This window comes from Streptomyces sp. NPDC012474 (assembly GCF_042955185.1).
GTDB classification, from domain to species: domain Bacteria; phylum Actinomycetota; class Actinomycetes; order Streptomycetales; family Streptomycetaceae; genus Streptomyces; species Streptomyces cahuitamycinicus.
On record NZ_JBIBEP010000004.1, the window covers coordinates 282,968 to 339,307 of the forward strand.

Below are 56,340 nucleotides of genomic sequence, written 5' to 3' on the forward strand. Positions count from 1 at the left end.
GTTCCGCCGGGAGATGGTGCGGATCGGGCGGCGGATCGCGGCGGCGGGCGACCGGCCGCCGTGGTTCTTCGGGGTGTGGCAGCCGGACGAGGTGACGGACCCCGCGAGCGGGGAACGACTGCCCTTCGAGGAGGCCCCGGCGGAGCTGCTGCGGACCGAGCCGTCCTGCTGGCACCTGGCCCCCGGAGCGGACTGGCACGGCTTCCCCGGGCTGACCGACGGCTACTGCATGCTCGACCCGATCAAGGTCACCCTGACCTGCCCGGGGCTCGACGCGACGGGGGCGATGTCCGGCCAGGGCATCCCCGCCCGGGTCCTCACCGCGTATCTGACGACACGCGGCATCGTCGTGGAGAAGACCGACAGCTACACCACGCTGGTGCTGTTCTCCATGGGCATCACGAAGGGCAAGTGGGGCACGCTGCTGGACGCCCTCATGGACTTCAAGGAGCTCTACGACGGTGACGCCCCGCTCGACCGTGTGCTGCCCTCGCTGGTCGCGGAGTACCCGCGGCGCTATGCCGGGCTGACGCTGCGCGCCCTGTGCCAGGAGATGCACGACCATCTGCGCGAGGCCCGCCTGGTCGAACTTCTCGACACCGCCTTCCAGCAGCTGCCCGAGCCCGTCGCCCCGCCCCAGCTGTGCTACCAGCGCCTGATCCGCGGCGGCACGGAACGCATCCGTCTGGCGGACGCGCCGGGCCGGGTCGCCGCGGCGATGGTCACGGTGACGCCGCCCGGCATCCCGGTCCTCATGCCGGGCGAGAGCACCGGGGACACCGACGGCCCCCTCCTGCGCTACCTCGGCGCGCTGGAGTCCTTCGACCGCCGCTTCCCCGGCTTCGGCAGCGAGACCCACGGGGTGACCCGTGACCCCGACACGGGCGACTACCTGATCGAGTGCCTGCGCCCGGACGACCAGCAGGGCGCCGCCGCCGCGGTGACACCGGCACAGCGGCGGGGCCTGGAGGGTGCCGGGCCGGTGGGGTAGAGCGCCACCGCCGCGGTGACACCGGCACGGCGGCGGGGCCTGGGGGGTGCCGGGCCGGTGGGGTAGAGCGCCACCGCCGCGGTGACACCGGCACGGCGGCGGTGCCTGGGGGGTGCCGGGCCGGTGTGGATGTCACGCCCGTGCCCGGCGATGTCCCCGCGGGGATGCGCCCCGGCACGGCTCGGCAGGGCCCGCGGCCGTCGGGCGGCAGGGGGCCAGCCCATCCTCGGCGGGTGAGACGCCCGTGTCGGCCGAGCCGGACAGCGGGCGGTCGAGCCGGACGGCGGGCGACCGAGCCGGACGGCGGGCGACCGAGCCGGACAGTGGGCCGTCGAGCCGGACGGCGGGCGACCGAGCCGGACAGCGGGCGGTCGAGCCGGACGGCGGGCGACCGAGCCGGACAGCGGGCCGTCGAGCCGGACGGCGGGCGACCGAGCCGGACAGTGGGCCGTCGAGCCGGACGGCGGGCGACCGAGCCGGACAGTGGGCCGTCGAGCCGGACGGCGGGCGACCGAGCCGGACAGCGGGCGACCGCCCCGGCCGCGCATGGTGCCGTTCCGGGTGCGGCGGATACGGCTGGGCCCGTGGTCGGGAAGAACCCGTGCCCAGCCGTCCGCCCCACCGGCCCGGGCTCCCCCGGTCCCTCCATCCGCTCCGGGGCTTCCCCACCCCCTCCGTCCCCCGGCCGCGCCCCGGGGCTGTCCTCTCCCCCGTTCGCCCTGCATGATGGTCGGTCGACGCCCGATGGGTTCCGGTCGATCCCGGAGGACCTGTCGGTGCGGTCCAGACACGTCCATCCGATACGGAGTCCCGCTCGTGCCCAGCAAGAAGGCCCTCGTCCGCCGCCCCAGCCCGCGTCTCGCCGAGGGGCTGGTGACGCACATCGAGCGGGAGAAGATCGACGCCGATCTCGCCGTCGAGCAGTGGGAGGCGTACGTGGAGGCTCTGCGCACGCACGGCTGGGAGACCATCGAGGTGGACCCTGCCGACGACTGCCCGGACTCGGTGTTCGTAGAGGACACGGTCGTGATGTACCGGAACGTCGCGCTGATCGCGCGCCCGGGTGCCGACTCCCGGCGTGCGGAGACCGCCGGGGTCGAGGAGGCGGTGGCCGGTCTGGGCTGCTCGGTGAACTGGATCTGGGACCCGGGCACGCTGGAGGGCGGCGACGTCCTGAAGATCGGCGACACCGTCTTCGTGGGCCGGGGCGGGCGCACCAACGCCGCCGGCGTCCAGCAGCTGCGTGCCGCGTTCGAGCCGCTCGGCGCTCGGGTCGTGTCCGCGCCGGTGAGCAAGGTGCTGCATCTGAAGTCGGCGGTCACGGCGCTGCCCGACGGTACGGTCGTCGGACACATCCCCAAGATGGACACGCCCTCGCTGTTCTCGCGCTTCCTGCCGGTCCCCGAGGAGGCGGGATCACACGTCGTCCTGCTCGGCGGCGACAAGCTGCTGATGGCGGCGAGCGCGCCGAAGACCGCCGAGCTGTTCGCCGACCTCGGTTACGAACCGGTCGTCGTGGACATCAGCGAGTTCGAGAAGCTCGAGGGATGTGTGACGTGCCTCTCGGTGCGCCTGCGGGAACTGTACGCGTGACCGGACCCGCGTTCCCCGTCCGGGCCCCCGACCTGCGGGGTACGGGCAGTTGACGCGCGGACGAGCGACCCGCTGATCAGCGGCCTTTACAGCCCACTTAACCTACGGCATCGTAACCTACGGATACGTAGCCTACGATGCCGTAGGTTCACCGCACACCGCTCATACGTTTGTCCCCCTGGAGAGTCCATGACGATCACCACTCCCCACCTCGGCAGCCCGGCCGGCGCCTGGACCGACGCTCAGCTGCTGTACGCCCTGGAGGAAGTGGTCGAGAAGGAGCTCAACCGGCATCTGCAGGTCGCCAAGGACTGGATGCCGCACGAGTACGTACCGTGGAGCGACGGGCGCAACTTCCCCGGTCTCTTCGAGGACGGCGAGGCCTGGGGCAAGGAGCAGTCCAAGGTCACCGAGGTCGGCCGCATCGCGCTCGTCGTCAACCTTCTGACCGAGGACAACCTGCCCAGCTACCACCACGAGATCGCCTCGCTGTTCGGCCGCGACGGCGCCTGGGGCACCTGGGTGCACCGCTGGACCGCGGAGGAGGGCCGGCACGGCATCGTGATGCGCGACTACCTGCTCACCTCGCGCGCGGTGGACCCGGACAAGCTGGAAGAGTTCCGGATGTCCCACATGAGCGAGGGCTTCGAGTCGGACAACCGGCACTCGATGCTGCACTCGGTGGCCTACGTCGCCTTCCAGGAGCTCGCGACCCGCGTCTCTCACCGCAACACCGGCCACCAGTCCGGGGACCCGGTCTGCGACCGCATGCTGGCGCGCATCGCCACCGACGAGAACCTGCACATGGTCTTCTACCGGAACCTGCTGAAGGCGGCCTTCGAGCTGGCGCCCGACCTGACGATGATGGCCGTGCGCGACGTCATCGTGAACTTCCGGATGCCCGGCCACGGCATGCCCGGCTTCGAGCGGGCCGCCGCGCAGATGGCGATCGGCGAGATCTACAACATGCGCATCCACCACGACGACGTGCTCCAGCCCGTGCTGCGCTTCCTGAAGGTCATGGAGATCGACGGCCTGGGTCCCGAGGGCCGCAAGGCGCAGGAGGAGCTCGGTCTGTTCATGGGCGGTCTGGACTCCGAGGCGTCGAAGTTCGACGAGAAGCTGGCCGCCCGCAAGGCCCGCATGGCGGCCCGGGCCGGCGCCTGACACCGCCCCGCACACACGGTCACGAGGCCCCGGCCGCCACGAGCGGCCGGGGCCTCGTGCACGCCCACGGCGATGGCCGGAGGACGGCAGGCCTCCGCCCCCGTGGCGGGCTAGGGTCTGTCGTTCGGATCAGGCCGCAGGGAATCGGCGGATCCTCTCAACGCCCGTGAGCGGGGCCTGGCGCGTGGAGCTGCAAGGCGGAGGAGGGCGGCGACGCGATGGGGGTCCCCCCGCGCGAGCGCAGCTGAGCGTGGGGGGAGTCGACAACCGACGACAACGCCGCAGATGCGCGTGCCAGGCCCCGCGTCTGCGGACTGATCCGAACGACAGACCCTAGCGCGACACCCGCCGCAGCTCCAGCCGCTCCTTCTCCGAGAGACCGCCCCAGACACCGAAGCGCTCGTCATTGTCCAGCGCGTAGGCGAGGCAGGCCGCGCGGATCGGGCACATGCCGCAGATCCGCTTCGCCTCCCGCACCGAGCTGCCCGGTTCGGGGAAGAAGAAGTCCGCCCCCGTCTGCGCGCACAACGCCTCTTGCTGCCATTCGAGTTCGGGCGAGGTGATCGTGTCGATGTGCATGACCGGAAGCGTTGCGGGCGGCGAAAAACGTTCGATCAACGCGGGATCAACACCGCGTACCCGGGCCCCGGCCGCTTCGATGGTGGCCCGCCGGACCGGCCGGCGCACGGCGGCGCGCGGAAACACCGCACAACCCGCCACAGCGGTGCTCCGGCGGCGGATGTCACCCGCGGTGCAAGCTCGCCGACCCGTACGGCGCCCGCTTCGCCGTGATCCGCGGCGCCCCGCGGCGGAGCCGAGACCGGCTACGCAGATCCGCGCCGTACCAGCGTCGTCGGCAGCACCACGCTGGACGGTGTCGCACCGACGCCCTCCCGGGGGGCGCCCCGGTCGAGGCCGCGCAGCAGCAGGCGGGCCATCAGTCTGCCCATCTCCTCTATGTCCTGGCGGACCGTCGTGAGCGGCGGGTCGGTCTGCTCGGCGACGGGCCGCATGTCGTCGAACCCGATCACGGCCACGTCGCCCGGGACCCGGCGGCCGGCCTCGCGCAGGACGCGCAGTGCCCCGGAGGCCATGAGGTCGTTGGCGGCGAACACCGCGTCCACGTCCGGGCAACGGCCGAGGAGCTCGCGCATCGCCCGCTCGCCCCCGGCCGGGGTGAAGTCGGCCTCGGCGATCAACCGTGGGTCGGCGTCCACCATGACGTCCCGGTAGCCGTCGAGGCGGTCCGCGGCGGAGGTCTGGTCGAGGGCGCCGGTGATGTGCGCGATGCGGGTGCGGCCGAGGCCGGCCAGGTGGCGGACGGCGTCGCGGGCGCCGCCGCGGTTGTCGCTGTCGACGTAGACCACGTCGCGCCGGTCGCCGCTCCAGCCGGGCCGCCCCCCGAAGACGGTGGGGACGCCGGCCCGCTGGATCAGTTCCGGCAGCGGGTCGTCGAGGTGCAGGGAGAAGACGAGGGCGCCGTCGACATGTCCGCCGGCGAGGTACCGGCCGACCCGGGCGTGGTCGTCCCTGCCCTCCGTGAGCAGCAGCACGAGCTGGTTGTCGTGGGCGGTGAGCTCCTTGCTGATGCCGCGCAGCTGGAGCGCGAAGAACGGGTCGGCGAAGACCCGGGTCTCCGGCTCGGCGACGACGACCGCGATCGCGTCGTGCCGCCGGGTCACCAGGGAGCGGGCGGCCTGGTTGGGTACGTACCCGAGCTCGTCGACGGCCTTGCGTACCCGCTCCACCAGGATGTCCCGCACCCCGTCGCCGCCGTTGACCACGCGGGACACGGTGGCCCGCGAGACACCGGCCCGGGCGGCCACGGCCTCCAGGGTGGGACGCGGGGCTGTGTCGGTCACTTCGGGGCTCCTCACCTGCGGCTGCGGATCAGGATAGCCCTGGGGCCGCCGTGCGGTGAGAGCGCTCTCGCGAGCTGTGCGGAGCAGTCGCCCGTCAGTGCTCGTGGCCGCCGCCCGGCGGCTCCTGACCGTGCTCGTGCGGCTCGTACCCCGGGATGGTCCCGTCCGGCTTCTTCACCAGGAACAGCCCCACCATGCCCATGTCGGAGTGGCTCTGCACGTGGCAGTGGTACATCCAGGCGCCCGCGCCGACGCCCTCACCCGCGATCACCTGGAAGCCGAACGAGTCGGCCGGTCCGGTGATCTTGTTGTCGATGACCTGGCTGGGGTCGTCGGGTCCGGTCAGCATGCCGGTGCGGTTGTCCGCCCAGCGATGACCGTGCATGTGGAACGTGTGGTAGAACTCGCCGTGCGTGATCACGACGAACTCGACGCGATCCCCCACCGTGGCCTCGAAGTCCGGACCGGAGTGCGGCGGCTTGTTGTTGATGCGCATGTCGTTGAAGACGACCGTGTGCGTCCGGTCCGGCAGGACGTCGCCCTTGCGGCGGACGATGACCGGGCCGAACAGGCCCTTCTGGAGTCCCACCGTGCCGTGCTCGGTGCCGACGACGTGGTCGTGGTAGTGCCAGTAGCCCGCGCTGCCCGCCCGCCAGGTGCCGTCCTTGCGTCGGCCGGGGGCGTGGGTGCGCCAGGTGTAGGTGCGGGTGCCGCCCGGTTCGACATGGCTGCGGTTCATCTTCGTGCCGTCGCTGGTGATTTCGTAGTCCAGGCCGTGGACGTGCAGGCTGACCGCCACGTCCATGGTGTTCTCGAAGTCGACGTGCAGCGTGTCGCCTTCGTTGAGTTCGATCAGCGGGCCCGGTACGGACGCCTTGCCCTTCTCCAGGCCGTAGCCCATCTGCCCGTCGGCCAGCTTCTCGGCGTACAGCTTGATGCGCTTCACCTCGCCCCCGGCGGGCGCCGTCTTCGCCGGTCCGGCGGCGCCGACGGCCTCCGGCGCCACGGACAACGATGTCGCGACGGCCGCGCCGCCCAGCAGGACCCGCCGGTTGAAGCTGCGTCTGTCCATGCGGAACTCCCCACCCTGGTAAGGCTTTTACGGAGGCGTACCTGTGATGAACCTGTGCGACGGTACCGGCCGCGCTGCCGTTTATCCACACTCAAGACAAAGTTGACGCCATCCCGGTCATAGGTATTGGCGCAACAGGCAAAGGGGTTTAGCTTCCTTGGCGGTGTTGCTGTGACCGAGGAGGTGCCCATGCACTTACGAGGGTTGAGCACGAGAAGACGCGGCTGGGCGGCGTCCGTCGCCGCCGGGGTCGTGACGGTGGGGCTGCTGTCGGGCCCCGCCGCGACCGCGCGCCCTTATCCCGAACCCATGCCGACAACGATGTCGATCAAGTCGCCGCCCGGCGGCGCGAATGTACGGGTGCTGATCTTCCACGGTTCCGCGGCGGCCGGGGAGGAGTCGCCGGTCGTGAACGCCGGGATCGAGGCCATCGAGGACATCGGCCTGTCGGGCCCGTCGGACCGCCGTTTCAAGGTGCAGGCCACCGGCGACGCCTCGGTGTTCACCGACGGGACGAGACTCGGCCGCTTCCACGCGATCGTGTTCCTGACCGGCGGGGGCGATGTCCTCGACGCGGAGCAGGAGGCGGGCCTGGAGGCCTACATGGAGGCCGGCGGCGGGTTCGTCGGCATCCATGACGCGGCGCGCGCGGAGCCGTACTCGGACTGGTTCACCGGACTGGTGGGCGCCCGTCCGGCCGCGTCGAGCCCCACGGCCGTGCAGCGCGCGACCGTGGAGGTCGGCGACCGCGGGCACCCCGCCACCAGGGATCTGCCCGTGCAGTGGAAACGCCCGGACCGGTGGCTGAACTGGGTGAAGAACCCGTCGGGCGAGGTGCACACGGTGGCGCGGGTCCGCGAGTCGACGTACCAGCCGGGCACGGGCGCCAACGGCTGGGACCATCCGGTCAGCTGGTGCCGGGACTACGACGGCGGCCGGTCCTTCTACACGGGCATGGGCGGCACGGTGTCGTCGTACGACGAGACCGACTTCCGCGATCATCTGCGCGGCGCGCTGATGTGGACGACCCGGCTGGAGCAGGCCGACTGCAAGGCAACCATCAACGCCCACTACGCGGCGGAGCGGTTGACCAAGCCCAACCAGCCGGGGCAGAACGACCAGATCGGCGAGCCGCACGGGCTCGTCACCGCGCCCGACGGCCGGGTGTTCTACATCGGCCGGGGCGGCGCCGACTCCTCGCAGCCCGTGATCACGGACTGGAACAACCCCGACATCGGCAAGGGCAAGGGCGAGATCCACGTCTACGACCCGAAGACCAAGCAGGTCACCCTGGCCGGCGCGCTCACCGTCTTCGGCAACAAGGGCGGCGGCGACGAACTGGTCAAGGTCGAGGAGGGGCTGCTCGGCATCGAGCTGGACCCGGGGTTCGCGCAGAACGGCTGGGTGTACCTGCACTACACGCCGCACGAGCGGATCGACCGCGAGACGCGGATGGCCGAGCGGCGGGTCTCCCGGTTCACACTCGACCGGGCCACGAACAAACTGGACCTCGCCAGTGAGAAGGTCCTCCTCAAGTGGCCGGTGCAGATCCACAGTTGCTGCCACGCGGGCGGCGGGATGGCCTGGGACTCCAAGGGCAACCTCTACATCGCCACCGGTGACAACAACTCCAGCGGATTCAGCGGTGGTTACTCGGGAAACAACCCGGAGCCGAACTACAAGGGCGTCTCCTTCGCCGACGCGCGCCGCACCGCGGGCAACACCAACAACCTCAACGGCAAGATCCTGCGCATCCACCCGGAGCCGGACGGGACGTACACACTCCCCGAGGGCAACCTGTTCACCGGGAAGGAGACCGCCGAGGGCGGCGGCAAGACCCGTGGCGAGATCTACGTGATGGGCGTCCGCAACCCGGCACGCATCTCCGTCGACAAGTCGACCGACGTGCTCTACGCGGGCTGGGTCGGGCCGGACGCGAGCGCGCCCTCGACGACCTGGGGTCCGGCCAAGTACGACACGTTCGCCGCCATCACCAAGGCGGGGAACCGCGGCTGGCCGTACTGCATGGGTAACAAGCAGCCCTACCGGGACCGCAATCTGCCGGATCCCTCCAAGCCGCTGGGCTGGTACGACTGCGACCGCCCGAAGAACGAGTCGCCGAACAACGACGGCCTGGTGAACCTTCCGCCGGTGACCGGAAACAACATCTGGTACTCGCCGTCGGGCGGTGCGCCGGACTACCCGAGGGACGCGAACGGTGTCCCGTCGTACAAGCCGGCGGAGGCCACGTACCGGCTGCCCTGGCTGAAGGGCGGCGGGCAGGCCGCGATGAACGGGCCGGTGTACCGGTACGGCGCGGTCGCGGCGGACAGTGCGGTCAAGTGGCCGGCCTACTGGGACGGCAAGTGGTTCGTCGGTGACTTCTACGACGCCGACCAGCCGCGCAACGCGGTGCTCATGGACCCGAAGACGCAGGGCGACGGCGGTCTGCCGGTGCACTCGGAGTCGCTGAAGAAGATCGTGCCGGTCGGCAACGACGGCATCAAGAACCTCATGGACTGGAGGTTCGGTCCGGACGGCGCGCTGTACGTCCTGGACTACGGGCGCGGCTTCTTCACCTCGGACTCCAAGTCGGCCCTGTGGCGGGTCACCTACAAGGGCGGCGGGCCCACGCCGGCCGCCGGCCTGCTGGCGAGGGGGACCGAGTGATCCGGAGTCGAAGAATCTGGGCCGCCCTGCTGGCCGCCCTGCTGACGCTGCTCGGCATGCAGGCCCTGCCCGCCGCCGGGCAGCCCGGGAAGGAGGCCGCCGACCAGGTGCTCACCTGGACGGCCGGCAACGACATCGACAAGTACCTCTCCGCACCGAAGACGGCAGTCGCCGGCACGGCCACGATCGTCTTCGAGAACAGCACGGCCACCGGCAACACCACGGGCATGCCGCACACGCTGACGTTCGTGACCAGTGATCCCGAGTTCAACAGCGATGTGCAGCTCAACATCCTGGCCAACCCGAACGACGCCCAGGGCGGCAAGCACACGGCCCAGGTCACGCTCACGCCGGGCCGGTACTTCTACCACTGCACGATCCCCGGCCACGGCCAGATGCAGGGCATCCTCACGGTGACCGAGGGCACCGGCGAGGACACCACGGCGCCCGAGGCGTCGGCGCACGTGAGTGGCACGCAGAACGCGCAGGGCGAGTACGTCGGTTCGGCGAGCGTGGCGCTGCACGCCACCGACGAGGGCGGCTCCGGCGTCGACCGTATCGAGTACGCGACCGGCGACGCGGGTGCGTGGCAGCCGTACACCGCGCCGGTCGTCGTCGACCAGGTCGGCAGCCACGAGATCCGCTACCGGGCGTTCGACAAGGCGGGGAACGTCTCCGCCGAGAAGAGCACGGTGTTCACGGTCGTGGCGCCCCAGTCGGACGACACCACCGCGCCGGAGACCTCGGCGACGGTGAGCGGTGAGCGCGACGCCGGCGGGGCGTACATCGACATGGCGACGGTCACCGTCTCGGCCTCCGACACGGGTTCCGGGGTCAACACCATCGAGTACGCGGTCGGTTCGGGCGCCTGGCAGCCGTACACCGGGCCCGTGATGGTGCACCAGGCGGGCGAGCACAGCGTCCGCTACCGCGCCACGGACAAGGCGGGCAACGTGGCGGCGGAGAAGAGCGTGCGGTTCACGGTGGTCGCCGCGCCACCGCAGGACACCACTCCGCCGGTGACGGGTGTGACCGTGGAGGGCACGAGGAACTCCGCCGGGGCGTACGTCAACAGCGCCCGGGTGACCGTCACGGCGACCGACGCGCACGGCTCGGGCGTCGAGAGGATCGAGTACTCGCTGGACGGCGGGCCGTACCTCGCCTACACGGCGCCGGTGGTGGTCGACCGGGCGGGGGCGCACACCGTGGCCTACCGGGCGACGGACAAGGCCGGGAACACCGCCGCGGCCCGCACGGTGACCTTCACGGTCGTCTCCGGGCAGGTCCCGGCGCCCGACTGCCCGGAGTACGACGAGCGGCTGACGGTGATCGTCGGCACGGTCGACTCCGGGGTGCGCAACCGGGTGACCGACAACCGGTGCCGGATCGGCGAGCTGATCGAGGACGAGAAGGAGTGGACGTCCCAGGCGCTGTTCCTCAAGCACGTGAACTCGGTGCTGGACGCGCTGCTGAAGGAAGGGGTCATCGACCAGCGGGAGTCCAAGGCGATCCGCAAGGCCGCCCGGCAGTCGGGCATCGGCAAGCCGGGGCAGACCGAGGGCTACCGCGCGTTGTTCGACGGCACGGCGGAGTCCCTCGCCAAGTGGCAGCAGGTGGGTGGCGGTTCGTTCGGGCTGAACCCCGACGGGACGATCACCTCCGGCACCACGACGCCCGGCATGGGCATGCTGTGGTTCCCGCAGCGCAAGTACGGCGACTTCTCGCTGAAGCTCCAGTGGCGGGACGACGCACCCGGCACCGGCAACGCCAACTCGGGTGTCTTCGTGCGCTTCCCGTGGGTCCACGACCACCCGGAGGAGTCCCGCCCGGAGTGGGTCGCCATCAAGTACGGGCACGAGGTGCAGGTGCTCGACCGGCCCGACGGCGACATGTACAAGACCGGGTCGGTCTACGGCTTCGACCGTGTCGGGCTCGCCGGGGCGGGGGTGACGCAGAAGGGCACCTGGAACGACTACGAGATCCGTGTGGAGGGCCAGCACTACTCGGTGTTCCGCAACGGCGTGCTGATCAACGAGTTCGACAACGCCGGCGGCCAGGAGTTCAGCCCGCCCCGCTCGGACGACCCGGGCACGGACGGGCGGCGGTTCGCCTCCGGCTACATCGGGCTCCAGGTGCACGGCACGACGGATGTGGTCTCGTACCGGGACATCCGGATCAGGGAGCTGTAGGGGGCTCCTTCTCCTTGCGGGCCCTGCTCGGCTGCACCCGCCTGGGTTCCCCCGGCATCTTCGGATACTCCGGCGGGTACGGCAGGTCGCCCAGACCGTGGTCGTGCTCGTCGCGGCGGGCGAGGTCGAGCAGGGCTGCCAGGGAGTAGCGCTTGTCGTCCATGTCCGCGTGCACGTCGCCGAGTTCGGCGAAGCGCGCGGGCATGGTCGCGAGGTCGAAGTCCTGGGGGTGCGCGACGCCGACCTCGTCCCAGCGCAGGGGTGCGGAGACGGGGGCGTGCGGGCGGGGGCGTACGGAGTAGGCGGAGGCGATCGTGCGGTCGCGTGCCGTCTGGTTGTAGTCGATGAAGATGCGTCTGCCCCGCTCCTCCTTCCACCACTTGATGGTCACGTGCTCGGGCATCCGCCGTTCCATCTCCCGGCCGACGGCGATGGCTGCGCGCCGGACCTGGGTGAAGGTCCAGCGCGGTTCGATGGGCACGAAGACGTGCAGGCCCCGGCCTCCCGAGGTCTTGGGGAAGCCGCGCAGGCCGCCGAACTCGTCGAGCACGGACCGTAGTTCGTGGGCGGCGCGGGCGGCGTCGTCGTAGTCGGTGCCGGGCTGCGGGTCGAGGTCGATGCGGAGCTCGTCCGGGTGGTCGACGTCATCGCGGCGCACTGGCCAGGGGTGGAAGGTGAGCGTGCCGAACTGGGCGGCCCACACGACCGCTCCGGCCTCGGTGGGGCACATCTCGTCGGCACTGCGGCCGCTGGGAAAGGTGATGTGCGCGGTCGGGATCCAGCCGGGCATGTTCTTCGGCGCCCGCTTCTGGAAGAAGTTCTCGCCGTTCACGCCCTCGGGGTAGCGCTCCAGGGTGGTCGGCCGGTCGCGCAGGGCGCGCAGGATGCCGGGGCCGACGGCGATGTAGTAGCGGGCGAGGTCCAGCTTCGTGAAGCCGCGCTCCGGGAAGAACATCTTGTCCGGGCTGGACAGCCGTACGGTCCGGCCGTCCACCTCCAGTTCCACCGCGTCACCCATGCCCGCCACGGTAGGCGTCGCCCGCACACCTCGCACATCGGGCATCTACTGGCATATCGGCGCAGAATCGATCCATGGATCTGCCGGTGATGCCCCCTGTCCTGCCGATGCTCGCCAAGTCCGTGGCGGCGATCCCCGCGGGGATGCAGTACGAGGCGAAGTGGGACGGGTTCCGGGCGCTCGTGTTCCGCGACGGGGACGAGGTCGAACTGGGCAGTCGTACCGGTAAGCCTCTGACCAGGTACTTCCCCGAGCTGGTGACGGCCGTGCGGGAGCGGTTGCCCCAGCGGTGCGTGGTGGACGGGGAGATCGTGATCGCGCGGGAGGGGCACCTGGACTTCGACGCGCTGACGGAGCGGATCCACCCGGCGGACTCGCGGGTGCGGACGCTGGCCGAGCGGACACCGGCTTCGCTCGTCGTGTTCGATCTGCTGGCGCTGGGCGACGAGCCGCTGATGGACGTCCCGCTGACCGAGCGCCGGGAGCGGCTGGCCGGGGCGCTGGCCGGGGTGCGGGCGCCGGTGCACCTGGCGCCCGCCACCACCGACATCGAGGTGGCGCGGCAGTGGTTCGAGGAGTACGAGGGGGCCGGGCTCGACGGTGTCGTCGCCAAGCCGCTGACCGTGCACTACCGGCCTGATCAGCGCTCCATGTTCAAGATCAAGCACGAGCGGACGGCGGACGTCGTGGTCGCCGGCTACCGCCTGCACAAGAGCGGCCCGGTCGTGGGGTCGCTGCTGCTCGGCCTGTACGACGGCCGGGGCGCCCTCCAGCACGTGGGCGTGTCCGCCGCCTTCACGATGAAGCGCCGCGCCGAGCTGGTGGAGGAGCTGGAGCCGCTGCGCCTGGACGACGTGACGGGGCATCCATGGGCGGCGTGGTCCGAGGAGGCCGCCCACGAGACGGCCCGGCTGCCGGGGGCGCCGAGCCGCTGGTCGGGCCGCAAGGACCTGTCGTGGGTGCCGCTGCGGCCGGACCGGGTGGCCGAGGTGGCGTACGACCACATGGAGAACGGGCAGCGCTTCCGGCACACGGCCCGCTTCCGCCGCTGGCGCCCGGACCGGACCCCCGAGAGCTGCACGTACGCGCAGCTGGAGGAGCCGGTCCGTTACGACCTGGCGGAGATCCTCGGCGGCTAGCGGTGCCCGGCAGGGCTCACGGCTGCATCAGGACCTTCACCGCGCCGTCCTGCTTGCGCTGGAACATCTCGTACGCGTGCGGAGCCTCCGACAGCGGCACCCGATGGGTGGCGAAGTCGTCCACGCCGAGGGGATCCTCGTCGGTCAGGTACGGGAGGATCTCGTCGGTCCAGCGGCGGACGTTGGCCTGGCCCATCCTCAGCTGGATCTGCTTGTCGAAAAGGGTGAGCAGCGGCATCGGGTCCGCCATGCCGCCGTAGACACCGGACAGCGAGATGGTGCCGCCGCGGCGCACCAGGTCGATGGCGGTGTACAGCGCGGCGAGGCGGTCGATGCTGAAGCGCTCGGCGATCGGGCCGCCGATCTTGCGGGGCAGGATCGCGGCGGCGTTCTGCACCATGCGCGCGGCAGCGCTGCCGTGGGCCTCGGTGCCGACGGCGTCGATCACGGCGTCGGGGCCGCGGCCGTCGGTCTGGTCGCGGATCGCCTCGACGAGTTCCTTCTCGTCGTCGAAGGACCGCAGGTCGAAGGTCTCCACGCCCCGTGCCTTCGCCCGGCGCAGCCGCTCCGGGACCAGGTCGACACCGAACACCCGTCCGGCGCCCTGCACCTGGGCGACGCGGCAGGCCATGTCGCCGATGGGGCCGAGACCGAGCACGGCGACGCTGCCGCCCTGCGGGACGCCGGCGTAGGCGACCGCCTGCCAGGCGGTGGGCAGGACGTCGGAGAGGTAGACGAAGCGGTCGTCGGACGGGCCCTCGGGGACCTTGATCGGGCCGAACTGTGCCTGCGGTACGCGCAGGTACTCGGCCTGGGCGCCCGGCACCGCGCCGTACAGGCGGGTGTAGCCGAAGAGGGCGGCGCCCATGCCCTCGCCCTGCACCTGGGTGGTCTCGCACTGCGTGGGCAGGCCGGTCAGGCACATCCAGCAGCTGCCGCAGGCGATCTGGAACGGCACCACCACCCGGTCCCCCACCTGCAGGTCCGGGACGCCGGCGCCGACCTCCTCGACGATGCCCATGGGTTCATGGCCGAGGATGTCGCCGGGGGTCATGAACGGTGTGAGCACTTCGTACAGGTGCAGGTCGGATCCGCACAGCCCGCTGGAGGTGATGCGGATGACCGCGTCCGTCGGCTCCTGGATCGTCGGATCGGGCACGTTCTCCACCCGCACGTCCCGCTTGCCCTGCCAGGTCACTGCCCTCATCGCCTCGCGCTCCCTCCGTCAGCGTGCGCGTCGGTCGTACGGCGTGGCCCGGGTACCCGGACGCCCCGCGCTGAACCTTGAGCGATCGCCCGCGCCGAGCCTGAGCCGATCGCCCGCGCTGACCTTTGACCCGATCGCCCGCGCCGAATCTCGACCCGATCGCCCGCGCTGAACCTTGAGCCGATCGACGGACGCCGCCGAGACACTTCACCGCCAAGAACGATCGACTATGGCCATTGATGTTCAGATAAGCGCACAATCAAGGCAGATCGATGACATAAGGCGCGGTGGCGACGGTGGGCATGGGACGAGGAGCGCGCGGACGACGCGCCGCGACGACGGTGGCGCTGCTGGCCGCCACGGTGACGGCCGCCCTGGCGGCGGGCTGCACGAGCGGGGGCGGACCGCGCGACGACGGACGGGGCTCACCGGAGGACTCGAAGCGCGGGACATCCCCCTCGGCGGCCGGCCCCTCCGCCCTCGCCGTCAAGATCGACAACGCCGCCGCGGCCCGTCCGCACACGGGCGTCGACGCCGCGGACGTGGTCTACGCCGAGCAGGTCGAGGGCGGGCTGAGCCGGCTGATGGCGGTGTACGCAACCCGGTTGCCGGAGACGGTCGGGCCGGTGCGCAGCGCACGTGAGTCGGATCTGGAACTGCTGCGCCAGTTCGACCGCCCCACGCTCGCCTTCTCCGGCGCGCAGACGAAGCTCCTGCCACTGATCGACAAGGCGCCGCTGCGGGCGCAGACACCCGGCAACGCCGCCGACGCCTTCTTCCGCGGCTCCGGCAAGAGCGCCCCGCACAACCTCTACCTGCGGCCCGGACGGATCGTGCCCGACGCTCCCGGCCAGGCCGCCCTGACCACCGGTTTCCGCTACGGCCCGGCGCCCGAAGGAGGCACGGCGACGGAATCCCGGGCGGTGCGCTACCCGGCGGCGCGTTTCACCTTCACCTGGTCGGACTCCCGCGACCGGTGGCTGGTGGGCATGGACGGCACTCCCGCGACGACGGCCGGCGGGGAACGGATGACGGCCGCGACGGTCGTCGTGCAGCACGTGAAAGTGCGCGAGTCCGACTTCGGGGACTTCCTCGGCAACAACACGCCGTACACCGAGACGGTCGGCTCGGGCAAGGCGACGGTGCTGCGCGACGGGCGGGCCTGGGACGTGAACTGGAAGCGGGAGAAGGCCACGGACGGCACCTCCTTCACCACCCGCGACGGCACTCCGGTGAACTTCGCGAAGGGCCAGGTGTGGGTGGTGTACTCCGAGGCGCCCTGACGGCCCGCTCGGGCCGCGTCCGTCAGCGGGGCGCCGCCAGGGGCTCCTCGGGATTGCGGAGCCCCTCGGCCGCGTCCGCGACCCGCCGGATGAGATCGAAGAACACCGTCCGCTCGTCGGCGGTCAGCGGGGCGAGGAACACCTGGTTCATCCGGGCGGTGCGCACGGTCAGCCTGCGGTGCGTGCGCTCCCCCTCGCCGGTGAGGTGCAGCAGGGAGCGGCGGCCGTCCTGGGGGTCGCGGACCTTGTCGAGCAGCCCGCGCCGACTGAGCCGGCTGATCACCTCGGCGATGGTGGACCGGTCGAGCCCCACCCGCTCCCCCACGGTGCGCTGGTCCAGGCCGGGCTCGGCGACGAGGGTGTTCAGGACCGCGAACTGGGGCGAGGTGATCTCCTCGGAGACCATCGCGTTCCACAACAGGTAGTGCGCCTGCTGGAGCCGCCGGGCCAGGTGCCCGGGGTGGGTGGTGAGGTCCGCGGCCGCCATGTGCACCCCTCGGTCGATTTAATCGGTGCACTGAACAATACGCACACCGCGGGACGCTGTCTCCCGCTTGCACGGAGGATCACAGGAGTATCTGTCGAGGTCTTGACGCCCTACGGCCCCGATGGCAGCGTGAGGAACCGTTCGCGGAAATACTCAGTGCCCTGATTAATCTGGTCGGGTCGCTCGGAAGAGATGGGGCTCCTCGGATGGACAAGGTGGTCGCCACGGCCCTGGAGGCGGTGGCCGACGTGCCGGACGGCGCGTCGCTCGCGGTGGGCGGTTTCGGTCTGAGCGGTGTGCCGAACGTTTTGATCGGGGCGTTGTTCGAGCGCGGCGTGGCCGGGCTGTCGGTGGTCTCCAACAACTGCGGGGCGATGGAGTCGGGCCTCGCGGTGCTGCTGGCCGCCGGCCGGATCGCCCGGGTCACCGGCTCCTACATCGGCGCCAACAAGGAGTTCGCCCGGCAGTACCTGGCCGGCGAGCTGGAGGTCGAGCTGATTCCGCAGGGCACGCTGGCCGAGCGGCTGCGGGCCGGCGGCGCCGGGATCCCGGCCTTCTACACCCCGGCCGGCGTGGGCACCCAGGTGGCCGACGGCGGGCTGCCCTGGCGCTACGACGGTGCGGGCGGGGTCGCGCTCGCCTCGCCGCCGAAGGAGGTCAGGGAGTTCGACGGCACCGAGTTCGTGCTGGAGCGGGGCATCCGCACCGACTTCGCCCTGGTCCGGGCCGCCAAGGGCGACCGGCACGGCAACCTCGTCTTCAACAAGTCCTCCCGGAACTTCAACCCGCCGGCCGCGATGGCCGGGCGGATCACGGTCGCCGAGGTGGAGGAGCTGGTGGAGCCCGGCGAGATCGACCCGGACGCGGTGCACGTGCCGGGTGTCTTCGTCCAGCGGGTGCTCGCGCTCACCCCGCGGCAGGCGACGGACAAGAAGATCGAGCAGCGGACGGTGAGGTCCTGATGGCCTGGACGCGCGCGGAGATGGCCGCACGGGCGGCGCGGGAGCTGCGGGACGGCCAGTACGTCAATCTCGGCATCGGCCTGCCGACGCTGATCCCGAACCACCTGCCCGACGGTGTCGAAGTCGTCCTCGAATCGGAGAACGGCATCCTGGGCACCGGCCCCTACCCCACCGAGGACGAAGTCGACCCGGACCTGATCAACGCGGGCAAGGAGACGGTGACGGTACTGCCGGGCGCCTCCTACTTCGACTCGGCGCTGTCGTTCTCGATGATCCGGGGCGGGCACATCGACGTCGCCGTGCTCGGTGCCATGCAGGTCTCCGAGCGGGGCGACCTGGCCAACTGGGCCGTCCCCGGCAAGCTGATCACCGGGATCGGCGGGGCGATGGACCTGGTGCACGGCGCCCGCACGGTCATCGTGGTGATGACGCACACCGCCAAGGACGGCTCCCCCAAGATCCTCACCGAGTGCGCGCTGCCGCTGACCGGCAAGGGGTGCGTGAACCGGATCATCACCGACCTGGGCGTCCTCGACGTCACCGACGCCGGGCTCGTCCTGGTCGAGACCGCGCCGGGTGTGACCGCCGAGGAGATCGTCACCCGGACCGACGCCGAACTGACCGTGCCGGAGGACCTGAAGTGAAGGACGTCTACATCGTCGACGCGGTCCGCACGCCGATCGGCCGCTACAACGGCGGCCTCGCGGGCGTACGCCCGGACGACCTGGCCGCGCACGCCATCCGCGAACTCCTCGGCCGCACGCCGGAGCTGGACCCGGCCCGGGTCGAGGACGTGTACTTCGGCAACGCCAACGGGGCCGGCGAGGAGAACCGCAACGTCGGCCGGATGGCCGCGCTGCTCGCCGGCCTGCCCACGTCCGTGCCGGGCGTGACGGTCAACCGGCTGTGCGCGTCCGGCCTGGAGGCCGTGATCCAGGCGGCCCGGGCCATCGCGCTCGGCGACGCGTCCATCGCCCTGGCCGGCGGTGTCGAGTCCATGACCCGGGCGCCGTACGTCCTGCCCAAGAGCGACAAGCCCTTCCCGGCCGGGCACACCGAGCTGTACTCGACGACGCTCGGCTGGCGGATGGTCAACCCGCGCATGGAGCCGCAGTGGACGATCCCGCTGGGCGAGTCGGCCGAACTCATCGCGGACAAGCACAAGATCGGCCGGGAGCAGCAGGACGAGTTCGCCCTGCGCAGCCACCAGAAGGCGGCGCGGGCGCAGGCCGAGGGCCTGTTCGACGGCGAGCTGGCGCCCGTGGCGATTCCGCAGCGCAGGGGCGAGCCCGTGGTCCTCGCCGCGGACGAGAGCGTCCGCCCGGATGCCTCCCTGGCGGCGATGGCCAGGCTGAAACCGTCGTTCCGCACGGACGGCGGCACGGTGACGGCGGGCAACGCCTCGCCCCTGAACGACGGCGCGGCGGCGCTGCTGCTCGTCGACGACGAGGGGTTGAGGGCGACGGGCCGCGAGCCGCTCGCCCGTGTCCGTGCCACGGGTGTCTCCGCGACCGACCCGCACTACTTCGGGCTGGCGCCCGTGGAGGCGGTCAACCGGGCGCTGGCCAAGGCGGGCAAGGGGTTCGGCGACCTGTCCGTGCTGGAGCTGAACGAGGCGTTCGCCGCGCAGGTGCTCGGATGTGTGGCCGAGTGGCCCGAGTTCGATCCCGCGATCCTCAATGCGCAGGGCGGTGCGATCGCCCTCGGTCATCCTCTGGGGGCGTCCGGGGCACGGCTGGCCGGGACGGTGGCCCATCAGCTGGCCCGGCGGGGCCGCGGAGTCGGTGTCGCCACGCTGTGCATCGGGGTGGGGCAAGGGCTCGCTCTCGTTCTGGAACGCTGAGCGATCCGCGCGGCTGCGGGCCGTTCGTGGCTGGCCGCGCGCCCGCGCGGCGGAGCCGCATATCGATCCAGCCCCGCGATCCTTCGGCCACGCCCCTCCCTCTGCCGATGACAACCGGAAGAACCTTTCAGGGACCCCCATGACTCTCACGCAGCACGACATCGACCAGGAGATCGCGGCCAAGCACGCCGCGTACGAGAAGCGGCTCGCCGACGGAGGGCCCGTCGAGCACCAGCCCCGGCGTGACTACGCGCCCTACCGGTCATCGGTGCTCCGGCACCCCAAGCAGCCGCCGGTCACGATCGACGTCAGCAAGGACCCCGAGCTGGTGGAGCTGTTCTCCCCCGCCTTCGGGGAGCGGGACATCACCGAGATCGACAACGACCTCACCCGGCAGCACGCCGGAGAGCCGATCGGTGAGCGCATCACCGTCTCCGGACGGCTCCTGGACCGCGACGGCCGCCCGGTCCGCGGCCAGCTCGTGGAGATCTGGCAGGCCAACTCGGCGGGCCGCTACGCCCACCGGCGCGAGCAGCACGACGCCCCGCTGGACCCCAACTTCACCGGTGTGGGCCGCACGCTCACCGACGACGACGGCCGGTACCGGTTCACCACCGTCCAGCCGGGGCCGTACCCGTGGCGCCAGCACGTCAACGCCTGGCGGCCGGCGCACATCCACTTCTCGCTGTTCGGCACGGCGTTCACCCAGCGGCTCGTGACGCAGATGTACTTCCCGAGCGACCCGCTGTTCCCCTACGACCCGATCATCCAGTCCGTGACGGACGACGCGGCCCGGCAGCGGCTGGTCGCGACGTACGACCACAGCCTGTCGGTACCGGAGTTCTCGATGGGTTACCACTGGGACATCGTGCTGGACGGCCCGCAGGCCACCTGGATCGAAGAAGGGCGCTGACCAGTCATGACGAGGATCGACACCAGCCGGCCGGACAGTGTGCTGCCCACCCCCTCGCACACCGTCGGCCCGTTCTACGGCCACGCCCTGCCTTTCCGCGGCGGCGAGGACATCGCCCCCGTCGGGCACCCGGACACCGTCACCGTGCACGGCTGCGTCACCGACGGCGAGGGCACACCCCTGCCCGACGCCCTGATCGAGCTGTGGGGCCCGGACCCCGACGGCAACCTGCCGACGGCCGACGGCTCGATGCGGCGCGACCCGGCCTCGGGCGGCTTCCTCGGGCGCGACGGCGTGGAGTTCACGGGCTGGGGACGGATCCAGACCGACGCGAGCGGTCACTGGTACGCGCGGACGCTGCGGCCCGGCGCCCGCGGGCGCAACGCCCCGTACCTGAGCGTGTGCGTGTTCGCGCGCGGGCTGCTCGTGCACCTGTACACCCGGATCTACCTGCCGGGCGACGCGGCGGCGCTCGCCGCCGATCCGCTGCTGGCCGGGCTGGCGGACGCCCGCCGCGACACGCTGATCGCCGCTGCGGAGGGGGACGGCACGTACCGTTTCGACATCCGCCTTCAGGGTGAGGGCGAGACGGTCTTCCTGGAGTTCCAGTGACATCTCCCTCAGGCGACACCGGACTGCTGGCCCCCGGGTGGGCCGGTTCGGCGGCCGCGGCGGCCACGGGCGACCACGCGTATCTGCGGGCGCTGCTGGACGCGGAGGCCGCGCTGACCCGCGCGCAGGCCGCCTCGGGGCTCGCCCCGGCCGAGGCGGCGACGGCGGTGACCGAGGCGGCCGGTGGCGCCTTCGACGCGGTCTCCCTCGCCGGGCGGGCCCGCACGGGCGGCAATCCCGTCATCCCCCTGGTCACGGATCTGACGGAAGCCGTGGGCGAGACCTACGGCCCCTACGTCCACCGGGGCGCGACCAGCCAGGACATCGTGGACACGGCGACGATGCTGGTCGCCTCACGGACCCTCGGCCTGGTCCTCGCCGACCTCGGCCGTACCGAGCAGGCCCTCGCCCGGCTGGCCGCCGAGCATCGCGACACCGCGATGCCGGGACGGACCCTCACCCAGCACGCCGTACCGACCACGTTCGGGCTGAAGGCGGCCGGGTGGCGGTCCCTGGTGCTGGACTCGCGGGACCGGGTGAAAGCCGTCCGGGAGTCGTTGCCGGCCCAACTCGGCGGTGCGGCCGGGACGCTGGCGGCCTTCGGCGCGTACGGCGCTAGCGACCCGGCCGGGCTGCCGGAGGCGTACGCCCGGGAACTCGGGCTGCGGGCGCCCGATCTGCCCTGGCACACCCTGCGGACGCCGATCGGTGACCTCGCCGCATGCCTGGCCTTCGCCGCCGGCGCGCTCGGCAAGGTCGCGGTGGACGTCCTCACCCTGTCGCGGACCGAGATCGCCGAGGTCGTGGAGGGCAGCGGCGGGGGTTCGTCCGCCATGCCGCACAAGTCCAATCCCGTACGGTCCACCCTGATCGCCTCCGCCGCGCGGCGGGCACCGCAGCTCGCGGCCACGCTGTACGGGGCCATGGCCGCCGAGGACGAGCGTCCGGCGGGGGCCTGGCACGCCGAGTGGGAGCCGCTGCGGGACCTGCTGCGGCTGGTCGGCGGGGCCGCCCGGGACGCCGCCGAGCTGGCGGAGGGACTGCGGGTCAGGCCCGGGGTCATGCGCGAACACCTGGACGTCACCAACGGGTTGATCGTCTCCGAGCGGCTGTCCGCCGAACTGGCCCCGGTGCTGGGCCGCACCCGCGCCAAGGAACTCCTCACGCGGCTGGCCGCGGAGGGGCGCCCGCTCGCCGAGGCACCGGAGCTCGCGGACGTCGACCTCGATCCGACCCAGTACACGGGCTCCGCCGGGGCCCTCACCGACCGCGCCCTGGAGCGACGTTGACACTCCTGAACCATCGTGCCGAAGGACCCTCCTCCGCTCCTCCGCTGCTGCTCGGCCCCTCGCTCGGCACCTCGTACGCCCTGTGGGACGAGGTGGCGCCCGAGCTGTCGGCCGGCCACCGGGTGGTCCGCTGGGACCTGCCGGGGCACGGCGGTTCGGCCGCCGGCCTCATCGGGGCGGGCGCGACGGTCGGCGACCTCGCCGGGCTGGTGCTGGCGCTCGCCGATTCGCTCGGCATCGAGCGGTTCGCGTACGCGGGCGTGTCACTGGGCGGGGCCGTGGGGCTGCATCTCGCGGTGCACCATCCGCAACGGCTGTCGTCACTGGCCGTGATCTGCTCGTCGGCGCACTTCAACGGTTCCACGCCGTGGGAGGAACGGGCCGCGCTGGTGCGGAGGGAGGGGCTGGCCGGACTGGCGGAGAACGCGGGCGCACGCTGGTTCGCCGACGGCTTCAGTGTGCCGCGCCTGCTCCGGGACCACCGGGACGCCGATCCCGAGGCTTACGCCGCCTGCTGTGACGCACTCGCCGCGTTCGACCTGCGGGACCGGCTCGCGGAGATCGCCGTACCGGCCCTGCTGATCGCCGGCCGCGAGGATCCCGCGACGCCGCCCGCGCATCTGCGGGAGATCGCCGACGCCGTGCCGGGCGCGACGCTCGTGGAGCTGCCGGGCGCCTCGCACCTGGCGCCCGCGCAGTGCCCGGAGGCGGTGCTGACCGCCCTGCGCGCCCACCTCGGCCAGGGGGCACTCCCGGGGATGGCGGTACGGCGCGAGGTGCTCGGCGACGCCCACGTCGACCGGGCGCAGGACCGGCAGACTCCGTTCACGGCCCGCTTCCAGGACTTCATCTCACGCTACGCCTGGGGCGAGATCTGGACCGACCCGACCCTCTCGCGCCGCGAGCGCAGCATGATCACCCTCACCGCCCTGGTCGCCCACGGCCACTACGACGAACTGGCCATGCACGTCCGCGCGGCCCGCCGAAACGGCCTCACCCCGGAGGAGATCGGCGCGGTGCTGCTCCAGACGGCGGTGTACTGCGGAGTGCCGGCCGCGAACTCGGCGTTCGCGACGGCCCAGCGGGTACTGGCGGAGGAGGAGGGCACCGCTTGAACCCAGGCGGGGGCGCCATGTCGGGCCCTGGCCGTCATGCCGCCTCCGCGCACTCGCGCCTTCGCTGAGAGGTTCGCCGCAGGTCCGTGTCCGGGCTAGGCCGGGCCGACACCGGCCTGGAGCGCGGCGCGCGCCCGGTCCGCCAGCCCGTCGGCCCCGCAGGAGACCGCCAGGTCCAGGCCGCGGCGCAGGTCGGCCGTCGAGCGGGCGGCGATGCCGAGTTCGATGCGGGCCGCCGCGTGTTCGTACTGGCAGGGCGAGGCCTCCAGGTACGTGACCGCCTGGGCGTAGAGCCGGACCGCCCGCTGGCCGGTCTCCAGGTCGGCGGCGCAGCGCAGGGCCTCTCCTATCGCCGTGTCCGTACCGAAGCGCTCCGCTTGGCGACGGACGTCTACGGCGAGCCGGGCGGCGCGGGCCGGGTCCTCGGTGCTGAGGGCGCGGGCGAGGTCGGCCGCCCAGGGGACGAGCACCGGGTTGTGGTGGCCGCGGGCCGCCGCAGCCTTCTCCGCGGCCTCCAGTTCGTTGATGCCGTCCTTGGTGCGGCCGACGGCCAGCAGCAGCCGGCCGCGCACCGAACGGGGATCGGGCAGGACGATGGTCGACGGATAGGGCGGGGCGAAGCCGTGCTGTTCGGCGACGTCCCAGGCCTGCTCGACATGGCCGCGGGCGAGCAGGGTGTCGACGAGGCTGCACGTCGCCGACCAGTACAGGGGCAGGCCGCGGCCGACGCGCTCGGCGAGGCGCAGCGCCTCGCGCAGGGACGCCTCCGCCTCCTTCAGACGGCCCCGCCTGCGGTGGCCGATCCCGACGTAGGCGTGGGCCAGGGCGAGGTGGCCACCGCTCCAGCCGGCGGTCTCGTAGGAACGCAGCGCTTCGTTGTAGAGGGTCTCGGCGCGGTCGAGGCGGTCGGTGAAGCCGTACGCGTTGGCCAGCATCAGCAGCAGTTCGATGCCCCACTCGGTGTCGGTCCAGCCGAGTCCGGGGGCGAGGCGGCCGTTGACGAGGGCGCGGTCGCACAGCTCGGCGATCTCCTCGGCGTTCTCGCCGTGCATCAAGGCGTCGAAGCCGCGCAGGATGAGCAGGGCCCGTTCGGAGTTGTCCCGGCCGGTGCAGGGGCGGGCGAGGTCGGCGAGCCGCCGGGAGCGGCCGGGTGAGGCGGCCTCACCGGCGTGCAGCCCCTCCCACATGAACTGCGCGGCCTGCAACCGCATCCGGTCGGGGCCCGGCTGGAGCCGGGCGGCCTCCACCTCGACCGTGCGGACGGCCTCCTCCAGCTGGTCGTTGTGGAGCAGCGCCTGGGAGAGCCGGAAGACGGCGTCGACCCGCCGGCCGCCTTGCAGGCCGGGCATGGCGAGCGCGGTCCGCAGATGGCCGATGGTGCGGGCGGGCGCGGTGAGGAAGGTGGCCTCGGCCAGTTCGTACAGCACCTGCGGGTGCGACTCGGGCCGGGGCGGTTCCTCCAGGGCGCGCTCCAGGCAGCGGCGGGCGGCGTCGGGGGCGCCGACGGCGAGGTGCTCGCGGGCGGCCTCGCGCAGTTGCCCGACGAGTTCCTCGTCGTCGTCCGGGTGGACCTCCAGGAGGTGCCGGGCGGCGGCCGCGGCTCCGTGTCCCTCGTCGGCGACGATCCGGGCGGCGATCCCGTGCATGGCGGTACGCAGGGCGTCGGGGATGGAGTTGTAGACGGCGGACGCGATCAGCGGGTGGACGAACTCCAGGTCGCCGGAGGCGCTGCGGCCGGTCGCCGGATCGGGCGCGGTGAGGATGCGGGCGGTGCGCAGCAGGTCTGCGCAGCGGCGGGCGTCGTCCGGGCGCAGGGTGGCGAGCTTGGCGACCAGGCCGGTGGAGATGCCGGTGCCGAGGATGGCGGCGGCCCAAGCGAACCGGGTGGCGTCGATGCCGAGTTGCTCCAGGCGGGCGACGAGGCCGCCGCCGCGGGCCGAGCGGTTCAGTTCGCGCAGTTCACCGGCCCGGGCCTCGACCGGTTCGAGTTCGCTGTCCCGCACCCTGGCGAGGAGCTCGACGGTCTCGTAGGGGTTGCCGGCGGTGACGGCCCAGACCTCGCGGCAGAACGCGGCGTCGGCGTGTTCTCCCAGGGAGGCGCGGGTGAGCCCGGCCGTGGCGTCCGGGGTGAGGGCGCTCAGCGTCGTCACGGGGCCGTCCGCGGCGGCTGCGACGGTGTCGAGGTGGCGGGCACTCGCGCCGGAGACCTCCTCGGGGCGGCGGGTGACGACGACCAGGACGGACGTCTCGTCGATGCGCTCGGCGAGCCCGGCGAGCCAGTGCAGGGTCTCCTGGTCCGCCCAGTGCGCGTCGTCGATCAGCAGCACCAGCGGCCAGTCCCGGCGGGCGAGCCGGCGCACGGCCGCGACCAGGCCGTCGCACACGCCCTGCGGGTCGGCCTGCCGGTCGCCGGGTTCCGCGATGCCGAGGGCGGGGCCTGCGATGTCGTACCAGTCGCCGAGGTACTCGCGGGCCTCCTCCGGCAGCATCGACACCAGGGCCGGCTGCAGCAGTTGCCGTACCACGTTGAAGGGGACCGACCTGAGGGTCTCGCCGCCGCGTGCCGACCAGACCGTGCAGCCGCGGGCCTCGGCGATGCGGCGGGTCTCGGCCAGCAGCGCGGTCTTGCCGAGTCCGGCCTCGGCGCGGAAGACCAGCAGTCCGCCGGGCGAGGAACGGTCCGTGCACAGGATCTCGACCGCCCGCGTGACGGCGGCGACCTCCTCGTCGCGCTCCCACAGGGAAGCCGAGGCGGCGGCCGTGGGCCGTACCTCCGTCATCCCGCTACCTCCCCAAGTCGCCCGAACGACGTACTGACGTCGAGCGTAGCCGTCCGATTGCCCGAGTGGAGGGTGGTCGGGGCACCTCTTGCCGTGACGGGTGACACCGGGTGCGGCCGGGCGACGCGCCTGGCCCGTCACCAGCCGCATCGAGGTCAACGGCAGGTGCATGCACGGCAGGTGACGTTCCCTCAACGGTCGTGGGACGCGCGTCCGCTGCTGCTTCGCCGCTCGCCGCCGGGCCGTCGCGGCCCCGGGGCGACCACCCCCGGGAACATCCGGTTCCGGGTCCTCTCATGCCTCTTTCACCGACGCCTCATACGGTGGGGGCATGACGCAGGAGACTCCTCCCGGGTGGTACCCCGACCCCGGACAGACAAGTGACGGGCCCGCCACCGTGCGCTGGTGGGACGGCAAGACCTGGACGGACCGTGTCCGCCCGGTACAGCCGTCCGCGACCTGGGGTCCCGCGGCCGGGCCGGCGGGCGGGCCGGCAGGCGGGCCCGCTGCCGCCGCCGAGGCGCCGGACGGGGTCGGGACACCGGAAGCCGGAGAGCCGACCGGGAGCGGAACGCCGGGAGCCGGAGAGCCGACCGGGAGCGGAACGGGAGCCGGGGCCCAGGCGGACCCCGAGGGGCCGACCGCCGCCGAGGGGCCGACCGCCGGGCAGCCGACCGGCCCCGCGGGCCCGGACGTCACCGGGCGGCCCGAGGGCGTCCAGGGCTCGGAAGCCGTCGGACATACAGGCGCCGCCGGGTACCCGGACGCCGCCGGCTACCCAAGCGCCGCCGGGTATCCAGGCACCGCCGGCCAGCCGGCGAGCGGCGCGTATCCGGGGGCTGCCGGGTATCCCGCCTACCCCGCCTATCCCGCCGCACCTCCGGGCGGCCGGGGGCGGCGGCTGCGCATAGGCGCCGCCGTCGCTGCGGCCGTGGTCGTGCTCACCAGCATCGGCGTGGGCGTGTACGCCCTGACGGACGACGGCGGGGGCGGCTCGCCCACGTCGCAGGGGCAGCCCGGCGGGCCGGGTGCGCCCGGGGGCCAGGGCGGGCCGTTCGGCGGACCGGGCGGGTCCGGGGGCTCCGGTGGCGACGGCGGATCCGGTGGCGACGGCGGATCCGGTGGGCAGAGTCCGGGGCCCGAGCAGTCCCAGCCGCCGAAGATCAGGAGTGGGTCGGTGACCGACGCGATCAGCGGGATCAGCCTGCCGATACCGAAGGGCTGGTACGGCCAGGAGGCCCAGGTCGGCGCGCAGGTGACGTCCGACGACTCCTACAAGTGCCCCGGCGACACCTCCTCGACCTGCACCAAGGGCGGCGCCTACTCCGCACCGGCCCTCGCCCTCGGCACCAAGGGCGACACCGCCGAGGAGATCGCCAAAGCGGACATCGCGCGGAACGCCGAGGAGTCCTACGGCGGCAAGTCCTACGGCGGGATCACCTCCCACGACGTGCTGGTCTCCAAGGCCGTGACCGTGGCCGGGCAGAAGGGCTACCTGGTCCGCTGGAAGGCCGTCACGAGCAAGGGCGCCGACGGCATCGTGGAGTCGCTGGCATTCCCCTCCCCCGCGAACGCGAAGCAGATGGTCGTCGTCCGGTTCGGCGTCGACGCGGGCCAGCAGGAGACCGTGCTCGACGAGATCACCAAGGGCATCGAGGCGGCGACGGGCAGCGGCAACGGTCAGGACGTCTGACCAGGACGGACGCACACGCCGCAACCGGGCGGCCGGCTGGAAGCGCCCCCGCCGGCCGGGACGGACACCCGCACACCGGTCGGCCGGGTGGGGCGCCCCTGCCGCTCACAGGGGAACCCCACCCGGCCGGGGGTGCGCGCCGCCCCCGTCCCCACGGGTCGGCGCGGTCGGGTCACCGTCCGGTCATCCGGTGGACGGCGGCCCGGGTCTCAGGTCAGGCCCAGCGCCGGCAGCACGGCGGCCTCCACGAACCGGACCAGATAGTCCGGGTCGGCCCACTCGCCCTCCAGAACGGGCCGCACCCGCAGGACGCCCAGCAACTGTGCCGGGATGTACTCCAGCGCCGGATGGTCGGCCGGCACCTCGCCGCGTTCGACCCCACGGCGAATGATCTCCTTCAGCGCGGCGATCTCGGGCTCGACCAGCGCCTCGCGCAACGCACACTGCAACTCCGGATCCTGGCCGGCGGCATGGGCGAGCGCCTGGAGCAGCTTGGTGTCCCGGCCCGACAGCTCACCGGCCGCCCGGGCCGCCTCCCGCAGGTCCTCGGCGAGTGAGCCGGTGTCGATGCAGCGCGTGCGCCGGTGGGAGCGCAGCGCCGCCGCCACGAACCGCGGCTTGGTCTGCCACTGGCGGTAGAGCGTGGACTTGCTGCACCGCGTGCTGGCGGCGATGCCCTCCATGGTGACGGAGTCGTAGCCGCACTCGCCCAGTTGCTCCAGCACGGCGTCGTAGAACTCCTGCTCACGCTCGGGCGTGATCTTGGAGCGGCGCGTGACACCGGACGGCTCGGGCCGGTCCGCGGCCTGCGACGTCATGGGCGGTGCTCCTGGCTTTCGTCGGCGGCCGGAAAATTCCCGGCCGGGGGTGTGTCGTACGTCTATCGATACGGCAGTGTACCGGTACGAGCCCGTATCGGTACACTGCCGTATCGGTACGCTCTCGTACCGATAACAGCGCCACCGTCACCGAAGGGGCCGGGGGATGAATGCCCGCACCGAGCCTGTGCGGGCGGGGTCCGACGCGATAGCGCGACCGCCGCTCGTCCGGGAGCTCCTGCTCGTCGCAGGGCTCTTCCTCGTCTACACGTTCGGCGCCGGCCGGTGAACGCCGTCCTGATCGCCGTCGCCCTGTCCCTCGTCTCCGCCGTCGCCTACGCCGGCGCGGCGGTCGCCCAGGAGCGGCTCGCGTCCCGGTCCCCCGGTGCCGGCACGCTGCGGCTGCTCGGCAGCGGTGCCTGGTGGTGGTCGGTCGGGCTGAACGCGTCGGCCGCGCTGCTGCACGTCGTCGCGCTCCGGTACGGCCCGCTGACCGTCGTCCAGCCGCTCGGCGCGCTCACCCTGGTCGCGGCGGTCCCCATGGGGGCGCGACTGGCGGGACGGCGGGTGAGCCCGGTCGAGTGGAGAGGCACCGCGCTGACGCTGCTGGGCCTGGGCGCGGTCCTGGTCACGGCGTCCGGTCCGGCGCCGGACGATGTGCTGAGCGTTCCCGAGGCGCTCGCGGTGGCGGGCGCCACCGCGGCGTTCATCGCGATGCTGTCCCGGCCGGGCGCCCGTCCCGGGCTGCGGCACGCGACCGCCTCCGGGCTGGCCTCCGGTGTCGCCTCGGCCCTCACCCAGACCGTGACCGTGGCCGCGACGGACCGGACCGGCCCCGTGCTGAGCGTCCAGGTGGTCGGCGTGGCACTGCTCGTGGCGGCCTTCGCGGCCGGTGGGCTGCTGCTGTCGCAGACGGCGTACCGGGGCGGTCTGGGCGCTCCGCTGGCGATGGTGACCCTGACCAACCCGCTGGCCGCCGCGGTGATCGGCCTGTCGCTGCTGGGCGAACGCCTCCAGGGCGGCCCGGCGGGCATCCTGCTCGCGCTCGCCGGGGCGGGCCTGGCGTCCTGGGGCGTGGTGCTGCTCAGCCGGGCGGCACCCGCGGCGGCCGACCGAGCCGACCGGGCCGACCCGGTCGGCGACGACCATCCGGTGGCCGCTGTCCTGGCTCTGGAACCCGGCTCGGCCACGGCCGAACCGGCGCTGGTGCCCCGGCCGCACGATCCGGGGCACCTCACCGCTACGCGGTGATGATCGCCGGGTCGCTCACCCCCGGCCGCCCGTTCTCGACGTGACCGGCGAACCGCCGCAGGAACGCCTTGTCGCCCTCGGCGGTCACGGTCAGGTCGTACCAGCGGCGGCCGGCGGCGAGGTCGACGGTCCGGCACACCCTCGTGCCCGGGCGGACCGTGACGGTCGAGGGCCGGCCGCCGTAGCCGCTCACGAGCTTCAGACGGGCCGTTCCGGAGCCCTGGTTGGTGAAGGTCAGTTCGATGTCGTCACCGGTGTGGCGCGCGGTGACCTCACAGCCGGCGGCCGTGTTCGAGCCCTTGAAGACCCGCACGAAGCCGTTCGGACCGTGCACGGTCAGGTCATAGGAATCCCCGGAGTACGCCGAGTTCCAGGTGTCGGAGAGCGTCTTGCCGGCCTCGGTGGTGTACATCCATGGACCGTCGGCGCGGTTGCCGGAGGTGACGTGGAAGGCCCCGCCCGCCTTCCCGCCGGTGGCGAAGGTGAGGGTGAGCTTCCCGGCCGCGGCGTCGACCGAGGCGTCCACGTGCGGGGCGTACTTCAGCGGCCGGGAGCGGCGCAGGCCGCGCTCCTGGCGGGGCATGCGCGGATCCGCGGGCGGGGTCGGCCTGTAGTCGGGGTGGCGCTCGCGGTCCTGCGGCTCGTACGCGTCGGTGCCGGGCAGCGGGGCCGGTCGCGTGTCCTTGCGGGAGAAGTCGAACGCGGCCGTCAGATCACCGCAGACGGCACGGCGCCAGGGCGAGATGTTGGTCTCGCGCACGCCGAAGCGGCGTTCCATGAACCGCAGGATCGAGGTGTGGTCGAGGGTCTCGGAGCAGACGTAGCCGCCCTTGCTCCACGGCGAGACGACCAGCATCGGCACCCGGGGGCCGAGTCCGTACGGGCCGGCCGTCCTGTTGCCGTCGCCCGGGAAGAAGTCGAGGGAGACGTCGACGGTGGACAGGCCGCGGGAGGCGTCCTTCGGCGGCAGCGGCGGCACCACATGGTCGAAGAAGCCGTCGTTCTCGTCGTACGTGATGAACAGGGTTGTCTTCGACCAGACCTCCGGGTCGGAGGTCAGGGCGTCCAGGACCTGGGCGATGTACCAGGCGCCGTAGTTCGACGGCCAGTTGGAATGCTCGGAGAAGGCCTCGGGGGCGGCGATCCAGGAGATCCGGGGCAGCTTGCCGGACTGGACGTCGGCACGCAGCAGGTCGAAGTAGCCGTCTCCGGCCTTGGCGTTCGTACCCGTGCGGGCCTTGTCGTACCAGGGGTCGCCCGGCTCGGCGCCCCGGTACCGGTTGAAGTAGAGCAGCGAGTTGTCGCCGTAGTTGCCGCGGTAGGCGTCCTCGATCCAGCCCCAGGATCCCCGGGCGTCGAGGCCGTCGCCGATGTCCTGGTAGATCTTCCAGGAGACGCCTGCCTGCTCCAGGCGCTCGGGATAGGTCGTCCAGCCGTAGCCGAGCTCGGCGTTGTCCAGGACCGGGCCGCCGCCGCTGCCGTCGTTGCCGGTGTACCCCGACCACATGTAGTAGCGGTTCGGGTCGGTGGAGCCGATGAACGAGCAGTGGTAGGCGTCGCAGACGGTGAAGGAGTCGGCGAGGGCGTAGTGGAACGGGATGTCCTCGCGGGTCAGGTACGCCATGGCCGTGGTGCCCTTGGCGGGCACCCACCGGTCGTACTTGCCGCCGTTGTAGGCCTGCTGCCCGTCGGGCCAGGAGTGCGGCAGGCCCTCCAGGAACTGCATGCCGAGGTCGTCGGCGTCCGGGTGGAACGGCAGGGTCTCCTTGCCGTCCTTCTCCTGGTGCCAGACCGGTTTGCCGCTGTCGAGGGTGACCGGGCGGGGGTCGCCGAAGCCGCGGACGCCTCTCAGGGCACCGAAGTAGTGGTCGAAAGAACGGTTCTCCTGCATCAGGACGACGATGTGCTCGACGTCCTCGATCGACCCCGTGCGATGGTTCGCCGGAAGCGCGGCCGCGCGCTGGATGCTGGCGGACAGCGCACTGAAGCCCGTGGTGGCGCCCGCGAGTTGGAGGAAGCGGCGCCGGTTGACTTCGGACATGAAGGACAGACCTCTCATCCTGCTGTGCTGGATGGCCGGAACGTGACGGAACCTGCGCGGAAGGAGTGTTTCAGGGACACCAAACGACAAGGAAGGGCCCGGTGACACTCGTGTGAAAGTCGCCGGTACGCCAGGTGTGCCGAAGCATTCCCAGGGGAGGGTGAGGGGCGTGACAGAGACGAAGACGGCCTCCCCGCCGACGCAACGGCCCGTCCGACAGCTCCTCGCCGCCTCGGTGGGCAACGCGGTGGAGTGGTACGACTGGTACGCCTACACGTTTCTGGCCACCTACATCGCCGGCCAGGTCTTCCCGGAGAGCACGGACAACTCTCTGGTGCCGCTGCTGTCCACGTTCGCGGTGTTCGCGGTCGGCTTCTTCATGCGGCCGGTGGGCGGGCTGCTGATGGGCGCGGTCGCGGACCGGCACGGGCGGCGCACCGCGCTGACGGTCACCATCCTGCTGATGGGCGGCAGCAGCCTGCTGGTCGGGCTGACCCCGACCTACGCGACGGTGGGCGTGCTGGCGCCGGTGGTCCTCGTCCTCGCGCGGCTGCTGCAAGGCCTGTCCGTGGGCGGCGAGTTCGCGGCCTCGACGACGTTCCTCGTCGAGTCGGCGGGGCCCGGCCGGCGCGGGCTGTTCTCCAGCTTCCAGTACGTGTCGACGACGGTGGGGCAGCTGGTCGCATCCGGCATCGCTGCCCTGCTGGTGGGCACACTGGACGACGGGCAGATGAACGGCTGGGGCTGGCGGGTGCCGTTCGTGCTCGGGGCCGTGCTGAGCCTGGTCGGCTTCTGGATCCGGCAGGGCGCGCAGGAGACCCGCAGCGCCGAGCAGCGGCAGGCCCCGCGCCCGGGCCTGTTCGAGGCGCTGCGCCGGCACCCGCGCGAGTCGCTCCTCATCGGCGGCATCACGGCGGGCGGCACGATCGCGTACTACACGTGGACGTCGTACCTGCCGACGTACGCCGAACTCAACGCCGGCATCGAGAAGTCGGACGCACTGCTCGCGGGCACGATCTCACTGGCCTTCTTCGCCCTGCTGCAACCCGTCGGCGGACTTCTCTCGGACCGCTTCGGCCGCCGCCCCCTGCTGCTCTTCTTCGGCCTGGGCTTCGCGCTCCTCGCGGTGCCCCTGCTGCACATCCTGCGCGACTCGTTCGCCGTGCTGCTGCTCGTGCAGTGCGCGGGCATGGTGCTGCTGACCGGGTTCACCTCGATCAGCGCGGCCGTGAACGCGGAGATCTTCCCGCCCCGGGTGCGCGCGGCCGGTATCGGTTTCCCCTACTCGCTGACGGTCGCCCTCTTCGGCGGCACGGCTCCCTACGTCGGCACGCTGTTCAAGGAGCAGGGGCACGCGGGATTGTTCCCCTGGTACGTCGCGGTGATCTGCCTGGTGTCGTCGGTGGTGTACCTGCGGTTGCCGGAGACGGCTCACGCGCCGCTGCGGCGGTGAGGAGGTCCGCCGTCGGGGACCGGTTCGCCGTCCCCGTCGCTCCCGTGCGGCTCGTCGTGCGGTCCCGCACCGTTGGGCGACCCGGCGGACGCCGGCGGTCCTTCCCTGACGGCTACTCTCTCGGGGTTGATCACGGCGTCGGTGGTCCGGCCGACCTCCGACAGCGTCATCTGGGCGCGGTCGTCGACGAGACGCGTCACCAGGTGCTGTGCTGCGCCGAAGGCCGCGGCCCAGGCGAGGACCTGCGCCCTGCTGTCGAGGTCGCTGAGTCCGGGGACGAAGGCGCCCCGGATCAGCAGCAGCCCGAGGAAGGCCGACAGGGCGCCGGTGGGCAGCTTGAGCACCGCCGACGCCAGAGGCAGCATGTAGGGGGAGTCGGTGCCCCGGATGCGGCGCAGCGACGCGATGACGGTGAGGGCGGCACCGGCGAGTCCGGCGATCTCCACGGTCAGGATGTCCGTCGCCCGGGCCAGACTGCTCGGGTCGGTGTCGGCCTGCTGGTTGTGATACTCGGCGGTGGGGCACACGACGGTGACCGTGTCTCCGGAGCCGCCCTGGGGTGAGAAGCACAGGCTCAGCGAACTGGGCGAGAACCATCCGTACAGGGCCAGGTTCACCACACCGATCATCACGAGGACCGTCGCGGCCCAGAGGATGTTGCGCAGGCTGCGCACCCGGGCCAGTTCGTCGTCCAGGCTGCAGTACGCGGCGTCGAGCGCCCGGCCCATGAGATCCCGGTCGCTCGCGGTGACGTCGCCGGAGATGATGGGACGCAATCGCTGGGCGAGCCGGACGCGCCGTGGGTCGTCCGCGTCCAGATGGTCCTTGACCAGCGCCATGACCTCACTGACGCGGCCTGCGGCTTCGTCGTCGGAAACCAGTTGAATCAGCAATACCTCGGCATTGCGGATATTCGAGCACACGCCCTCACGGGCTGCGGACCCCGACCACAGCTTCCGCCATCCGAAATACTCGTCCGCGGCCGCGTAGGCCTTTTCCAGATGACTTCGCATTCCGTCGATGAGCGCTGTTCGGTCGCCCGGCGGAAGTCTGCCGCTCTCGTGTTCCAGCTCCGCTTCGAGATAGGCGATACGGGCTCTGGCCCGTGCGCGCCACGCGGTCCGGGGCGGGCCGGGACGCGGGCCCCTGGTGATTCGGCGGCGCGTACGGGCGGTCCGGGTCTCGGTCACTCGTACACGGCGGGTACGTGCAGCCTCTCCCATGACCTGCGGCCCGGCGTGCCATCAGCGTCGTGGCCCGAGAGGCCGAGTTTGTGCTGCCACTTCGAGTACGACTTCCGGTCCGCCTCGCTCCACTGCGAGTCGGGCCCGCCGGCGTACGCCGAGCAGCCCTCCTCGATGAGGCGGTACCCCATGGCCTCGATGACCGGACTGGTCACGGACGACTGGAAGAAGTCGGCACCCGGGAACGGCTCGTACTCGCCGTGCATTTCCGGTGCGGACACGCGAATCTTCTGGCCGGGGAAGATGACGTCCCGATTCTCGATCTGAGGATTCCACTCCAGAATCTGGTCGAGCGTCACATGAAACATGGACGCGATCTTGGTGAGGTTGTCACCGGGCTTCACCACATAGAACTCCGTTGTTCTTTCCATATGTCCACGATAAATGCTTCGCCCGCGATAGCGAAGTCGAGAATTCCGTTTCGATTTCACCGACCGGACGGCGACGCGGGGCCGGGCCCCCTTCCGTGACACGGAAGACGTATTGCGCCCCCGCGCGGTCCGTCCCGACGATGTCGCCACGACCCAGAGACGGGAGCCAGCGCCCATGCCCCACATGACCGCCTTCGCCAGGAACCAGTGGTACGTCGCCGCCTACAGTCACGAGGTCGGGCGGGAGTTGCTCGGCCGGACGATCCTCGGTGAGACGCTCGTGCTCTACCGGACGGAGGAGGACGGCACGCCGGTCGTCCTGCACGACCGCTGTGTGCACCGCCGGTACCCGCTGTCCCAGGCGCCGACGCGTCTGGACGGGGACCGGATCGTGTGCGGTTACCACGGCTTCACGTACGACACGACCGGCACGTGCGTGTACGTGCCGGGGCAGAAGCGGGTGCCGCGCACCGCCCGGGTCGCCTCCTACCCGGTCGTCGAGCAGGACTCGCTGATCTGGGTGTGGGTCGGCGACCCGGCGCTCGCCGACCCGCAGACCATCCCCCGGGCCCGGCACCTGGACTCCCCCGGCTGGGTCACCGTGCGCGGCATGGAGCCCATCGACTGCGACTACGGCCTGCTCGTCGACAACCTCCTGGACCTGTCCCACGAGACGTATCTGCACGGCGGTTACATCGGCACCCCCGAGGTCGCCGAGACGCCGATCACCACCGAGGTCGACGAGGGCGCCGGGATCGTCCGGGTGAGCCGGCACATGGACGACGCCGAGTGCCCGCCGTTCTATGCGAAGTCCACCGGCATCGCGGGCCGGATCACCCGCTGGCAGGACATCGAGTACCACGCACCCTGCTTGTACCTGCTGCACAGCCGTATCGCCCCGGCCGGGGTGCTTCCCGAGGCGGACGGCAGCGACCCGAACGGCTTCCACACCGAGATCACGTACGCGATCACGCCGTCGGGCGACGGCAAGGTGTACGACTTCTGGGCCGTCTCGCGCGACTGGGCCACGGACGACGCCGAGGTCACCGAGTTCCTTCGGGGCAACAACCACACGGTCGTGATGCAGGACGTCACCGCGCTCAACCTGCTGCAGGAGACGCTCGGCACCGAGCGGACCGGTTACCAGGAGCTGAGCATCAACATCGACACCGGTGGCCTGGCCGCCCGCCGCATCCTCGCCCGGCTGGTCGAGCAGGGCGAGAAGCCCGTGGAGGAGGTCCGGTGACGGCTCCGACCGGAGAGATCTACCGCATCGACTGGGTGCCCGGCACCGACGTGCTGCACGGCACGTGCCACTGCGGCCGTGAGCACACCGCGCAGGACCCGGTCGAGATGTGGGAGTGGATGCTCGCCCACCCACAGGGGCATGTGAGCGACGGCGAACCGCGAGGGACCGGCTCATGACCGAGTACGAGGACGAACTGGTCGTTCAGCGCCGGGAGTTCGCCGCCGAGGGAGTGCTCGCCCTGACCTTGCGCCATCCGCTGGGCGAGCCGCTCCCGGCCTGGCAGCCGGGCGCTCACGTCGACGTGCTGCTCGGGCCCGGCCTGGAGCGGCAGTACTCGCTGTGCGGTGATCCGGCGGACCGGTCGGCCTGGCGGGTCGCGGTGCTGCGCGAGCCCGCCGGGCGAGGCGGCTCCGCCCATGTGCACGAGCAGCTGGGCGAGGGCGCCAAGGTGCGGGTGCGCGGGCCCCGGAACAACTTCCGTCTGGAACCCGCCCCTCGCTACCGCTTCGTCGCCGGCGGCATCGGCATCACGCCGCTCCTGCCGATGCTGGCGGCGGCGGAGGCGGCGGGCGCCGAGTGGACGCTGCTGTACGGCGGGCGGACCCGCACGTCCATGGCGTTCGGCGGTGAACTCGGCCGCTACGGGGACCGTGTGACGTTCGCGCCGGAGGACGAGACGGGCCTCCTGGACCTGACCTCGGTGCTGGACGACGTGCCCGAGGGCACGCTCGTCTACTGCTGCGGACCGGGGCCGCTGCTGGACGCCGTCGAGGCCCGCTGCCCGTCCGGGGCCCTGCGCGTCGAGCGGTTCCGGCCGAAGGAGCAGCAGACCGGTGGCGACACGGAGTTCGAGGTGGAGCTGGCGCGCAGCGGCAGGACACTCACCGTCGCGCCGGACGTGTCCGTGCTCGACGCCGTGCGCGCCGCCGGGGTCGAGGTCCTGTACTCCTGCACCGAGGGCACCTGCGGCACGTGCGAGACCGACGTCCTGGACGGCGAGCCGGACCACCGCGACTCGGTGCTGAGCGACGACGAGCGCGCGGCGGGCGAGACGATGCTCATCTGTGTGTCCCGCTGCCGCGGCGGGCGGCTCGTGCTGGACCTGTGACCCGGAGAGAAACGGCCGGCGGACACCGTCGGCCGCCACGGCGGGCCCTGCCGCCCGCCCCGCGCTGCCGCCGGCGGACCACCACCGTCCGGGCCGGTGTCCTCGCCGCGGGTCCGGGCGGTGAAGCGCGGCCGTCGAACCGGTGGGGTCCGGCTGTTCAGGGTGCGGCCCACAGGCCCCGCACGTGCCCCAGGTGCCGGGTCATCACGGCCCGTACGGCCTCCTCGTCACGGGCGAGCAGCGCGTCCAGGATCTCCAGGTGCTCCTCGGCCGACGCCTCCAGCCGCCCCTGCTCCACCAGGGCCGTCAGGCCGTAGAGCCGGGAGCGGCGTCTGAGGTCGCGTACGACGTCGACGAGGTGGGCGTTGCCGGCGAGGGCCAGCAGGCCGAGGTGGAAGCGCAGGTCGGCCTCGACGTAGGCGATGAGGTCGCCGTCCGCGGCGGAGGCGACGATCTCCCGGGCGACCGGGCGGAGCGCCTCCAGGGCCACCGGGTCGGCCGTGCGGGCCAGCTTCGCCGTGGTGGGGATCTCGATCAGTGCCCGGATGTGGGTGTACTCGTCGAGCTGCCGCTCGGAGACGGCGGTGACCCGGAAGCCCTTGTTGGGCACGGTGTCGACCAGTCCCTCCTTGGCCAGGTCGAGCATGGCCTCGCGCACGGGCGTGGCGGAGACGCCGAAGCGGGTGGCGAGGCCGGGGGCCGAGTAGACCTCGCCGGGCCGTAGTTCACCGGCGATCAGGGCGGCCCGCAGCGCGTCCGCGACCCGTTCCCGGTGGCTGGGCTTCCTGCTGCCGAGCACGGGCAGGGCGGGGGTGTGCTGCGCGGCCATGACGGTAGGGGTTCCTCTCTCGTGCCCTTACGGGGGTGTCTACAGGACGAATCCCGCCGGGAACGGGTCCTCCGGGTCCAGCAGGTACTGGGCGGTGCCGGTGATCCAGGCGCGGCCGGTGAAGCTGGGCAGCACGGCCGGGTGGCCGGCCACCTCGGTCGTGCCGAGCAGTCTGCCGGTGAAGCGGGTTCCGATGAAGGATTCGTTCAGGAACTCGGTGTGCAGCGGGAGTTCGCCCCGCGCGTGCAGCTGTGCCATGCGGGCGCTGGTGCCGGTGCCGCAGGGCGAGCGGTCGAACCAGCCGGGGTGGATGGCCATGGTGTGCCGGGAGTGGCGGGCGGTCGAGCCGGGGGCGGCCAGGTAGACGTGGTGGAGGCCGTGGATGAAGGGGTCCTCCGGGTGGACGGGCGGGTCCTCGGCGTTGACGGCGGCCATGAGGGACAGGCCGGCCGCGAGGATCTCGTCCTTGCGGGACCGGTCGAAGGGCAGGCCGAACCGCTCCAGCGGCAGGATGGCGTAGAAGTTGCCACCGAAGGCCAGGTCGTACGTCACCGTCCGGCCGTCGGCGAGGGTGGCCTCGCGGTCGAGGCCGACGGCGAACGAAGGCACGTTCCGCAGGGTGACCGCCTTGGCGGCCCCGTCCTCGACGGCCACCTCGGCGACGACCGGGCCCGCCGGGGTGTCGAGCCGGATGGTGGTGACCGGCTCGACGACCTCGACCATGCCGGTCTCGACGAGGACGGTCGCCACGCCGATGGTGCCGTGCCCGCACATCGGCAGATAGCCGGAGACCTCGATGTAGAGGACGCCCCAGTCGCAGTCGGGCCGGGTCGGCGGCTGGAGGATCGCGCCGCTCATCGCGGAGTGGCCGCGCGGCTCGTTCATCAGCAACTGCTTGATGTCGTCGCGGTGTTCGCGGAACCACAGCCGCCGTTCGTTCATCGTGGCGCCGGGGACGGTGCCGATGCCGCCGGTGATCACACGGGTCGGCATGCCCTCGGTGTGCGAGTCGACGGCGTGCAGGGCGAGTTTGCTGCGCATGGTCCTCAGCTCAGTCCGGCCGCGACGGCCTTCTCCGTGGCGGCGCGGACCGTCGCTTCCTGCCCGGGCAGCAGCGCGGCGCGGGGCGGGCGGCACGGCCCGCCGTGGCGGCCGACGATGTCCATGGACAGCTTGATGGCCTGGACGAACTCCACCTGTGAGTCCCAGCGCAGCAGCGGATGCAGCTGCCGGTACAGGGGCAGCGCGCTGCCGAGGTCGCCGCCGACGGCCGCCCGGTACAGCTCGGTGCAGGCGCGGGGCAGCGCGTTCGGGTAACCCGCCACCCAGCCCTTGGCGCCCGCGACGGCCAGCTCCAGCAGGACGTCGTCCGCGCCGATCAGCAGATCCAGTTCAGGGGCGAGTTCGGCGATCCGGTAGGCCCGGCGGACATCGCCCGAGAACTCCTTCACGCCGCGGATGTACCCCTCGCCGTGCAGCCGGGCGAGCAGCTCGGGCACGAGGTCCACCTTGGTGTCGATCGGGTTGTTGTACGCGACGACCGGCAGGCCCGACCGGGCGACCTCGGCGTAGTGGGCGAGGACGGAGCGCTCGTCGGCGCGGTAGGCGTTGGGCGGCAGCAGCATCACCGCGCGGCAGCCGGCCTCACCGGCCTGCTCGGCCCAGCGGCGGGCCTCGGCGGACCCGTAGGCGGCGACGCCGGGCATCACGCGCTCCCCGCCGATGGCGGCGACGGCCGTCTCGACGACCCGGGCCCGCTCCTCGGGTGTGAGCACCTGGTACTCGCCGAGGGAGCCGTTCGGCACGACGCCGTCGCAGCCGTTCTCCACGAGCCAGGCGCAGTGCTCGGCGTACCGGTCGTGGTTCACCGACAGGTCGTCGTACAGCGGCAGCGCGGTGGCGACGAGGACGCCGCGCCAGGGGCGGTGTTCGGTCATGACGGTCCCTCCTGGGGGTGTTGCCGTGCGAGGACGCCGAGCGGCACGGGACGGGCGAACGGGCGCTTGGCCGGGGTGGGTGCGCAGCCGGCGAGACCGGCGATCGCGGTGCCGCACATCCGGCCCTGGCACCAGCCCATCCCGGCCCGGGTGAGCAGCTTCACGGTGCGTTCGTCGACCGCCCCGAGGTCCAGGGCCTCGCGCACGGCTCCGGCGGTGACCTCCTCGCAGCGGCAGACCACGGTGTCGTCGGTGATCTGCTCGGGCCAGTGCGCGGGCGGCGCGTAGGCGGAGTCGAGGGCGGCTGCGGATCGTTGGAGCGCCGTACGGGCCTTGAGGGCGGCGAGGGCCGGGCCGGGGGCGGCGCCGTGCAGGTGGGCGGCGGCCGAGCAGCCGGCGATGTGCCCCTCGGCGAGGGCGAGGGCCGCGCCACCGATGCCGGTGGCCTCGCCGGCCGCCCACACGCCGGGCACGTCCGTGCGCTGTTCGGTGTCGACGGCCACGGCGAGCCCGTCGAGGCGGCAGCCGAGGCCCTCGGCGAGGTCGGTGTGCGGGAGCATGCCGTGGCCGGCGGCGAGGGTGTCGCAGGGCAGGTGCCGTCCGGTGCCGGGCCGGACGTGCCCGTCGGCGTCGAGTGCGGCCACGGTGACGCCGGTCAGCCGGTCGTCGCCGTGGGCGCGGACGACGGTGTACCGGGCGAGGACCGGGACGCGGTGGCGCAGCAGCCCGGCGACGTATCCGGCGCCCTCGGGGAGCTTGCGCGCCAGGGCGGGGGCATGCCGGGCGAGGCGCCTGGGATCGGCGGACTCGACGAGTGCGGCGACCTCGACACCGGCTGCCGCGAGCCCGGTCGCCACGGGCAGCAGCAGCGGCCCGGTCCCGGCCACCACGGCTCGGCGCCCCGGCACCACGAGCGCGCCCTTGAGCATGGCCTGGGCTCCCCCGGCCGTGATGACGCCCGGCAGGGTCCAGCCGGGGAAGGGCAGCACCTGCTCGTAGCCGCCGGTGGCCAGGAGCACGGTGCGGGCGCGCACCTCGACGGGCTCCTCCTGTTCCGGCCCGAGCAGGGCGTGCAGGGTGAAGCCGTCCGGCGTGCGCTCCACGCACCACACATGGTGGTCCGTCAGGACGCGCACGGCACTGGCGGCGAGTCCGTCCCGCAGCCGCTCCCAGGTCCGCCACCCGTGGTGCAGCGCCTCGGGCCTCCTGGCGCCGAGTTCCGCGGCGGGCTGCCGGTAGAACTGCCCGCCGGTCCGCGGCGCGGCGTCGACGAGCGTGACCCGTACGCCGCGCGCGCAAGCCGCCAGGGCGGCGGCGAGTCCGGCCGGTCCGGCACCGATCACGGCGAGGTCAGTCCGCATGGCGCGCCTCCTCATGACCCGTCCGGTCCCCTGCGCCGGTCTCCCCGTGGCCCGCCCCGTCCCCCGTCCCGGCCCCTCCGTGGCCCGCCCCGTCCCCCGTGCCGGTCTCCCCGTGACCCGTGCCGTCCTGTGAGCCGATCTCGTCGCCCGGCCGCACCGGCACCAGACAGGCCCGTTGGTTGGGGCGGCCGTTGACGGTCACCAGGCAGTCGAAGCAGACGCCGATCCCGCAGAACACCCCGCGCGGACGGCCCTCGACCCGGGTGGAACGCCACGACGTCACCCCTGCCGCCCCCAGCACGGCGGCGACCGTCTGCCCGGGCAGCGCCTCGACCGGCCGCCCGTCGAACGTGACCGTGAAGGCGGGGCCGGGGCGGGCCCCGGCCAGCTCCAGCGGGTTCACCCGGCCTCCTCGGTGAAGCGGTCGGGCCGGAACGGGCCCAGGTCCAGATCGGGCGGGCGCCCCGTCAGCGCCTGGGCGATCAGATGCCCGGTGCCGGTGGCGAGCCCGATGCCCGCGCCCTCGTGCCCGCAGGCGTGGAAGAGCCCGGGCGCCCTAGGATCGGGGCCGATCGCGGGCAGGTGGTCCGGCAGATACGGCCGGAAGCCGGCGTACGTCCGCATCGCCCGGACGCCGGCGAGGAACGGGAAGAGCGCGGTCGCCCCGGCCGCCAGGGCGCGCAGTGCCGGGAGCGAGAGCGACCGGTCGAAGCCGACCCGTTCACGGCTGGCGCCGATGAGGACCGGCCCGGCCGGGGTGCCCTCCACCACCGGGGAGGTCTGCAGCGCCGCCGAGTCGCTCGCGACGTCGGCCACGTAGTCGGCGGCGTACACCTTGTGCCGGATGCGCGGCGGCAGCGGCTCGGTGACCAGTACGAAACCCCTCCGGGGCAGCACCGGCAGGGACACTCCGGCGCGGGCCGCCACCTCGCCGCCCCAGGTGCCGGCCGCGTTGACGACCGCGGGGGCGTGGAGGTCATCCCGGTCGGTACGCACGCCACGCACCGCGCCGCCAGGGCCGCGCAGGATCCCGGTCACCTCCCGGCCGGTGAGCACCCGGGCCTTCGAGGCGCGCAGCAGGTGCGCCGCCGCGAGGGCGGGCATCACCTGGGCGTCCTGCGGGTAGTGCACGCCGCCCGCGAGGCCGGGGGCCAGGTACGGCTCCAGTTCGGTGAGCCGGCCTGGCGGCACCGGGACCGCCTCGACGCCGGCGGCGCGCTGCTCGGCGGCGAGCTTCTCCAGCGCGGCCAGGGCCCGGTCCGAGCCGGCGACGACGACACCGCCCTTGGCCTCGTACTCCACGGCCTCGCCCAGCCCCTCCCGGGCCAGGGCGGCCCACAGCCGGGCGGACAGCAGGGCCAGTTCGAGCTCGGGTCCGGGTTCCTTGTCGGAGACGAGGAGGTTCCCCTCCCCCGCTCCGGTCGTGCCGCCGGCCACCGGCCCCCGGTCCACCACGACGGCGTCCAGGCCCGCGCGGGTCGCGTACAGGGCGGTGGCGGCGCCGACCACACCGGCTCCCACCACCACGACATCGCAGGTCAGCGACTTGCTCACGGCAGTACTATGTCACACACCACAGAGGCTGAGAAGGGTGCGGGGAACGGGCGGCCGACCGCGCGGGAGCGGTCAGTCGGCCACGGGGACGACTCTCAGGTGGGCGGCGGTGCGGCGGGTGCGGCGCTCGCCGGTCGCGGAGCGGCGCGTCTCGCGCAGGACGAACGTGACCCGGGCGCAGCCCAGTTCCTCCAGCGTCCTGGACGTCTCGACGACGATCCGGCACTCGGTGGGGCCCCGGCGCGGGTCCGGGTGGAGCAACGGCCGTACGGCACCGTCCTGCTCGACGGCGTCCTCGCCGACCGCGCGGATCCAGTGCGGCAGGCCGTGCCGGTAGGCGGCCTCCATGATCGGGTCCTGGGCGATGTCCCGGCGGATGCCCTGCAGGCCGTGGTCCGGGCCGTGGATCTCCACGGTCCGTGCGAAGTGCGCGAGCATCGGCAGGCACCAGCTCGCCTCGTGGTCGCCGAGCACCGCGGGGGCGTCGGGGTGGAAGAGCACGAACCGGAGGAAGTTGTCGCCCGGCATGGCCGTGGGGTGCGGGCCCACCTCGCGGAAAAGTGACCGGAAGGCGTTGTTGGTCCGCACCACGTCCCAGCAGTGGTCGACGACGAGCGAGGGGAAGGAGACACCCTCCAGGAGCCCGGCGTAGTCCTCCAGGTAGGCCTGGGCCTCGGGAGTCTCGGGGGCGGGCCGCGGTGCCGGCCGCCGCCCTCCTGCCTGATATGCCATCGGGAGGTCACCCCTCTTGCCTGTGCGGCCCTGACGCGGCGCCCCGATCCTGCTGCCCCGGGCTGAGGCGTGTCAACTATCGTGGCATTCCATGTCTGTTGACGGCTGAAATTGGCCACAGTTGTGGCGAGACCTGGATGTGAGTTCGAACCACCGGCTACGCTCCGGGAAGTTCACGCCGGGGTAGGTCACGGCATCCACTTGTGAGAAGCCTGTGAGATACGTAGGAGATCTGTCGGTGACGGGTGGCTTCGTCGAGGGTCCGGGCGCCACGCCGACGGCCGTGCTACCGGCCGTCGTCTCCCGTGTCGGCGCGCTCGCCGACCGGCTCGGCGTGCCGCACGCCGAGGTCTTCGACATCGGCCGGCTGTCCGTCGCCTCCGGGGTTCCGGACCCCGTGGTCAAGGCCCTGCTCTGTGGCCGGCCGGCGGGTGAGCCCGACGTTCAGGCCCGGTTCCTGCAGCGCCTGGACCTGCTGCGCCGGACCAGGCTCAAGCCCAACGGCCGCAAGTACACCCAGCAGGAGATCGCCGACGGCGCGGGCATGTCCCGCCAGCAGGCCGGCGCCCTCATCAACGGCGACCGGCGGCCGACCATGGAGCACTGCGACGCCCTCCAGCGGTTCTTCCGGGTGCACGCCGGCTTCCTGACGGCCGAGGACCCCGAGGCGCTGGTGAGCGCCCTCCAGAACACCGAGCAGGAACTGCTGCAGAAGCTCGCCGACCGCGAGCGGGAGGCGACCGCTGCGGCGGACGACCCGCTGGAGCGGCTGCTGCAGGACCACGGCGTGCGCGGCATCGCCTGGCGGGCCGCGCAACTGCCCACCGACCAGCACCGCGACAAGGTCGCGGAGTGGCTGGACATGCTCCTGGAGAGCGTCAAGCGGCCCGAGTCGTGACCGTGGGGAGAACTGTGGGCATCGGTAAGGAAATGCGCCGTCTGTGCGGCGAGCTGGTCGCGGAGCTGACCCTCCCCGCGCCGGCTCGGCCCGAGGAGCTGTACGCCGCCCTGTGCGACGGAATGAGCAGACGCCGCGGCCGCCCAGTCCGCTTCCGAACGGCCGCGTTCCCGCCCGGGACCGCCAGCGGACTCTGGCTGGACATGGCGGAGCAGGACCTGGTCGTGATCGAGGAACGCACCGCTCCCGATCACCAGTTGGTGATCCTGGGCCACGAGCTGTGGCACATGAAGGCCGGGCACTGCTCCCACCATGTCGAGGGCGCCGCCGTCGCGGCCCGGTTGCTCGATGACGGTGCCGATCTCCAGGCGACCGTGCTGAAGGTCGCCGCCCGCACCCGCTTCGACCTCGACGACGAGAAGGAGGCCGAGAGCTTCGGCCTGCTGCTCGCCAGCAAGTGCCGGGCCTGGCTCGCCGGTTCGTCGTCGCGCGGCCCGGTGCAGCGGGATCACCTGGCGGGGCGGATCGAGGCGTCACTGGGGTATCGCGGACCGCAGGGCTGACGGGCCGCCCAGCGCGGCGACGGAGCGCGGTGCGCCTCCGCCGAGCGGGCGAACCGGAGGGCTGTGGGGCCGGATTGTCAGTGGTGGGCAGCAAGCTGGAGGGGCGCCACCGCTGTGCGGGGCGTACGCGCCGCGAGGGCGCGGGACCGACGACGCCGACACGGGGAGAGCCGACCGATGCCCACCGCCGTTCTGACCGATCGTGAACGCACCGCCGTCCAAGCCTATCTGCGGCTGCTGCACACCGTCCGGGCCGCCTTCGACGTGGAGGGGGGCCCGCCGCTCGTCCCGCCGGCAGTGCTCGCCGAGGCGGAGCAGGCCCTGGAGCGCGCCGGACTGACCGGCAACGAGGAGGCGTTCTTCCGCCTCCTGGAGAACTGGTGCCCGGAGCCTGGTCCCTGACCTGCCGCGCCGAAGCAGGCTCCGGAGCCTGCCGGATGCCCCGGGCCGCGGGCCGGGACCGGGACCCGCTCCGGCGGAGGGCTCGGGCCGCGGCCCGGGACCGGGACCCGGAGACCTGCTGAGGTACCCCCACCCCGGCCGGGAAGCCGGCCCGAAGCCCCGCGGGTGGCCCGGCCGCGGGCCGGATACGGACCGCACCTGGCGGACGACTCGGCCGCGGGTCCGACGCCGAATCCACACTCCGGCGGTGGTCCCAGGCCGCGGCCCGGGACCAGTCGGTACGCGACCCCCTCGCGCGGCCCCGGAGACCTGCTGAGATGCCCCAACCGCGGCGTGCACCCCCGGCCCGGCGGGCGGCCCGCCAGCAGGCCGGATGCGAGACTCGCGTCCGGCATGCGGCCCGGCCACGAACCCGAAGCCGAATCCACCCCGGCGGCGAGCCCAGGCCGCGGCCCGGGACCGGGCCCCGGAGACCTGCTGAGCTGCCCCGCCCGCGGCATGCACCGCCGGCCCGGCCGCAAGCCGGATGCGGGCCGGATGCCAAGCCCGCACTCCGGCGGCGGGCCCACGCCCCCCCGGGTCCGGCGGATGGCTGTGTCCGCCCGCCGGGCCCGGGTTTCCGGGGCTGAGGGTCCGGTTTTCCCGTCCTGGTGCCGTGAGGGGGCTCGCGGAGTGGACTCAGGTGTGCGGTACCGCTATCGCCGTCGCGATCAGGCCCCGCCCCGCCGTCCAGCGGCCGTCGAAGTGGCCGACGCGGCGGGCGCCCACCCGCGGGCCGGGGACGAGCAACGTCGCGCGGAAGGTGCCGCCGGCGGTGAGGTCGATGTCGGCCTCCATGAAGTCCAGCCACTTCCCGGTGAGGGGGAACCACGCCTTGTAGACGGACTCCTTGGCGCTGAACAGCAGCCGGTCCCAGTGGATGTCGGGGCGTTCGGCCGCGAGCCTGCGCAGGCGGTCCGCCTCGGCCGGCAGGGACACGGACGGCAGGACGCCCTCGGGCAGCGGGCCGTGGGTCTCGGCGTCGATGCCGAGGGACGCGAGGTCGGAGGCGCGCACCAGGGCGGCGGCGCAGTAGCCGTCGCAGTGGGTCATGCTGCCGGCCAGCCCGGCCGGCCAGCGGGGGGCGCCGCGCTCCCCGGGCAGGACCGGCTGCGGCGGCACGCCGAGCTTCTCCATGGCGCGGCGGGCACAGGAGCGCACGGCGGCGAACTCCCCGCGCCGCTTGGCGACCGCCCGGGTCATGAGCGCCGCCTCCTCGGGGAACAGCGGGGTGTCCGCGTCCTCGTGGCCGTAGGCCTCCACGGCGACCACGGCCTCCGGCAGCAGTTCCTCGATCACAGCTCCTCGCCCTCCCTCGGCAGGACGCGCCGCAGCCGCCCCGGCGGTCCGGACCGCTTGCTCCACTCGCGCGGATAGCCCACCGACACCTCCTCGAAGCGCACGCCCTCGTGCCAGGTGGTGCGGGGGATGTGCAGATGGCCGTAGACCATCGTGTGGACGCGGAACCTGCGGTGCCAGTCGGCGGTCAGGTCGGTGCCGCACCACATGGCGAACTCGGGGTGCCACAGGACGTCCATCGGATGCCGGTGCAGCGGGTAGTGGTTGACCGGGATCACCGGCAGGCCGTCGGGCAGTGCGGCGAGTCTGCGTTCGGTCTCGGCGACCCGGGCCCGGCACCAGGCCTCCCGGCTCGGGTACGGGTCGGGGTGCAGCAGGTACTCGTCGGAGCACACGACCCCGGTGCCCTGCGCGTACTCCAGGCCCTGCTCCTTGGTCGTGCAGCCGGCCGGAAGGAACGAGTAGTCGTACAGGAGGAACAGCGGCGCGACGGCGACCGGGCCGCCCGGGCCCTCCCAGACCGGGTAGGGGTCCTCGGGTGTCGTCACGCCGAGTTCGCGGCACATCTCGACCAGGTACTCGTACCGGGCGGCACCGCGCAGGGTGACGGCGTCGCTCGGATGGGTCCACAGCTCGTGGTTGCCAGGCACCCACACGACCCTGCGGAAGCGGGCCGCGAGCGTCTTCAGGGTCCAGCGGATGTCCGACACGGTCTCCGCCACGTCCCCGGCGACGAGCAGCCAGTCGTCGTCCGTCCCGGGCCGCATGCCCTCGACCAGGGCGCGGTTCTCCGGGTAGCCGATGTGCAGATCGCTGATGGCCAAGAGCTGTGCGGCGCCACCGGCCGTCGACGTCACCTCTCGCCCCCTCCGCGCACCCGGACGCCCCCCAAGAGATCACATCCGCGCGACCGGGACAAGAGCGGCCCGGGGGCCGCGGCGGGAGAAATCCTTCACCGGGGCGTTGCACGACGAGGCCCGCCGAAGCCGTATGATCTGGCCCAACACCACCGCTGAAACTTCCCTTTCACAGGGGCGGTTTGGTGTCCCTCCATTTTCCTGCCCGGGCACGGGCTGCTCAGCCCTGCCCGCGAACCGTGAAAGGCGGCGTGCATGGTCTCTCGCGTACGCGTCTGGCTCAACCGCACGTACGCGGAGAACGTGTTCTTCATGGATCAGCTGCGGAGAAATCCCAGCGACCGGGCCGTCGAGATCCACGCCACCCACGGCGACCCCGACTCGCCGGTGCTGGCCGCCGCCGACACCGCCGATCTGGAGCCCGAGAACCTGTCCCCCGCCGGGTACGTCGAGTACGCGCTGGACCAGTGCGCGCGGCGGGGCATCGACGTGTTCGTGCCCCGTCTGCACCAGTCGGCGATCGTGACGCACCGCGCCGAGTTCGAGGCGGCCGGCACGGCGGTGCTGGCGCCGCCGCCCGAGGCCGTGGCCGTCTTCCACGACAAGGTGATCGCCTACGAGGCGGTCCAGGCGATCGGCGTTCCGGTGCCGCCGTGGTACCGGGTCCGCTCGGAGGACGAACTCGTCGCCGCCGTGGAGGAATTGGAGGCCGGTGGGCACAAGGCGTGCTTCAAACCGGCGTCCGGGGCCGGCGGGGTGGGCTTCCGCGTGATCACGCGTACGCCCTTCTCGCTGACGCATCTGAGCGGGTTCCCGAGCCCGTACGTGCCGATGGACCTGGTGCTGGAGGCGCTGCGGGAGGCCGAGGAGCCGGTCGACTGGCTGGTGATGCCGCGCCTGGAGCAGCCCGAGGTGTCGGTGGACTGCCTGACCGGTCCGGACAACCGGGTCCGGCTGGCGGTGGGCCGCACCAAGAACGGCCGCCGACGGGGCTTCACCCTGCACGAGCAGTGGCTGGACCCGGCCCGGCGGATCGCCGAGGGCTTCGGTCTGCACTACCTGTCCAACATCCAGTTCCGGATGTTCGGTGACCGGCCGGTCCTCATGGACGTCAACACCCGCCCGGCCGGCGGCCTGCACCAGCTGTCCCTGTGCGGGATCAACGCCCCCTGGGCCGCCGTGCAGCTGGCGCTCGGCGAGGACCCGGGCGAGGTGGTCCCGCCGTTCCTTGGCCAGGACTACACCGTGGTGTCGGGATTGCGTCCGCTGCGGCCGGTGTCGCTGCCGCAGCCGCGACCGGAGGCGACGGATCCGCTGCCCGCGGTACCCGCGCCCACGGCGGCCGAACCGGTCTCTTCCGTCGGGGCGGCGGCCCAGGCGCTGCCCCTCTGAGGCCTCAGCCCCTGGCCGCGAGCGCCTCGCGCCAGACGGGGCTGTCGACGTAGTGGTTGTCGAAGCGTTCGGAGGAGTCCTTGATCTCCTGCGGGTCGGCCTCGCCGCGCATCACGCGGCCCAGCAGCCGCAGATAGTCGAAGCGTCCCGCGCCCGGGGTGAAGACGAACAGCACGTCGGCCGTCGCACCGGGCGCGGCGGCGAAGGCGTGCGGGGTGTGCGGCGGTACGAGAAGGAAGTCGCCGGCTCGCAGCACGGTGATCTCCTCGCCCACCAGGACCTGGAGCGCGCCGTCGATCACGTAGAACATCTCGGACGCCTCGGTGTGCAGGTGGGCGGGGGCGCCGACCGCGCCTTCCGCGAACGTCGACCGGTAGCTGGTGAGCCGCCCGCCGGTGTTCCCGGAGTCGGCGAGCAGCGTCATCACGCTGCTGGGGTCGCGCGTCGTCTCGGCCTCGGCGGCACGGGTGAGGACCGGTGCGAAGCCGCTGCCGCTGTTTCCCGTTTCGTTCTGTGTCGTCGTCATGACATCGACTCTAGGGAGCCGGGCGACCCACGGCAGGGGGCATTCCGGTGCCGTGATCGTGGGTCAATTCGACGGTGCCAGACGCGGGCCCCCTGCCCGGGACGGTGCCAGACGCGGGCCCCCTGCCCGGGACGGTGCCTGATGTGGCCTCCGCCCGGACGGTGTCGGATGCGGCCCCCGCCCGGACGGTGTCGGATGCGGCCCCCGCCCCGGGACGGTGCCAGAAGCAGCCCCGCCCCGGGTCAGCGCCCTCGCGCGATCAGGCCCCGGCCTCTTGGCCCCGGCGCAGCCGGAGGGTGAGGATCTGGAAGGGCCGCAGCGTGACGGCGACGGCGCCGTCGGTGATCTCCGCTTCCTCCAGCGGCCGCTCCAGCAGGTCGGTGATCTGGGCTCCGGCCAGCGGGAACCCGGTGCGCAGGAAGCCGGTGGCCCGGCCGCCGCGCGACTCGTAGAGGCGTACGACGACATCGCCGGAGGCGTCGTCGGCGAGTTTGACCGCCTCCACGGTCACGCCCTCGCCCTCGGCGGAGACCACCGGTTCGGGGGCGCCTGCCGCCTCCGCCACCCGGAGCGGCAGGTTGAGGGCGTAGCCCCCGGCGACGGCGTCCTCGATGGTCGCGCCGGGCAGCAGCGCGTAGGTGAAGCGGTGGCGGCCCTGGTCGGCCTCGGGGTCCGGGATGCGCGGGGCGCGGACCAGGCTGAGGCGGACGGTGGTCGTGGTGCCTCCGTCCTCGCGGACCGTGCGGGAGACGTCGTGGCCGTACGTCGAGTCGTTGATGACGGCGACGCCGTAGCCGGGTTCGCCGAGGTGCACCCAGCGGTGGCCGGAGACCTCGAAGCGGGCCGCCTCCCAGCTGGTGTTGGTGTGGGTGGGGCGCTGGATGTGACCGAACTGGATCTCGGCGGAGGAGTGCGGGGCCCGGATGTCGACCGGGAAGGCCGCCTTGAGGATCTTCTCGCTCTCGTGCCAGTCGATGTCGGTCTCGATGTCGATCCGGGGGCTGCCGGCGCGGACGGTGATCGTCTGGGTGATCGTGGAGCCCTTGCCGAAGGCCCGCTCGACGCGGATGGCGCCGATCAGCGGATCCTGCTCGGTGACCGTGACGGACGAGGCGTCCAGCAGGTCGGTGTAGCGGTTCTTGTAGTGCTTGTCGATGTCCCAGGCGTCCCAGTAGTTGGGCAGGTCCGTGTGCAGCCGGAGCAGGTTGCCCGGCTCGGCGAGGACCTCGCGGCCGGCGCGCAGATCGCGGACGGAGGACAGGGTGCCGTCCTCGGCCACCTCCACACGGACCAGTCCGTTGTCGAGGGCCAGGCCGTCCACCGTCACGGCCTGCGGGGGCGCGGTGTCGGCGAGGGGCGCGGAACCGTTCGCGGGCACTTCCACGAACACCGGTGCGCCGTCGGCGGTGCGGACCACTTCGGCGCGGTCGTAGGGGCTGGTGTTGAAAACGCGGGGCTCGCCGATGCCCAGCGCGGCCACCGCCTCGGCGGTCAGCGCGTGCAGCTCGCGCGCGACGCGGGCGTACTCCGCCTCGGCCTCGCGGTGCACCCAGGCGATGGAGGAGCCGGGCAGGATGTCGTGGAACTGGTGCAGCAGCACCGTCTTCCACAGCCGGTCCAGCTTCTCGTGCGGGTAGCTGTAGCCCGGCGCGTGCAGCGCGGCCGTGGTCGCCCACAGTTCCGCCTCGCGCAGGAGGTGCTCGGAGCGGCGGTTGCCCTGCTTGGTGCGGGCCTGGGAGGTGTAGGTGGCGCGGTGCAGCTCCAGGTAGAGCTCGCCGACCCACACCGGCGCGTCCGGGTACTCCTCGCGGGCCTTGGCGAAGAACTCGTCGGGGTGCTCGACGACGACCTTGGCGGAGCCTTCCAGGTCCGCCAGCCGGCGGGCGCGCTCCATGATCTCGCGGGTGGGGCCACCGCCGCCGTCACCCCAGCCGAAGGGCGCCAGGGACCGGCTGGCGCCTCCCTTCTCCCGGTAGTTGCGGACCGCGCGGGACATCTCCTCACCGCTGAAGCGGGCGTTGTAGGTGTCGACCGGCGGGAAGTGCGTGAAGATGCGGGTGCCGTCGATGCCCTCCCACCAGAAGGTGTGGTGGGGGAACCGGTTGGTCTGGTTCCAGGAGATCTTCTGGGTGAGGAACCAGTCGTTGCCGGCGAGCTTGGCGATCTGCGGGTAGGCCGCGTTGTAGCCGAAGGAGTCCGGCAGCCACACGCCCTTGGTCTCGATGCCGAAGTGCTCGATGAAGAACCGCTTGCCGTGGATGAACTGGCGGGCGACGGCCTCGCCGCCGGGCAGGTTGCCGTCGGACTCGACCCACATGCCGCCGACCGGCGCCCACTGGCCGTTCTTGACGGACTCCTGGATGCGGGCCCAGACCTTCGGGTAGTTGTCGCGCACCCACTCGTACTGCTGGGCCTGCGAGCAGGCGAAGATGAAGTCGTCGTACTCGTCGGCGAGCGAGGTGACGTTGGAGAAGGTGCGGGACGTCTTGCGCTTGGTCTCGCGGATGGGCCAGAGCCAGGCGGAGTCGATGTGGGCGTGGCCGACACCGGAGATCGTGTGCGCGCTGGCGTGCGCGGGCTTGGACAGCACCGGCTTCAGTGCCTCGCGGATCGCGGCGGCGGAGCCGGAGACGTCGTCCAGGTCGAGCAGGTCCATGGCCCGGTCGAGGGCGTGGGCGATCTCGTGCCGGCGCGGGTCGTGCTCGCCGAGCTCCAGCATCAGTTCGCGCAGTACCTGCACGTCGAGGTCGAGGTGCCAGACCTCCTCGTCGAGGATGGCGAGGTCGGCGCTGCGGAAGGTGTAGAGGGGCTCGTCGCCCGCGGTGAGCTTGTCGCCGAGCGGGGTGGTCTTCGAGAAGTTGTCCGCGAGGATGTCCGGGTTGGAAGCAGCCTCGACCAGGTAGTCGACCGTCTCGCCGCCCTGCGCGGGGTTGGCGATCGCCACGTACTGGTTGAGCGGGTTGACGGCCTTGAGCGGGGTGCCGTCGGTGAGGTGCACGAGGGCCTCGGCCTGGTTGCCGGGCCAGTCGCCGACGAAACCGAGGTCGATGACGGCCTCGACACGTCGGCCCGCCCATTCCCCGGGTACCTGTCCGCGCATGCGGAACCAGGTGGTGCCCCAGGGCGGGCCCCACGGGGTACCCATCGCGAACGGCTCGTAGGAGGCGGCGGCGGCCTCCTCGAACGGGACCGGCTCCCCGGGGGCCTGCCAGGCCTCCACCTCGAAGGGGACGGTGGCCGCGTAGACCGCGGTCTTGATGCGCTGGTCGTGAAGGCGCTGCACGCGCTCCTCGATGCGGCGGCTTTCGTCGTGCATGGGATGTCTCCAGGAAGCGGGGAAGAGCGAGCAGGCGGGAAGCGACCCCGGGGAAAGCGCTTACCGATCGGCGTTCACCTAAGGTACGCCAGCCCCGGATGGACCTCGGCGTAGCCCTCCACCAGCCTGCGGGCCACGTTGACGGAGTCGACCAGCGGGTGCAGGGCGAAGGCCTTCACCGCGGTCGCGCGGGAGCCGGAGCCGGCGGCGGCCAACACCTCGCGCTCGACCGCCTTGACCGCGCAGACCAGGCCGGTGGCGTGATCGGGCAGCGGGTCGACGGTGACGGGGTGGGCGCCGTTGGCGTCGACGAGGCAGGGAACCTCGATGACGGCCTCCGCGTCCAGGACCGACAGCGTGCGCTGGTTGCGGACGTTGAGGATCAGGGTGGTGCGCTCGTCCCGGGCGATGGCCCGCATCAGCGCGAGCGCGACCTTCTCGTAGCCGCCGGACAGGTCGTCCTCATCGCGTTCACCCGCGCCCGCTGTCTCGCGGTTCTCGGCCATGTACGTGGCCTCGCGCTCGGCGCGGGTGCGGTCCCAGACCCTCAGGGCGGGGGCGTGCGGGTTCTTCATCTCGGCGTAGAAGCGGGCCTGCTGCTCGTGCAGGAACGCGCCGCGGGTCTTCTCGGCCTGCTGGTAGGCGCGTACGGCCTCGCGGTTGAAGTAGTAGTAGTGCAGGTACTCGTTGGGGATAGCGCCCAGGGAGCGCAGCCAGTCGGCGCCGAAGAGCTTGCCCTCCTCGAAGGAGCCGAGCAGATCGGGGTCGGCGAGCAGACGCGGCAGCTCGTCGCGGCCGGCGACGCGCAGGCCGCGCACCCAGCCGAGGTGGTTGAGGCCGACGTAGTCGATCCACGCCTCCCCCGGGTTCTCCACGCCGAGCACCCGGGCGATACGGCGGCCGAGACCGACCGGGGAGTCGCAGATGCCGATGACACGGTTGCCGAGGTGACGGGACATGGCCTCGGTGACCAGGCCGGCCGGGTTGGTGAAGTTGATGACCCAGGCGTCGGGGGCGAGCCGGGCCACGCGTTGCGCGATGTCGACGGCGACCGGGACCGTGCGCAGGCCGTAGGCGATGCCGCCCGCGCCCACGGTCTCCTGCCCCAGCACGCCCTCGGCCAGGGCCACGCGCTCGTCGTGCGCGCGTCCTTCCAGGCCGCCCACGCGGATCGCGGAGAACACGAAGTCGGCGCCGCGCAAGGCCTCGTCGAGGTCGGTGGTGGCGGTCACCTCGGGCGCGTCGGCCACTTGGGCCGCCTGCTCGGCGAGGACGCGTGTCACCGCCGACAGCCGCCCGGCGTCCAGATCGTGCAGGACGACGTGGGTCACCCGCCCCTCGGCATGGTCCTGGAGGAGCGCTCCGTACACCAGCGGCACGCGGAATCCTCCGCCGCCCAGAATCGTCAGCTTCACCGGGTTCCTCCGATAGGGCAGGCTGCGGACGGCATGTGGCGGGAACCGGACACGCGCCACCTCCTTGGACTTGCTTCAGGGCCCCGGGCCGGCTCCGGCCCCGCTGGTGTCGGGAGAGCGAGAGCCCTCTGTGTGCGGAACGGCGGGGCGGCCCGGTCCGGGCGCCCGTCGGCCGGGAGAGAGTTCAAGCCTGCACCTTTCCCGCCACGACGACCTCGACGCCCGCCTCCTGGAAGGAGGTGCGCGTGACCGCGTCGACCGGCTCGTTCGTCACGACCGCGGTCAGGTCCTCGGGGCCGCAGACCTTCGCCATCCCGTGCCCCGGGAACTTCGCCGTGTCGGCGAGCAGCACCACCTTCTCGCTCGCCTTGATCATGGCTCGCTTCACCGGCACCTCCACGACCGTCGTGTCCATGACCTGACCGCCGGGCCGCACCCCGCTGGTGCCCAGGAAGAGCCAGTCGGCGTGCAGCTGGCGCAGGTTGTCCTCGGTGAGGAAGCCGACCAGGGAGCGGTACTCGCGGCGGACCATGCCGCCGAGCAGGACCAGCTCGATGCCCTCGTCGTCGGCGAGTTCCTCGTAGACCACCAGGTTGCTGGTGATCACGGTGAGCCGGCGGCCGTGCAGCTGCCGGGCCAGGCGGTAGGCCGTCGTCCCGATGTCCAGCAGAACCGACTGGCCGTCGCTGATCATCGCGGCGGCTCGTTCGGCTATGGCGTCCTTCTCGGTGACGCGCACCTCGGCGACCTCGGCGAAGGGCTGGTCGCCCTCCTCCACGACGGCGCCGCCGTGCACGCGCGTGAGCAGTCCGTCTTCTTCCAGTTTGACCAGGTCACGCCTAATTGTGGCGGGACTCACGCCCAACTGCTCCGAGAGGTCGGTCACGGCCGCGGGCCCGCCGGAGCGCAGGGCCCGCAGGATGAGGTGGTGTCGTCGTTCTGCCAGCACGGCGTGCACATTACTCGTCATCTTCAATCATCGCCATGCTTATTTCTGCTCGGGTATTGACCAATCTCGGCAAGGCAGCGCACGATTCCGGTCACCGAAATGAAGAGTTTTGACGATCTCCGTCGAAGCCGTGAGCGAGAGGACACATCCGTGGACGGTGACCGGCCCGATGTGCTGCTGACCGGCCTGCTCTTCTACGACCTCGTCCTGACGGGGCTCGGCAAGCCGCCGACGCCGGGCGAGGAGATCTGGACCGGGGGCATGGGCTGCGGCCCGGGCGGCATCGCGAACCTCGCGGTGGCCGCCTCCCGCTTCGGCCTCAGGACCTCCCTGGCCACGGTCTTCGGCGACGACTTCTACGGCGGGTACTGCCAGGACGTCCTCGGCGGCCAGGAAGGCGTCGACCTCTCGCTCTCCCGTACGGCGGACGGCTGGCCCACCCCGGTCACCGTCTCCTTCGCCCACGATCACGACCGGGCCCTGCTCACCCACGGCCAGGAGCCGCCGTACTCGCAGGACGTGCTGATGGGCGACCCGCCCGACGCGCTGACCGCCCTGGTGCACATCGAGGCCCGGCCGCGCGAGTGGCTCGCCAAGGCCGCGGCGAACGGCACGCGGATCTACGCCGACGTCGGCTGGGACCCCTCCCAGGAGTGGCCGACGGCCCTCCTGGAGCAGCTGTCCCTGTGCCACGCCTTCCTCCCGAACGAGGCCGAGGCGATGGCCTACACCCGCACCGACAGCGCGCCGGCCGCGCTCGGCACGCTCTCGGAGCTGGTGCCGGTCGCCGTGGTGACCCGGGGCGGGGACGGCGCCATCGCCGTCGACCAGATCACCGGCGAGTACGCCGA

At 72.4% G+C, this 56,340-nt stretch carries 48 protein-coding genes and 2 pseudogenes (2 of these 50 only partly in view); 26 read left to right on the forward strand and 24 right to left on the reverse strand.

The genetic code is table 11. The features are described from left to right. The 3 genes from ACFY9S_RS11965 to ACFY9S_RS11975 form a co-directional block, all read left to right on the forward strand. A protein-coding gene (locus ACFY9S_RS11965) for an Orn/Lys/Arg decarboxylase N-terminal domain-containing protein (RefSeq protein ID WP_391126123.1) crosses the window boundary here: on the forward strand, positions 1 to 991 show its 3' end. Its footprint begins 1,388 nt before the window's first position; only the last 991 of its 2,379 coding nucleotides appear in the window; the start codon falls outside the window, past its left edge; its stop codon occupies positions 989 to 991. An 816-nt stretch (positions 992 to 1,807) separates the two neighbouring features. Then, positions 1,808 to 2,584: a dimethylargininase gene (gene ddaH / locus ACFY9S_RS11970; RefSeq protein WP_102912264.1), complete on the forward strand. Its 777-nt coding sequence runs from the start codon at positions 1,808 to 1,810 to the stop codon at positions 2,582 to 2,584. A 189-nt stretch (positions 2,585 to 2,773) separates the two neighbouring features. Beyond that, complete coding sequence (locus ACFY9S_RS11975) at positions 2,774 to 3,751, forward strand: acyl-ACP desaturase (protein WP_391126127.1); 978 nt, start codon at positions 2,774 to 2,776, stop codon at positions 3,749 to 3,751. Between the two features lie 333 nt (positions 3,752 to 4,084). Here the strand turns inward: ACFY9S_RS11975 and ACFY9S_RS11980 are convergent, their stop codons facing one another. The 3 genes from ACFY9S_RS11980 to ACFY9S_RS11990 form a co-directional block, all read right to left on the reverse strand. Beyond that, positions 4,085 to 4,330, reverse strand: coding sequence for a WhiB family transcriptional regulator (locus tag ACFY9S_RS11980; protein WP_180989751.1), 246 nt, complete (start codon positions 4,328 to 4,330; stop codon positions 4,085 to 4,087). A gap of 245 nt (positions 4,331 to 4,575) precedes the next feature. Next, positions 4,576 to 5,613 (reverse strand): substrate-binding domain-containing protein, encoded by a 1,038-nt coding sequence (locus ACFY9S_RS11985; RefSeq protein WP_391126130.1) that lies wholly within the window; start codon positions 5,611 to 5,613, stop codon positions 4,576 to 4,578. Between the two features lie 94 nt (positions 5,614 to 5,707). Next, positions 5,708 to 6,685, reverse strand: coding sequence for a multicopper oxidase domain-containing protein (locus tag ACFY9S_RS11990; protein ID WP_391126133.1), 978 nt, complete (start codon positions 6,683 to 6,685; stop codon positions 5,708 to 5,710). Positions 6,686 to 6,874: 189 nt separating this feature from the next. Here ACFY9S_RS11990 and ACFY9S_RS11995 point away from each other — a divergent pair, with 189 nt between their 5' ends. Next, positions 6,875 to 9,355: a ThuA domain-containing protein gene (locus ACFY9S_RS11995; protein WP_391126136.1), complete on the forward strand. Its 2,481-nt coding sequence runs from the start codon at positions 6,875 to 6,877 to the stop codon at positions 9,353 to 9,355. A gap of 56 nt (positions 9,356 to 9,411) precedes the next feature. Next, entirely contained in the window at positions 9,412 to 11,544 is a 2,133-nt protein-coding gene (locus ACFY9S_RS12000; protein ID WP_391126609.1) for an OmpL47-type beta-barrel domain-containing protein, read from the forward strand. On the opposite strand, the gene ligD is transcribed toward ACFY9S_RS12000, so the two are convergent. Beyond that, complete coding sequence (gene ligD / locus ACFY9S_RS12005; RefSeq protein ID WP_391126139.1) at positions 11,531 to 12,562, reverse strand: non-homologous end-joining DNA ligase; 1,032 nt, start codon at positions 12,560 to 12,562, stop codon at positions 11,531 to 11,533. The two genes, ACFY9S_RS12000 and ligD, sit on opposite strands and share 14 nt — an antisense overlap. Before the next feature lie 74 nt (positions 12,563 to 12,636). Between ligD and ACFY9S_RS12010 the strand changes: the two genes are divergently transcribed. Next, on the forward strand, positions 12,637 to 13,701 hold the full coding sequence (locus ACFY9S_RS12010; protein WP_391126142.1) for an ATP-dependent DNA ligase: 1,065 nt from the start codon (positions 12,637 to 12,639) through the stop codon (positions 13,699 to 13,701). A gap of 16 nt (positions 13,702 to 13,717) precedes the next feature. On the opposite strand, the gene ACFY9S_RS12015 is transcribed toward ACFY9S_RS12010, so the two are convergent. Next, the gene (locus tag ACFY9S_RS12015; protein ID WP_391126145.1) at positions 13,718 to 14,908 is read right to left on the reverse strand and encodes an alcohol dehydrogenase catalytic domain-containing protein; all 1,191 of its coding nucleotides are present in this window, start codon (positions 14,906 to 14,908) and stop codon (positions 13,718 to 13,720) included. Between the two features lie 302 nt (positions 14,909 to 15,210). Between ACFY9S_RS12015 and ACFY9S_RS12020 the strand changes: the two genes are divergently transcribed. Next, a complete protein-coding gene (locus tag ACFY9S_RS12020; protein WP_391126148.1) occupies positions 15,211 to 16,191 on the forward strand; it encodes a DUF3048 domain-containing protein in 981 nt (326 codons plus the stop codon). 22 nt (positions 16,192 to 16,213) lie between these two features. Here the strand turns inward: ACFY9S_RS12020 and ACFY9S_RS12025 are convergent, their stop codons facing one another. Then, entirely contained in the window at positions 16,214 to 16,678 is a 465-nt protein-coding gene (locus tag ACFY9S_RS12025) for a MarR family transcriptional regulator (RefSeq protein ID WP_391126151.1), read from the reverse strand. Positions 16,679 to 16,884: 206 nt separating this feature from the next. On the opposite strand from ACFY9S_RS12025, the gene ACFY9S_RS12030 reads away from it, so the two are divergent. The 7 genes from ACFY9S_RS12030 (at position 16,885) to pcaD (ending at position 23,412) form a co-directional block, all read left to right on the forward strand. After that, the gene (locus tag ACFY9S_RS12030; RefSeq protein ID WP_391126153.1) at positions 16,885 to 17,640 is read left to right on the forward strand and encodes a 3-oxoacid CoA-transferase subunit A; all 756 of its coding nucleotides are present in this window, start codon (positions 16,885 to 16,887) and stop codon (positions 17,638 to 17,640) included. Further along, positions 17,640 to 18,284, forward strand: coding sequence for a 3-oxoacid CoA-transferase subunit B (locus ACFY9S_RS12035; RefSeq protein ID WP_391126155.1), 645 nt, complete (start codon positions 17,640 to 17,642; stop codon positions 18,282 to 18,284). Before ACFY9S_RS12030 ends, ACFY9S_RS12035 begins: the two co-directional genes overlap by 1 nt. Further along, positions 18,281 to 19,483, forward strand: coding sequence for an acetyl-CoA C-acyltransferase (locus ACFY9S_RS12040; protein WP_391126158.1), 1,203 nt, complete (start codon positions 18,281 to 18,283; stop codon positions 19,481 to 19,483). The genes ACFY9S_RS12035 and ACFY9S_RS12040 overlap by 4 nt, the downstream gene beginning before the upstream one ends. 139 nt (positions 19,484 to 19,622) lie before the next feature. Then, the gene (pcaH, locus tag ACFY9S_RS12045) at positions 19,623 to 20,396 is read left to right on the forward strand and encodes a protocatechuate 3,4-dioxygenase subunit beta (RefSeq protein WP_391126161.1); all 774 of its coding nucleotides are present in this window, start codon (positions 19,623 to 19,625) and stop codon (positions 20,394 to 20,396) included. Between the two features lie 6 nt (positions 20,397 to 20,402). After that, positions 20,403 to 21,008: a protocatechuate 3,4-dioxygenase subunit alpha gene (pcaG, locus tag ACFY9S_RS12050; RefSeq protein ID WP_391126164.1), complete on the forward strand. Its 606-nt coding sequence runs from the start codon at positions 20,403 to 20,405 to the stop codon at positions 21,006 to 21,008. Further along, positions 21,005 to 22,297 carry a 3-carboxy-cis,cis-muconate cycloisomerase gene (gene pcaB, locus ACFY9S_RS12055; protein WP_391126167.1) on the forward strand — a complete coding sequence of 431 codons (1,293 nt, stop codon included), beginning with the start codon at positions 21,005 to 21,007 and terminating at the stop codon, positions 22,295 to 22,297. The genes pcaG and pcaB overlap by 4 nt, the downstream gene beginning before the upstream one ends. Beyond that, on the forward strand, positions 22,294 to 23,412 hold the full coding sequence (gene pcaD, locus ACFY9S_RS12060; protein WP_391126170.1) for a 3-oxoadipate enol-lactonase: 1,119 nt from the start codon (positions 22,294 to 22,296) through the stop codon (positions 23,410 to 23,412). The genes pcaB and pcaD overlap by 4 nt, the downstream gene beginning before the upstream one ends. Positions 23,413 to 23,507: 95 nt before the next feature. Here the strand turns inward: pcaD and ACFY9S_RS12065 are convergent, their stop codons facing one another. Then, positions 23,508 to 26,192, reverse strand: a complete 2,685-nt coding sequence (locus tag ACFY9S_RS12065; RefSeq protein WP_391126172.1) for an AAA family ATPase — start codon at positions 26,190 to 26,192, stop codon at positions 23,508 to 23,510. 331 nt (positions 26,193 to 26,523) lie between these two features. Between ACFY9S_RS12065 and ACFY9S_RS12070 the strand changes: the two genes are divergently transcribed. After that, a complete protein-coding gene (locus tag ACFY9S_RS12070; RefSeq protein WP_391126175.1) occupies positions 26,524 to 27,885 on the forward strand; it encodes a DUF2510 domain-containing protein in 1,362 nt (453 codons plus the stop codon). Positions 27,886 to 28,094: 209 nt separating this feature from the next. Here ACFY9S_RS12070 and ACFY9S_RS12075 read toward each other — a convergent pair whose 3' ends face one another. Continuing rightward, positions 28,095 to 28,703 (reverse strand): TetR/AcrR family transcriptional regulator C-terminal ligand-binding domain-containing protein, encoded by a 609-nt coding sequence (locus tag ACFY9S_RS12075; RefSeq protein WP_391126178.1) that lies wholly within the window; start codon positions 28,701 to 28,703, stop codon positions 28,095 to 28,097. A gap of 166 nt (positions 28,704 to 28,869) precedes the next feature. On the opposite strand from ACFY9S_RS12075, the pseudogene ACFY9S_RS12080 reads away from it, so the two are divergent. After that, positions 28,870 to 28,980 (forward strand): annotated as a pseudogene (locus tag ACFY9S_RS12080) (inositol phosphorylceramide synthase); the annotation flags it as partial. An 8-nt stretch (positions 28,981 to 28,988) separates the two neighbouring features. After that, entirely contained in the window at positions 28,989 to 29,954 is a 966-nt protein-coding gene (locus tag ACFY9S_RS12085; protein WP_391126181.1) for a hypothetical protein, read from the forward strand. Here ACFY9S_RS12085 and ACFY9S_RS12090 read toward each other — a convergent pair. Beyond that, positions 29,944 to 31,995 carry a phosphocholine-specific phospholipase C gene (locus ACFY9S_RS12090; protein WP_391126184.1) on the reverse strand — a complete coding sequence of 684 codons (2,052 nt, stop codon included), beginning with the start codon at positions 31,993 to 31,995 and terminating at the stop codon, positions 29,944 to 29,946. The genes ACFY9S_RS12085 and ACFY9S_RS12090 overlap by 11 nt on opposite strands. 169 nt (positions 31,996 to 32,164) lie before the next feature. Between ACFY9S_RS12090 and ACFY9S_RS12095 the strand changes: the two genes are divergently transcribed. Continuing rightward, positions 32,165 to 33,448 carry an MFS transporter gene (locus tag ACFY9S_RS12095; protein ID WP_391126186.1) on the forward strand — a complete coding sequence of 428 codons (1,284 nt, stop codon included), beginning with the start codon at positions 32,165 to 32,167 and terminating at the stop codon, positions 33,446 to 33,448. Here the strand turns inward: ACFY9S_RS12095 and ACFY9S_RS12100 are convergent. Together ACFY9S_RS12100 and ACFY9S_RS12105 are read right to left on the reverse strand one after the other, a co-directional pair. Then, positions 33,427 to 34,461, reverse strand: coding sequence for a hypothetical protein (locus ACFY9S_RS12100; RefSeq protein ID WP_391126189.1), 1,035 nt, complete (start codon positions 34,459 to 34,461; stop codon positions 33,427 to 33,429). The genes ACFY9S_RS12095 and ACFY9S_RS12100 overlap by 22 nt on opposite strands. A gap of 173 nt (positions 34,462 to 34,634) precedes the next feature. Continuing rightward, the gene (locus tag ACFY9S_RS12105) at positions 34,635 to 35,063 is read right to left on the reverse strand and encodes a peptidoglycan-binding protein (RefSeq protein ID WP_391126192.1); all 429 of its coding nucleotides are present in this window, start codon (positions 35,061 to 35,063) and stop codon (positions 34,635 to 34,637) included. 175 nt (positions 35,064 to 35,238) lie between these two features. Here ACFY9S_RS12105 and ACFY9S_RS12110 point away from each other — a divergent pair, with 175 nt between their 5' ends. The 3 genes from ACFY9S_RS12110 to ACFY9S_RS12120 are packed head-to-tail and all read left to right on the forward strand — an operon-like array spanning position 35,239 to position 37,420. Continuing rightward, a complete protein-coding gene (locus ACFY9S_RS12110; RefSeq protein ID WP_391126194.1) occupies positions 35,239 to 36,309 on the forward strand; it encodes a Rieske 2Fe-2S domain-containing protein in 1,071 nt (356 codons plus the stop codon). Then, on the forward strand, positions 36,306 to 36,488 hold the full coding sequence (locus tag ACFY9S_RS12115; RefSeq protein WP_391126197.1) for a hypothetical protein: 183 nt from the start codon (positions 36,306 to 36,308) through the stop codon (positions 36,486 to 36,488). Before ACFY9S_RS12110 ends, ACFY9S_RS12115 begins: the two co-directional genes overlap by 4 nt. Beyond that, on the forward strand, positions 36,485 to 37,420 hold the full coding sequence (locus ACFY9S_RS12120) for a 2Fe-2S iron-sulfur cluster-binding protein (RefSeq protein WP_391126200.1): 936 nt from the start codon (positions 36,485 to 36,487) through the stop codon (positions 37,418 to 37,420). Before ACFY9S_RS12115 ends, ACFY9S_RS12120 begins: the two co-directional genes overlap by 4 nt. 157 nt (positions 37,421 to 37,577) lie before the next feature. On the opposite strand, the gene ACFY9S_RS12125 is transcribed toward ACFY9S_RS12120, so the two are convergent. The 7 genes and pseudogenes from ACFY9S_RS12125 to ACFY9S_RS12155 form a co-directional block, all read right to left on the reverse strand. Continuing rightward, the gene (locus tag ACFY9S_RS12125) at positions 37,578 to 38,249 is read right to left on the reverse strand and encodes an FCD domain-containing protein (protein ID WP_391126203.1); all 672 of its coding nucleotides are present in this window, start codon (positions 38,247 to 38,249) and stop codon (positions 37,578 to 37,580) included. Between the two features lie 39 nt (positions 38,250 to 38,288). After that, entirely contained in the window at positions 38,289 to 39,290 is a 1,002-nt protein-coding gene (locus ACFY9S_RS12130; RefSeq protein ID WP_391126206.1) for a proline racemase family protein, read from the reverse strand. Positions 39,291 to 39,295: 5 nt separating this feature from the next. Then, positions 39,296 to 40,186: a dihydrodipicolinate synthase family protein gene (locus ACFY9S_RS12135; RefSeq protein WP_391126209.1), complete on the reverse strand. Its 891-nt coding sequence runs from the start codon at positions 40,184 to 40,186 to the stop codon at positions 39,296 to 39,298. Beyond that, on the reverse strand, positions 40,183 to 41,547 hold the full coding sequence (locus tag ACFY9S_RS12140; protein WP_391126212.1) for an FAD-dependent oxidoreductase: 1,365 nt from the start codon (positions 41,545 to 41,547) through the stop codon (positions 40,183 to 40,185). The genes ACFY9S_RS12135 and ACFY9S_RS12140 overlap by 4 nt, the downstream gene beginning before the upstream one ends. A 112-nt stretch (positions 41,548 to 41,659) precedes the next feature. Next, positions 41,660 to 41,950 (reverse strand): annotated as a pseudogene (locus ACFY9S_RS12145) ((2Fe-2S)-binding protein); the annotation flags it as partial. After that, positions 41,947 to 43,101 carry an FAD-dependent oxidoreductase gene (locus ACFY9S_RS12150; RefSeq protein ID WP_391126215.1) on the reverse strand — a complete coding sequence of 385 codons (1,155 nt, stop codon included), beginning with the start codon at positions 43,099 to 43,101 and terminating at the stop codon, positions 41,947 to 41,949. The gene ACFY9S_RS12150 and the pseudogene ACFY9S_RS12145, both read right to left, overlap by 4 nt. A gap of 72 nt (positions 43,102 to 43,173) precedes the next feature. Beyond that, positions 43,174 to 43,833 (reverse strand): hypothetical protein, encoded by a 660-nt coding sequence (locus ACFY9S_RS12155; protein WP_391126218.1) that lies wholly within the window; start codon positions 43,831 to 43,833, stop codon positions 43,174 to 43,176. Positions 43,834 to 44,071: 238 nt separating this feature from the next. Here ACFY9S_RS12155 and ACFY9S_RS12160 point away from each other — a divergent pair, with 238 nt between their 5' ends. The 3 genes from ACFY9S_RS12160 to ACFY9S_RS12170 all read left to right on the forward strand — a co-directional run bounded on the left by ACFY9S_RS12160 (position 44,072) and on the right by ACFY9S_RS12170 (position 45,696). Beyond that, complete coding sequence (locus tag ACFY9S_RS12160; protein ID WP_391126221.1) at positions 44,072 to 44,731, forward strand: helix-turn-helix domain-containing protein; 660 nt, start codon at positions 44,072 to 44,074, stop codon at positions 44,729 to 44,731. Positions 44,732 to 44,763: 32 nt separating this feature from the next. Next, complete coding sequence (locus ACFY9S_RS12165) at positions 44,764 to 45,294, forward strand: hypothetical protein (RefSeq protein WP_033307649.1); 531 nt, start codon at positions 44,764 to 44,766, stop codon at positions 45,292 to 45,294. A gap of 177 nt (positions 45,295 to 45,471) precedes the next feature. Then, the gene (locus ACFY9S_RS12170) at positions 45,472 to 45,696 is read left to right on the forward strand and encodes a hypothetical protein (RefSeq protein ID WP_053674984.1); all 225 of its coding nucleotides are present in this window, start codon (positions 45,472 to 45,474) and stop codon (positions 45,694 to 45,696) included. 678 nt (positions 45,697 to 46,374) lie between these two features. Here the strand turns inward: ACFY9S_RS12170 and ACFY9S_RS12175 are convergent. Further along, entirely contained in the window at positions 46,375 to 47,034 is a 660-nt protein-coding gene (locus ACFY9S_RS12175) for a 4'-phosphopantetheinyl transferase superfamily protein (RefSeq protein ID WP_391126224.1), read from the reverse strand. Continuing rightward, positions 47,031 to 47,891: a metallophosphoesterase gene (locus ACFY9S_RS12180; RefSeq protein ID WP_391126227.1), complete on the reverse strand. Its 861-nt coding sequence runs from the start codon at positions 47,889 to 47,891 to the stop codon at positions 47,031 to 47,033. Before ACFY9S_RS12180 ends, ACFY9S_RS12175 begins: the two co-directional genes overlap by 4 nt. A 255-nt stretch (positions 47,892 to 48,146) precedes the next feature. Between ACFY9S_RS12180 and ACFY9S_RS12185 the strand changes: the two genes are divergently transcribed. Further along, on the forward strand, positions 48,147 to 49,283 hold the full coding sequence (locus ACFY9S_RS12185; RefSeq protein WP_391126230.1) for an ATP-grasp domain-containing protein: 1,137 nt from the start codon (positions 48,147 to 48,149) through the stop codon (positions 49,281 to 49,283). A gap of 4 nt (positions 49,284 to 49,287) precedes the next feature. On the opposite strand, the gene ACFY9S_RS12190 is transcribed toward ACFY9S_RS12185, so the two are convergent. The 4 genes from ACFY9S_RS12190 to ACFY9S_RS12205 all read right to left on the reverse strand — a co-directional run bounded on the left by ACFY9S_RS12190 (position 49,288) and on the right by ACFY9S_RS12205 (position 55,489). Continuing rightward, positions 49,288 to 49,809 (reverse strand): cupin domain-containing protein, encoded by a 522-nt coding sequence (locus tag ACFY9S_RS12190; protein WP_391126233.1) that lies wholly within the window; start codon positions 49,807 to 49,809, stop codon positions 49,288 to 49,290. Between the two features lie 259 nt (positions 49,810 to 50,068). Continuing rightward, positions 50,069 to 53,125, reverse strand: coding sequence for a glycoside hydrolase family 38 C-terminal domain-containing protein (locus ACFY9S_RS12195; protein WP_391126235.1), 3,057 nt, complete (start codon positions 53,123 to 53,125; stop codon positions 50,069 to 50,071). A 74-nt stretch (positions 53,126 to 53,199) separates the two neighbouring features. Further along, positions 53,200 to 54,540: a 6-phospho-beta-glucosidase gene (locus ACFY9S_RS12200; protein ID WP_391126238.1), complete on the reverse strand. Its 1,341-nt coding sequence runs from the start codon at positions 54,538 to 54,540 to the stop codon at positions 53,200 to 53,202. A 184-nt stretch (positions 54,541 to 54,724) separates the two neighbouring features. Continuing rightward, complete coding sequence (locus ACFY9S_RS12205) at positions 54,725 to 55,489, reverse strand: DeoR family transcriptional regulator (RefSeq protein WP_391126613.1); 765 nt, start codon at positions 55,487 to 55,489, stop codon at positions 54,725 to 54,727. Between the two features lie 150 nt (positions 55,490 to 55,639). Here ACFY9S_RS12205 and ACFY9S_RS12210 point away from each other — a divergent pair, with 150 nt between their 5' ends. Then, a protein-coding gene (locus ACFY9S_RS12210; RefSeq protein WP_391126241.1) for a PfkB family carbohydrate kinase crosses the window boundary here: on the forward strand, positions 55,640 to 56,340 show its 5' portion. 451 nt of this gene lie beyond the right edge of the window; only the first 701 of its 1,152 coding nucleotides appear in the window; its start codon is at positions 55,640 to 55,642; its stop codon lies off the right edge, out of view.

Bases quoted from the DNA above. Each gene is read 5' to 3' on its own strand.
- ACFY9S_RS11975 (WP_391126127.1), top strand. From the start codon at position 2,774: ATGACGATCACCACTCCCCACCTCGGCAGCCCGGCCGGCGCCTGGACC.
- ACFY9S_RS11980 (WP_180989751.1), bottom strand. From the start codon at position 4,330: ATGCACATCGACACGATCACCTCGCCCGAACTCGAATGGCAGCAAGAG.
- ACFY9S_RS11990 (WP_391126133.1), bottom strand. From the start codon at position 6,685: ATGGACAGACGCAGCTTCAACCGGCGGGTCCTGCTGGGCGGCGCGGCC.
- ACFY9S_RS11995 (WP_391126136.1), top strand. From the start codon at position 6,875: ATGCACTTACGAGGGTTGAGCACGAGAAGACGCGGCTGGGCGGCGTCC.
- ACFY9S_RS12000 (WP_391126609.1), top strand. From the start codon at position 9,412: ATGCAGGCCCTGCCCGCCGCCGGGCAGCCCGGGAAGGAGGCCGCCGAC.
- ligD (WP_391126139.1), bottom strand. From the start codon at position 12,562: ATGGGTGACGCGGTGGAACTGGAGGTGGACGGCCGGACCGTACGGCTG.
- ACFY9S_RS12010 (WP_391126142.1), top strand. From the start codon at position 12,637: ATGGATCTGCCGGTGATGCCCCCTGTCCTGCCGATGCTCGCCAAGTCC.
- ACFY9S_RS12015 (WP_391126145.1), bottom strand. From the start codon at position 14,908: ATGAGGGCAGTGACCTGGCAGGGCAAGCGGGACGTGCGGGTGGAGAAC.
- ACFY9S_RS12020 (WP_391126148.1), top strand. From the start codon at position 15,211: ATGGGACGAGGAGCGCGCGGACGACGCGCCGCGACGACGGTGGCGCTG.
- ACFY9S_RS12025 (WP_391126151.1), bottom strand. From the start codon at position 16,678: ATGGCGGCCGCGGACCTCACCACCCACCCCGGGCACCTGGCCCGGCGG.
- ACFY9S_RS12030 (WP_391126153.1), top strand. From the start codon at position 16,885: ATGGACAAGGTGGTCGCCACGGCCCTGGAGGCGGTGGCCGACGTGCCG.
- ACFY9S_RS12035 (WP_391126155.1), top strand. From the start codon at position 17,640: ATGGCCTGGACGCGCGCGGAGATGGCCGCACGGGCGGCGCGGGAGCTG.
- pcaH (WP_391126161.1), top strand. From the start codon at position 19,623: ATGACTCTCACGCAGCACGACATCGACCAGGAGATCGCGGCCAAGCAC.
- pcaG (WP_391126164.1), top strand. From the start codon at position 20,403: ATGACGAGGATCGACACCAGCCGGCCGGACAGTGTGCTGCCCACCCCC.
- ACFY9S_RS12065 (WP_391126172.1), bottom strand. From the start codon at position 26,192: ATGACGGAGGTACGGCCCACGGCCGCCGCCTCGGCTTCCCTGTGGGAG.
- ACFY9S_RS12070 (WP_391126175.1), top strand. From the start codon at position 26,524: ATGACGCAGGAGACTCCTCCCGGGTGGTACCCCGACCCCGGACAGACA.
- ACFY9S_RS12075 (WP_391126178.1), bottom strand. From the start codon at position 28,703: ATGACGTCGCAGGCCGCGGACCGGCCCGAGCCGTCCGGTGTCACGCGC.
- ACFY9S_RS12090 (WP_391126184.1), bottom strand. From the start codon at position 31,995: ATGTCCGAAGTCAACCGGCGCCGCTTCCTCCAACTCGCGGGCGCCACC.
- ACFY9S_RS12100 (WP_391126189.1), bottom strand. From the start codon at position 34,461: ATGCGAAGTCATCTGGAAAAGGCCTACGCGGCCGCGGACGAGTATTTC.
- ACFY9S_RS12105 (WP_391126192.1), bottom strand. From the start codon at position 35,063: ATGGAAAGAACAACGGAGTTCTATGTGGTGAAGCCCGGTGACAACCTC.
- ACFY9S_RS12110 (WP_391126194.1), top strand. From the start codon at position 35,239: ATGCCCCACATGACCGCCTTCGCCAGGAACCAGTGGTACGTCGCCGCC.
- ACFY9S_RS12120 (WP_391126200.1), top strand. From the start codon at position 36,485: ATGACCGAGTACGAGGACGAACTGGTCGTTCAGCGCCGGGAGTTCGCC.
- ACFY9S_RS12125 (WP_391126203.1), bottom strand. From the start codon at position 38,249: ATGGCCGCGCAGCACACCCCCGCCCTGCCCGTGCTCGGCAGCAGGAAG.
- ACFY9S_RS12130 (WP_391126206.1), bottom strand. From the start codon at position 39,290: ATGCGCAGCAAACTCGCCCTGCACGCCGTCGACTCGCACACCGAGGGC.
- ACFY9S_RS12135 (WP_391126209.1), bottom strand. From the start codon at position 40,186: ATGACCGAACACCGCCCCTGGCGCGGCGTCCTCGTCGCCACCGCGCTG.
- ACFY9S_RS12140 (WP_391126212.1), bottom strand. From the start codon at position 41,547: ATGCGGACTGACCTCGCCGTGATCGGTGCCGGACCGGCCGGACTCGCC.
- ACFY9S_RS12155 (WP_391126218.1), bottom strand. From the start codon at position 43,833: ATGGCATATCAGGCAGGAGGGCGGCGGCCGGCACCGCGGCCCGCCCCC.
- ACFY9S_RS12165 (WP_033307649.1), top strand. From the start codon at position 44,764: ATGCGCCGTCTGTGCGGCGAGCTGGTCGCGGAGCTGACCCTCCCCGCG.
- ACFY9S_RS12170 (WP_053674984.1), top strand. From the start codon at position 45,472: ATGCCCACCGCCGTTCTGACCGATCGTGAACGCACCGCCGTCCAAGCC.
- ACFY9S_RS12185 (WP_391126230.1), top strand. From the start codon at position 48,147: ATGGTCTCTCGCGTACGCGTCTGGCTCAACCGCACGTACGCGGAGAAC.
- ACFY9S_RS12190 (WP_391126233.1), bottom strand. From the start codon at position 49,809: ATGACGACGACACAGAACGAAACGGGAAACAGCGGCAGCGGCTTCGCA.
- ACFY9S_RS12195 (WP_391126235.1), bottom strand. From the start codon at position 53,125: ATGCACGACGAAAGCCGCCGCATCGAGGAGCGCGTGCAGCGCCTTCAC.